The 57,320-nt window shown below is 73.7% G+C and carries 56 protein-coding genes and 1 tRNA gene (2 of these 57 running past the window's edge); 40 read left to right on the forward strand and 17 right to left on the reverse strand.

The features are described from left to right. Together KPF22_RS07260 and aspA are read left to right on the forward strand one after the other, a co-directional pair. Positions 1-344 carry the 3' end of an asparaginase gene (locus KPF22_RS07260; RefSeq protein WP_224401535.1) on the forward strand. It extends 616 nt beyond the left edge of the window, so 344 of the gene's 960 nt are visible here — the last part of the coding sequence; its start codon lies beyond the left edge, outside the window; it ends in the stop codon at positions 342-344. Then, positions 341-1,741: an aspartate ammonia-lyase gene (gene aspA, locus KPF22_RS07265; protein ID WP_224401536.1), complete on the forward strand. Its 1,401-nt coding sequence runs from the start codon at positions 341-343 to the stop codon at positions 1,739-1,741. Before KPF22_RS07260 ends, aspA begins: the two co-directional genes overlap by 4 nt. Before the next feature lie 43 nt (positions 1,742-1,784). Here aspA and KPF22_RS07270 read toward each other — a convergent pair whose 3' ends face one another. Genes KPF22_RS07270 through KPF22_RS07290 form a run of 5 tightly spaced genes read right to left on the reverse strand, consistent with a single transcriptional unit; the run spans position 1,785 to position 6,065 of the window. Next, complete coding sequence (locus KPF22_RS07270; protein WP_224401537.1) at positions 1,785-2,420, reverse strand: TetR/AcrR family transcriptional regulator; 636 nt, start codon at positions 2,418-2,420, stop codon at positions 1,785-1,787. 18 nt (positions 2,421-2,438) lie between these two features. Further along, positions 2,439-3,239 (reverse strand): SDR family NAD(P)-dependent oxidoreductase, encoded by an 801-nt coding sequence (locus KPF22_RS07275; protein WP_178376118.1) that lies wholly within the window; start codon positions 3,237-3,239, stop codon positions 2,439-2,441. A 17-nt stretch (positions 3,240-3,256) separates the two neighbouring features. Continuing rightward, on the reverse strand, positions 3,257-4,531 hold the full coding sequence (locus KPF22_RS07280) for a cytochrome P450 (protein ID WP_224401538.1): 1,275 nt from the start codon (positions 4,529-4,531) through the stop codon (positions 3,257-3,259). Beyond that, positions 4,528-5,658, reverse strand: a complete 1,131-nt coding sequence (locus KPF22_RS32990; RefSeq protein ID WP_224401539.1) for a thiolase family protein — start codon at positions 5,656-5,658, stop codon at positions 4,528-4,530. The genes KPF22_RS07280 and KPF22_RS32990 overlap by 4 nt, the downstream gene beginning before the upstream one ends. Then, on the reverse strand, positions 5,655-6,065 hold the full coding sequence (locus KPF22_RS07290) for a Zn-ribbon domain-containing OB-fold protein (protein ID WP_224401540.1): 411 nt from the start codon (positions 6,063-6,065) through the stop codon (positions 5,655-5,657). Before KPF22_RS07290 ends, KPF22_RS32990 begins: the two co-directional genes overlap by 4 nt. A 200-nt stretch (positions 6,066-6,265) precedes the next feature. Here KPF22_RS07290 and KPF22_RS07295 point away from each other — a divergent pair, with 200 nt between their 5' ends. From KPF22_RS07295 to KPF22_RS07305, 3 genes are read left to right on the forward strand one after another with little or no spacing between them, the layout of a single operon-like run. Further along, positions 6,266-7,375: an LLM class flavin-dependent oxidoreductase gene (locus KPF22_RS07295; protein WP_224401541.1), complete on the forward strand. Its 1,110-nt coding sequence runs from the start codon at positions 6,266-6,268 to the stop codon at positions 7,373-7,375. Positions 7,376-7,403: 28 nt separating this feature from the next. Beyond that, the gene (locus KPF22_RS07300; protein ID WP_224401542.1) at positions 7,404-8,165 is read left to right on the forward strand and encodes an SDR family NAD(P)-dependent oxidoreductase; all 762 of its coding nucleotides are present in this window, start codon (positions 7,404-7,406) and stop codon (positions 8,163-8,165) included. Between the two features lie 36 nt (positions 8,166-8,201). Next, complete coding sequence (locus tag KPF22_RS07305; protein ID WP_224401543.1) at positions 8,202-9,638, forward strand: phenylacetate--CoA ligase family protein; 1,437 nt, start codon at positions 8,202-8,204, stop codon at positions 9,636-9,638. A gap of 59 nt (positions 9,639-9,697) precedes the next feature. Here KPF22_RS07305 and KPF22_RS07310 read toward each other — a convergent pair whose 3' ends face one another. Both KPF22_RS07310 and KPF22_RS07315 read right to left on the reverse strand, forming a co-directional pair. After that, positions 9,698-10,576: a DNA-3-methyladenine glycosylase gene (locus tag KPF22_RS07310; RefSeq protein WP_224401544.1), complete on the reverse strand. Its 879-nt coding sequence runs from the start codon at positions 10,574-10,576 to the stop codon at positions 9,698-9,700. Positions 10,577-10,616: 40 nt separating this feature from the next. Beyond that, the gene (locus KPF22_RS07315; protein WP_224401545.1) at positions 10,617-11,216 is read right to left on the reverse strand and encodes a helix-turn-helix domain-containing protein; all 600 of its coding nucleotides are present in this window, start codon (positions 11,214-11,216) and stop codon (positions 10,617-10,619) included. 191 nt (positions 11,217-11,407) lie between these two features. Here KPF22_RS07315 and KPF22_RS07320 point away from each other — a divergent pair, with 191 nt between their 5' ends. After that, positions 11,408-12,064: a class I SAM-dependent methyltransferase gene (locus tag KPF22_RS07320; RefSeq protein WP_374107466.1), complete on the forward strand. Its 657-nt coding sequence runs from the start codon at positions 11,408-11,410 to the stop codon at positions 12,062-12,064. A 2-nt stretch (positions 12,065-12,066) separates the two neighbouring features. After that, positions 12,067-12,546, forward strand: a complete 480-nt coding sequence (locus KPF22_RS07325; protein ID WP_224401546.1) for a DinB family protein — start codon at positions 12,067-12,069, stop codon at positions 12,544-12,546. Positions 12,547-12,622: 76 nt separating this feature from the next. Here KPF22_RS07325 and KPF22_RS07330 read toward each other — a convergent pair. The 5 genes from KPF22_RS07330 to KPF22_RS07350 all read right to left on the reverse strand — a co-directional run bounded on the left by KPF22_RS07330 (position 12,623) and on the right by KPF22_RS07350 (position 17,477). Beyond that, a tRNA-Arg gene (locus tag KPF22_RS07330) sits at positions 12,623-12,694 on the reverse strand. Positions 12,695-12,774: 80 nt separating this feature from the next. Then, a complete protein-coding gene (locus KPF22_RS07335; RefSeq protein ID WP_224401547.1) occupies positions 12,775-13,662 on the reverse strand; it encodes an alpha/beta fold hydrolase in 888 nt (295 codons plus the stop codon). 107 nt (positions 13,663-13,769) lie between these two features. Then, positions 13,770-14,444 (reverse strand): DUF305 domain-containing protein, encoded by a 675-nt coding sequence (locus tag KPF22_RS07340; protein ID WP_224401548.1) that lies wholly within the window; start codon positions 14,442-14,444, stop codon positions 13,770-13,772. A gap of 7 nt (positions 14,445-14,451) precedes the next feature. Next, entirely contained in the window at positions 14,452-15,282 is an 831-nt protein-coding gene (locus tag KPF22_RS07345; protein ID WP_208820538.1) for a DUF3105 domain-containing protein, read from the reverse strand. Positions 15,283-15,338: 56 nt separating this feature from the next. Next, positions 15,339-17,477 carry a hypothetical protein gene (locus KPF22_RS07350; protein ID WP_224401549.1) on the reverse strand — a complete coding sequence of 713 codons (2,139 nt, stop codon included), beginning with the start codon at positions 17,475-17,477 and terminating at the stop codon, positions 15,339-15,341. A 74-nt stretch (positions 17,478-17,551) separates the two neighbouring features. Between KPF22_RS07350 and argS the strand changes: the two genes are divergently transcribed. From argS to KPF22_RS07465, 23 genes are all read left to right on the forward strand, one after another. Beyond that, a complete protein-coding gene (gene argS / locus KPF22_RS07355; protein WP_224401550.1) occupies positions 17,552-19,201 on the forward strand; it encodes an arginine--tRNA ligase in 1,650 nt (549 codons plus the stop codon). Between the two features lies 1 nt (position 19,202). After that, positions 19,203-20,651 (forward strand): diaminopimelate decarboxylase, encoded by a 1,449-nt coding sequence (gene lysA, locus KPF22_RS07360; RefSeq protein WP_224401551.1) that lies wholly within the window; start codon positions 19,203-19,205, stop codon positions 20,649-20,651. Between the two features lie 99 nt (positions 20,652-20,750). Beyond that, positions 20,751-22,130 (forward strand): homoserine dehydrogenase, encoded by a 1,380-nt coding sequence (locus KPF22_RS07365; protein ID WP_224401552.1) that lies wholly within the window; start codon positions 20,751-20,753, stop codon positions 22,128-22,130. A 164-nt stretch (positions 22,131-22,294) separates the two neighbouring features. Further along, positions 22,295-23,311 carry a threonine synthase gene (gene thrC, locus KPF22_RS07370; RefSeq protein ID WP_244326353.1) on the forward strand — a complete coding sequence of 339 codons (1,017 nt, stop codon included), beginning with the start codon at positions 22,295-22,297 and terminating at the stop codon, positions 23,309-23,311. Further along, positions 23,311-24,213: a homoserine kinase gene (gene thrB, locus KPF22_RS07375; RefSeq protein WP_020626022.1), complete on the forward strand. Its 903-nt coding sequence runs from the start codon at positions 23,311-23,313 to the stop codon at positions 24,211-24,213. Before thrC ends, thrB begins: the two co-directional genes overlap by 1 nt. A gap of 325 nt (positions 24,214-24,538) precedes the next feature. Then, positions 24,539-26,932 (forward strand): transcription termination factor Rho, encoded by a 2,394-nt coding sequence (rho, locus tag KPF22_RS07380; protein ID WP_224401554.1) that lies wholly within the window; start codon positions 24,539-24,541, stop codon positions 26,930-26,932. A gap of 132 nt (positions 26,933-27,064) precedes the next feature. After that, on the forward strand, positions 27,065-27,286 hold the full coding sequence (rpmE, locus tag KPF22_RS07385) for a 50S ribosomal protein L31 (protein WP_062397374.1): 222 nt from the start codon (positions 27,065-27,067) through the stop codon (positions 27,284-27,286). 88 nt (positions 27,287-27,374) lie between these two features. Beyond that, entirely contained in the window at positions 27,375-28,451 is a 1,077-nt protein-coding gene (prfA, locus tag KPF22_RS07390) for a peptide chain release factor 1 (protein WP_208820551.1), read from the forward strand. A gap of 68 nt (positions 28,452-28,519) precedes the next feature. Next, positions 28,520-29,422, forward strand: coding sequence for a peptide chain release factor N(5)-glutamine methyltransferase (gene prmC, locus KPF22_RS07395; RefSeq protein WP_224401555.1), 903 nt, complete (start codon positions 28,520-28,522; stop codon positions 29,420-29,422). A 104-nt stretch (positions 29,423-29,526) separates the two neighbouring features. Next, complete coding sequence (locus KPF22_RS07400) at positions 29,527-30,189, forward strand: L-threonylcarbamoyladenylate synthase (protein ID WP_224401556.1); 663 nt, start codon at positions 29,527-29,529, stop codon at positions 30,187-30,189. Positions 30,190-30,264: 75 nt separating this feature from the next. Then, positions 30,265-31,548, forward strand: coding sequence for a serine hydroxymethyltransferase (gene glyA / locus KPF22_RS07405; RefSeq protein WP_208820555.1), 1,284 nt, complete (start codon positions 30,265-30,267; stop codon positions 31,546-31,548). 38 nt (positions 31,549-31,586) lie between these two features. After that, complete coding sequence (locus tag KPF22_RS32995) at positions 31,587-33,443, forward strand: hypothetical protein (RefSeq protein WP_308010371.1); 1,857 nt, start codon at positions 31,587-31,589, stop codon at positions 33,441-33,443. A 282-nt stretch (positions 33,444-33,725) separates the two neighbouring features. After that, positions 33,726-34,202 (forward strand): hypothetical protein, encoded by a 477-nt coding sequence (locus KPF22_RS07415; protein WP_224401557.1) that lies wholly within the window; start codon positions 33,726-33,728, stop codon positions 34,200-34,202. A 357-nt stretch (positions 34,203-34,559) separates the two neighbouring features. Beyond that, on the forward strand, positions 34,560-35,333 hold the full coding sequence (gene atpB / locus KPF22_RS07420) for a F0F1 ATP synthase subunit A (RefSeq protein ID WP_062397367.1): 774 nt from the start codon (positions 34,560-34,562) through the stop codon (positions 35,331-35,333). A 124-nt stretch (positions 35,334-35,457) separates the two neighbouring features. Beyond that, a complete protein-coding gene (locus KPF22_RS07425) occupies positions 35,458-35,703 on the forward strand; it encodes a F0F1 ATP synthase subunit C (RefSeq protein ID WP_020621511.1) in 246 nt (81 codons plus the stop codon). 63 nt (positions 35,704-35,766) lie between these two features. Continuing rightward, positions 35,767-36,315 carry a F0F1 ATP synthase subunit B gene (locus KPF22_RS07430; protein ID WP_062397364.1) on the forward strand — a complete coding sequence of 183 codons (549 nt, stop codon included), beginning with the start codon at positions 35,767-35,769 and terminating at the stop codon, positions 36,313-36,315. Then, positions 36,315-37,145, forward strand: a complete 831-nt coding sequence (locus KPF22_RS07435) for a F0F1 ATP synthase subunit delta (protein ID WP_178376185.1) — start codon at positions 36,315-36,317, stop codon at positions 37,143-37,145. Before KPF22_RS07430 ends, KPF22_RS07435 begins: the two co-directional genes overlap by 1 nt. A 75-nt stretch (positions 37,146-37,220) precedes the next feature. Beyond that, on the forward strand, positions 37,221-38,858 hold the full coding sequence (atpA, locus tag KPF22_RS07440; protein WP_208824806.1) for a F0F1 ATP synthase subunit alpha: 1,638 nt from the start codon (positions 37,221-37,223) through the stop codon (positions 38,856-38,858). 12 nt (positions 38,859-38,870) lie between these two features. After that, entirely contained in the window at positions 38,871-39,869 is a 999-nt protein-coding gene (locus KPF22_RS07445) for a F0F1 ATP synthase subunit gamma (RefSeq protein ID WP_208824808.1), read from the forward strand. After that, a complete protein-coding gene (gene atpD, locus KPF22_RS07450; RefSeq protein WP_062397356.1) occupies positions 39,869-41,302 on the forward strand; it encodes a F0F1 ATP synthase subunit beta in 1,434 nt (477 codons plus the stop codon). The genes KPF22_RS07445 and atpD overlap by 1 nt, the downstream gene beginning before the upstream one ends. 18 nt (positions 41,303-41,320) lie before the next feature. Next, positions 41,321-41,692, forward strand: a complete 372-nt coding sequence (locus KPF22_RS07455) for a F0F1 ATP synthase subunit epsilon (protein WP_060713074.1) — start codon at positions 41,321-41,323, stop codon at positions 41,690-41,692. Positions 41,693-41,712: 20 nt separating this feature from the next. Further along, complete coding sequence (locus tag KPF22_RS07460) at positions 41,713-42,162, forward strand: DUF2550 domain-containing protein (RefSeq protein ID WP_062397354.1); 450 nt, start codon at positions 41,713-41,715, stop codon at positions 42,160-42,162. 61 nt (positions 42,163-42,223) lie between these two features. After that, positions 42,224-42,964 carry an E3 ubiquitin ligase family protein gene (locus KPF22_RS07465; RefSeq protein WP_224401558.1) on the forward strand — a complete coding sequence of 247 codons (741 nt, stop codon included), beginning with the start codon at positions 42,224-42,226 and terminating at the stop codon, positions 42,962-42,964. 24 nt (positions 42,965-42,988) lie between these two features. Here the strand turns inward: KPF22_RS07465 and KPF22_RS07470 are convergent, their stop codons facing one another. Further along, positions 42,989-43,582 (reverse strand): cob(I)yrinic acid a,c-diamide adenosyltransferase, encoded by a 594-nt coding sequence (locus tag KPF22_RS07470; RefSeq protein ID WP_208824812.1) that lies wholly within the window; start codon positions 43,580-43,582, stop codon positions 42,989-42,991. 124 nt (positions 43,583-43,706) lie between these two features. Between KPF22_RS07470 and murA the strand changes: the two genes are divergently transcribed. Continuing rightward, positions 43,707-44,975, forward strand: coding sequence for a UDP-N-acetylglucosamine 1-carboxyvinyltransferase (gene murA, locus KPF22_RS07475; RefSeq protein ID WP_224401559.1), 1,269 nt, complete (start codon positions 43,707-43,709; stop codon positions 44,973-44,975). Between the two features lie 266 nt (positions 44,976-45,241). Next, positions 45,242-46,006 (forward strand): DUF1206 domain-containing protein, encoded by a 765-nt coding sequence (locus KPF22_RS07480; protein ID WP_224401560.1) that lies wholly within the window; start codon positions 45,242-45,244, stop codon positions 46,004-46,006. Between the two features lie 4 nt (positions 46,007-46,010). Here KPF22_RS07480 and KPF22_RS07485 read toward each other — a convergent pair whose 3' ends face one another. Further along, positions 46,011-46,343, reverse strand: a complete 333-nt coding sequence (locus KPF22_RS07485) for a hypothetical protein (protein WP_208824818.1) — start codon at positions 46,341-46,343, stop codon at positions 46,011-46,013. A gap of 218 nt (positions 46,344-46,561) precedes the next feature. Between KPF22_RS07485 and KPF22_RS07490 the strand changes: the two genes are divergently transcribed. The 6 genes from KPF22_RS07490 to KPF22_RS07515 all read left to right on the forward strand — a co-directional run bounded on the left by KPF22_RS07490 (position 46,562) and on the right by KPF22_RS07515 (position 52,983). Further along, positions 46,562-48,580: a protein meaA gene (locus KPF22_RS07490; RefSeq protein WP_224401561.1), complete on the forward strand. Its 2,019-nt coding sequence runs from the start codon at positions 46,562-46,564 to the stop codon at positions 48,578-48,580. Between the two features lie 50 nt (positions 48,581-48,630). Beyond that, positions 48,631-49,797: a histidine kinase gene (locus KPF22_RS33000; protein WP_224401562.1), complete on the forward strand. Its 1,167-nt coding sequence runs from the start codon at positions 48,631-48,633 to the stop codon at positions 49,795-49,797. Next, complete coding sequence (locus KPF22_RS07500) at positions 49,794-50,480, forward strand: response regulator transcription factor (protein WP_224401563.1); 687 nt, start codon at positions 49,794-49,796, stop codon at positions 50,478-50,480. Before KPF22_RS33000 ends, KPF22_RS07500 begins: the two co-directional genes overlap by 4 nt. A gap of 84 nt (positions 50,481-50,564) precedes the next feature. Further along, complete coding sequence (locus KPF22_RS07505; RefSeq protein ID WP_224401564.1) at positions 50,565-51,470, forward strand: ATP-binding cassette domain-containing protein; 906 nt, start codon at positions 50,565-50,567, stop codon at positions 51,468-51,470. Then, a complete protein-coding gene (locus KPF22_RS07510) occupies positions 51,467-52,240 on the forward strand; it encodes an ABC transporter permease (protein WP_224401565.1) in 774 nt (257 codons plus the stop codon). The genes KPF22_RS07505 and KPF22_RS07510 overlap by 4 nt, the downstream gene beginning before the upstream one ends. A 2-nt stretch (positions 52,241-52,242) precedes the next feature. Next, positions 52,243-52,983 (forward strand): ABC transporter permease, encoded by a 741-nt coding sequence (locus KPF22_RS07515; RefSeq protein WP_224401566.1) that lies wholly within the window; start codon positions 52,243-52,245, stop codon positions 52,981-52,983. Between the two features lie 7 nt (positions 52,984-52,990). Here the strand turns inward: KPF22_RS07515 and KPF22_RS07520 are convergent, their stop codons facing one another. From KPF22_RS07520 to KPF22_RS07530, 3 genes are read right to left on the reverse strand one after another with little or no spacing between them, the layout of a single operon-like run. After that, positions 52,991-54,187, reverse strand: coding sequence for a methyl-accepting chemotaxis protein (locus tag KPF22_RS07520; protein WP_224401567.1), 1,197 nt, complete (start codon positions 54,185-54,187; stop codon positions 52,991-52,993). A gap of 34 nt (positions 54,188-54,221) precedes the next feature. Next, positions 54,222-55,127, reverse strand: coding sequence for a transporter substrate-binding domain-containing protein (locus KPF22_RS07525; RefSeq protein WP_224401568.1), 906 nt, complete (start codon positions 55,125-55,127; stop codon positions 54,222-54,224). Positions 55,128-55,150: 23 nt separating this feature from the next. Further along, positions 55,151-55,924 (reverse strand): enoyl-CoA hydratase-related protein, encoded by a 774-nt coding sequence (locus KPF22_RS07530; RefSeq protein WP_224401569.1) that lies wholly within the window; start codon positions 55,922-55,924, stop codon positions 55,151-55,153. Positions 55,925-56,026: 102 nt separating this feature from the next. On the opposite strand from KPF22_RS07530, the gene KPF22_RS07535 reads away from it, so the two are divergent. Continuing rightward, positions 56,027-56,746 (forward strand): TetR/AcrR family transcriptional regulator, encoded by a 720-nt coding sequence (locus tag KPF22_RS07535; protein WP_224401570.1) that lies wholly within the window; start codon positions 56,027-56,029, stop codon positions 56,744-56,746. A gap of 29 nt (positions 56,747-56,775) precedes the next feature. After that, positions 56,776-57,320, forward strand: partial view of a cytochrome P450 gene (locus KPF22_RS07540; protein WP_224401571.1) — the start only. 700 nt of this gene lie beyond the right edge of the window; the window shows 545 of its 1,245 coding nt (coding positions 1-545); the start codon lies at positions 56,776-56,778; the stop codon falls past the right edge of the window.

The raw sequence follows: 57,320 nt of genomic DNA on the forward strand, positions 1-57,320 counted from the left end.
GCGCGCTGGCCCGGCTCGTCACGGCCGACCCGGAGTCCCCGGACGGCCTGGTCGCGGCCGGGATGCGCCGGCACCCCGAGCTCGTCGGCGGATCGCGGCGCCCGGTCACCGCGCTGATGCGGGCGGTGCCCGGCCTGCTCGCCAAGGACGGCTTCGAGGCCGTCACCGTCGCCGCGCTGCCGGACGGCACCGCCGTCGCCGTGAAGATCGCCGACGGCGGGCTGCGCGCCCTGCGCCCCGTCGTCACCGCCGCACTCGCCCGGTGCGGCGTCCACCTCCCGCCGGGCCGGGCCGACCTGCGGGTCACCGGCCCCCTGGCCACCGCCGAAGGAGAGACCGCATGAGCGCCGTCCGTCACGAGCACGACCTGCTCGGCGACCGCGACGTCCCCGCCGAGGCCTACTGGGGCGTGCACACCGCCCGGGCCCGGGAGAACTTCCCGATCACCGGCACCACCATCGCCGCCTACCCGCACCTCATCGAGGCGCTCGCGGCGGTGAAGGAGGCCGCGGCCCTGGCCAACCGGGAGCTGGGGCTGCTGGAGCCGGAGGTGGCCGACGCGATCGTGGCCGCCTGCGCCGAGATCCGGGGCGGGGCCCTGCACGACCAGTTCGTCGTCGACGTCATCCAGGGGGGTGCGGGCACCTCGACGAACATGAACGCCAACGAGGTCGTCGCCAACCGGGCGCTGGAGCTGCTGGGCCACGAGCGCGGCCGCTACGACGTCGTGCACCCCAACGAGCACGTCAACATGTCCCAGTCGACCAACGACGCCTACCCGACCGCGGTCAACGTCGCGACGATCCTGGCGGTGCGCGAGCTGTCGGAGTCGATGCACGTGCTGGAGCGCGCCTTCGCGGCGAAGGCCGTCGAGTTCCACGACGTGCTCAAGATGGGTCGCACCCAGCTGCAGGACGCCGTGCCGATGACCCTCGGCCAGGAGTTCGGCACGTACGCGGTGATGCTGGGCGAGGACCGCGAGCGGCTCACCGAGGCCGCGGCGCTGCTGCACGAGATCAACCTCGGTGCGACGGCGATCGGGACCGGTCTCAACGCGCCGCCCGGCTACGCCGAGGCGGCGTGTGCGCACCTGGGCGAGATCACCGGGGTGCCGGTCCGGACCGCGGCCGACCTGGTGGAGGCCACCCAGGACTGCGGCGCGTTCGTGCACCTCTCGGGTGTGCTCAAGCGGATCGCGGTGAAGCTGTCGAAGTCCTGCAACGACCTGCGGCTGCTGTCCTCGGGCCCGCGCGCCGGTCTGAACGAGATCGACCTGCCGCCGGTCCAGGCCGGCTCCTCGATCATGCCCGGGAAGATCAACCCGGTGATCCCGGAGGTGGTCAACCAGGTCGCGTTCGAGGTGATCGGCAACGACGTCGCCGTCACCATGGCGGCCGAGGCCGGACAGCTGCAGCTCAACGCGTTCGAGCCGATCATCCTGCACTCGCTGTCGGAGTCGATCACGCACCTGGGCGCCGCGTGCCGGACGCTCGCGACCCGCTGCGTCGCGGGCATCACGGCCAACACCGACGTGCTGCGCGGCTACGTGGAGAACTCGATCGGGCTGGTCACCGCCCTGAACCCGACGATCGGCTACGCCGCCGCCACCGAGATCGCGAAGGAGGCGCTCGCGTCGGGCCGCGGGGTCGTGGAGCTCGTCGTCGAACGGGGCCTGATCCCGGCCGACGAGCTGGCCCGGCTGCTGCGCTCGGAGGTGCTGGCCCGCCCCGGCACGCGCTGAGACCCTCCGGCCCCGTCGCCCCCGGCCGGGCGGCGGGACCGGCTCAGGGCTGCGGCGGGACCTCGTAGGGGAGTCCGCGGGTCAGGCTGTGTACCCCACCCGCGGTGAGCAGGCCGCCGAGCGCGATCGCGAAGAGCTCGTCGGCGAGGCGCGCGTCGGCCTCACCGCTCTGCGGGGTGAACCAGTGCTGCATCCAGTCGAGCATGCCGACGACGGCGCGGGCGGCCACGGCGGGCGAGCCCGCCAGCGAGAACTCGCCCTTCGCGACCCCCTCGGCCAGCAGCGACTCGACCGCGGCGATGTAGCGGCGGTCCATGTCGTCGAACCGGGCGAAGACCGGCGACCGGAACCGGCCGACGTGCTGCAGGTACACGAACGCGGCCGGGTAGTAGTCGGAGAAGATCCGGATCTGGGTCCGGATCAACTCGCGCAGCCGCATCGCCACGCTGCTGCCGGTGTCGGCCCGCAGCCGGTCGAGCTCGGCGAGCAGCGCCTGCGCAGGCTGGTCGACGACGGCGAGCAGCAGCTCCTCCTTGCTGCCGACGTAGTTGTAGACACTGCCCTTCAGGATCCCGACCCGGGCCCCGATGCTCTCCAGCGTCGCGTTGTCGTACCCGTGCTCCCGGAACTCCTCCCCGGCCGCACGCACGAGGTCCGGCCAGCGACTCGGTCGCGGCATCAGCTCACCCCTTCCCGCTCAGTGCATCGTCCAGCCGCCGTCGACGCACAGCGTCGTGCCGGTCAGGTACGAGCCGGCCGGCGACGCGAGCAGCAGCAGCGGCCCGGCCAGCTCGTCGTGCTCGCCGACGCGGCCCAGCGGGATCCGGTCGACGACGGCGTCGCGCCCGCGCGGGTGCTCCAGCAGCGGGCCGGTCATCTCCGAGGCGAACCAGCCGGGGGCCAGCGTGTTGACCCGGACGCCGTGCCGGGCCCACTGTGCCGCCAGGTCCCGGGTGAGCCCGGCCAGCCCCGCCTTCGACGCCGAGTAGGCCGCCTGCGGCACGGTCCCGGCGGTCAGCCCGAGCACCGAGGAGACGTTGACGATCGCGCCGCCGCGGCCCGCGTCGATCATCCGCCGGCCCGCGGCCGCGGCCATCGCGTAGGCCCCCAGCAGGTTGACCTCCAGCAGCGCGGCCGCCCGCCCGTGGTCGTCGGTCTCCGCGCGGGCGGCGTAGCCGGTACCGGCGTTGTTGACCAGGACGTCGACCCGGCCCAGCCCGGTGACGGCGGCGTCGACGAGCGCCTCGCAGTGGTCCGGGTCGGCGACGTCGGTGACGACGGCGACGGCGCGACGCCCGGTGGCGGCGACCGAGCGCCGCACCTGTTCCAGCCGGTCGGCCCGGCGCGCGCCCAGCACGACGTCGGCGCCCGCACCGGCCAGCACGTGCGCGAAGCAGGCACCCAACCCGGACGACGCCCCGGTCACGACCGCGACCCGGCCGTCCAGCCGGAACGCACCGGGCAGCTGTGCCGGTGCCGGTGCCGGCACGTCGTCCATCCGCTCATCCTCCCCGGTCACCGGGCTCCAGGCGGATCCGGGTGCAGCCGCACCGGCAGGCGTTCCATCCCGCGCGACAGCAGCACCGGCGCCCACCGCAGCCGGTCCTCGTCGACGGTCTGCGCGGGCACCCGCGCCAGCACCCGGGGGACGGCGACGGCCGCCTCCATCCGCGCCAGCGGTGCGCCCAGGCAGTAGTGCAGCCCGACCCCGAACCCGAGCTGGCGTCCCGCGCGGCGGCCGATGTCGAAGCTGTCCGGGTCCTCGAACACCGCCGGGTCGCGGTTCGCGGCCGACGGGCTGAGGAACACCCGGTCCCCGCGGCGCAGGGTCCGTCCGCGCAGCTCCACGTCCGCGGCCATCACCCGCGCGACGGTCTTGGCGGGGCCGTCGTACCGGAGCACCTCCTCGATCGCGGCGGACCACCGCTGCGGCTCGGCGTCGAGCAGGGCGCGCTGTCCGGGATGGCGCAGCAGCGCGAGCACCGCGCTGCCGATCAGGTTGGTGGTCGTCTCGTGCCCGGCGAACAGCAGCAGCACTCCGGTGGCGACGACCTCGTCGTGGCTCAGCGAGTCGTGCTCGTCGCGCGCGCTGATCAGCGCCGAGAGCAGGTCGTCGGCGGGCTCGCGCTCGTGCGCCGCGACCAGGTCGGCGAGGTAGCCGGTCAGCTCGGCCATCCCGCTCGCGCCGTCGGCGTGCCGCCCGTCGTCGCCCAGCCCGCCGAACACCAGACCGGTGATGCGGTCCGACCAGACCTTGAAGTCGTCCTGGTCGCGCCGGGGGACCCCGAGCATCTCGGCGATGACCGAGGCGGTCAGCGGGTAGGCGACGTCCCGGACGACGTCGAGGGTGCCCGCCCCCGATGAGATCGCCGCGTCGAGGAGCTCGTCGGCGAGCTCCTCGACCCGCGGCCGGATCCGGGCCACCGCGCGCGGGGTGAACCCGCGGCCGAGCAGCTTGCGGAGCCGGGTGTGGTCCGGCGGGTCCTTGAAGACCATCCACTCCTCGAGGACCCCGAAGGCGTAGCGGAGCCCGGGGTCGGCCCCGGGCCGGTCGAGCTTGGCCCGCCGGTACGGGGCGATCCGGTCGGAGGAGAAGCGCATGTCGCGCAGTGCGGCGTCGACGTCGTCGTACCGGGTGAGGAACCAGGACCGGTACCGCGGGCTCCAGTGCACCGGGTCGTGCTCGCGCAGCGCGGCGAGCAGCGGGTAGGGGTCGGCCACGGCCTCCGGGGAGAGCAGGTCGGCGCGGTCGGCGTCGAACGGCGCGGCGTGGAACGGAGCGGTGCTCACGGTGCCTCCAGGACGGCGACGACGCAGGCGTTGCCGTCGAGGACCGAGACGCCGCCGCCCATCGTCTCGACCAGCCCGATCCGGGCCCCCTCGACCTGCCGGTCCGCCGCCTCGCCGCGCAGCTGCCACACGATCTCCGCGACCTGGGCGAGCCCGGTCGCGCCGAGCGGGTGGCCGCGGGAGAGCAGACCGCCGGACGGGTTCACCGGGTGCCGGCCGCCGAGCGCGGTCAGGCCGGTCTCGGCGGCCCGTCCGCCCGCACCGGCGGGCACCAGCCCGAGCGCCTCGACGGTGACGATCTCGCCGATCGTGAAGGCGTCGTGCACCTCCACGACGTCGACGTCGGACACCGAGTCCAGGCCGGCGGCGGCGAGCGCGTCGGCGGCCGTGTCGCGGGTCAGGTCGTAGCCCCACACGTGCGGCGAGCGCTCGTTCCACGGGGCGCCGCTGCGCAGCGCGACCCCGCGTACGGCCACCTCCCGGCCGGTGCCGCGGGCCGGGCCGAGCACCGCCGCGGCGGCGCCGTCGGAGGTCGGGCAGCACTGCAGCAGGGTCAGCGGGTCGCTGATCATGCGGGACCCGAGTACCTGCTCGACGGTGTAGGACCCGGCGTACTGGGCGCGGGGGTTGTGCAGGGCGTGCGCGTGGTTCTTCACCGACACCGCCGCCAGCTGGGCGTGCGTGACGGTGCCGAGCGCCAGGTAGCGGGCGGCGCTCATCGCGTAGAGGGCGGGCAGCGCGAGGCCCGAGGCCTGCTCCGGGTCGGACGGCTCGGGGGTGATCGCGCCGTCGAACGCCGCGCTCATCCGCTCGACGCCGAGCGCGAGCACCCGCCCGTACCGGCCGGAGCGGACGGCCTCGCAGGCCTCGGCGAACGCCGTCGTCCCGCTCGCGCAGGCGTTCTCGACCGTCACCACCGGGATCCCGGTGATCCCGAGCGCGCGCAGCGACCGCTGGGCCACCCCGGGCGCGCCGAACACCGTGCCGACCCAGACCGCGTCGAGCGCCGGGTCCCCGGCGTCGGCGAGCGCCTCGGACACCGCGTCGTGTACGAGGGCGACGGCGTCCCGGTCGGGCCTGCGCCCGAAGTGGGAGGTGCCGACGCCGTGCACCGCGACCCCGGTCACGACGCCACCCCCGCGCCGGTGCCGGGCACCGTGCCGACCACCGTGCCGACCGCCGGGTCGCCCGCCGCGGTCGGCGCGACGAGCACGACCCGGGAGCCGACCGGCGGCGCGTCCGGTCCGAGCGGAGCGTGGGCGAGGACGCGTGGCCCGTCGTCGAGGTCGACGTAGGCCAGCGCGACGGGCGGCTCCCGCCCGGCGACCGGGATCCGGACGACGGTGCTGCTCCAGACGGTGCCGCCGGGGCCGAACACCGCCCGCTCCACCGGTCCGCCGCAGGCCGGGCACCGCGGCCACACGTGGGCGGAGACGGCCGGGCACCGGAGACAGCGCAGCCCGGCGAGCCGCCACGTCCCGTCGGCGTCGAGCTCGGAGCGGGGGCGTGGGTCGACGGCGTCGGTGTGCGGCACGGGCGGCTCTCCTGGGTCGGTGTCCCGCCATGAAAACAAACCAAGGGTCAGTTATCAACGATGGGTAGCGGAGCTGTGCACCGATCCGAGTGGACTTCTTGACAGCTCGGGTGAACCAGGTCACTGTTTGCCGGACTGAAAACAACCCGGCGTTTGGCAACGAGGCCACGCCGGCCGAGTGCGGCCAGGAGGTCCGACCGATGCGGTTCGGCTTGTTCACGATGCCCGAGCACCCCCCGCACGAGAACTGGACGCTGTCCTACGACCGGGACATCGACGACATCGTGCTGGCGGAGAAGCTGGGCTTCCACGAGTACTGGATCGGTGAGCACCACACCGGTGGCTTCGAGAACGTGCCGGTCCCCGAGTACATGATCGCCAAGGCGTCCGCGGTCACCAGCCGCATCCGGCTCGGCACCGGCGTGGTCAACCTGCCCTACCAGGACCCGTTCCAGGTGGCGGAGCGCCTCGCGTTCCTCGACCACCTCACCCACGGCCGTCTCGAGTACGGCTTCGGTGGCGGCGGGCTGCCGACCGACCAGGCCCTGTTCGGTCTGGAGCGCTCCGAGGCCAAGCCCCGGACGAACGAGGCACTGGAGATCATCTGGGAGCTGCTGACCTCGGAGGAGCCGGTCAGCTACGAGGGCCAGTACTGGAAGTACGAGAACCGTCAGCTGCAGGTCGGGCCCTACCAGGAGGTCCCGCCGTTCGCGATCGCCGGCCTCACCGGCACCCACAACTACGCGCGCTGCGGGGAGAAGGGGTGGAAGGCGCTCTCGGTGTACTTCGCCCCCACCGACAACCGCGGCTACGCCGACGCCCCCGACCTCGCCGCGCACGCCGCCGCACTCGTCGGCGCCGCCGAGCAGGCGGGACTCGACCCCGCCGAGGCGCGTCGGAACTGGCGGGTCAGCCGCGAGGTCTACGTCTCCGACTCCCGCAACCAGGCGATGAACGAGATCCGGGAGGGCGTGCGGCGCTCCTACGAGTACCTGCTCGGCCTCGGTCTCGGCGCCCTCATGAAGAAGGGCCACGGGATGGACGACGCCGACCTCACCTTCGAGTGGATGGTCGAGGAGATCCCCTGGATCGTCGGCAGCCCGGAGGACTGCATCCGGTCGATCCGGGAGCTGGAGGAGCAGACCGGCGGTTTCGGCACCTTCCTCATCAACACCCGGGACTGGGTGACCACCGACCGCTGGAACCGCTCGCTGGAGCTGTTCGCCCGCTACGTCACCCCGCAGTTCACCCCGCGGGAGAACATGGCCCGCCGCGAGCGGCTGGCGAACGTGGCCCTCGGCCGGTCCTGACCCCGACCCCTTCGAGATCGGAGCGAGCATGGACAGGTTCGACGGGAAGGTCGCCGTCGTCACCGGCGGTGTGCAGGGGATCGGCCGCGGCATCGCGCTGCGGCTGGCCGCCGAGGGCGCCGCGGTGGTGGTCGGTGACCTGCAGGACGACGACACGACGGTCCGCGAGATCGTCGACGGCGGCGGGCGGGCGGCGCACGTCGTGATGGACGTGCGCCGGCCGGGCGACTGGAAGCGTCTGGTCGACGAGGCCGTCGGCGGGTTCGGCGGGGTGCACGCGCTGGGCAACGTCGCGGGCGTCACCAACACCCTGGGTCCGGACAACGTCGTCGACCTCGACGAGGCCGGGTGGGACCACGTCGTCGACACCGATCTCAAGGGCGTCTGGCTGGGGATGCAGGCCGTCATCCCGCGGATGCTCGACGGCGGGGGCGGGGCGATCCTCAACATCGGGTCGATGGCGGCGCTCAAGGGCCTGGAGAACCTGGCCGCCTACAGTGCGGCGAAGGGCGGCGTCGTCAGCCTCACCCAGCAGGTCGCGATGGAGTACAGCCCGCGCGGGATCCGGGTGAACTGCATCTGCCCGGGCACGATCGACACCCCGATCCTCGCAGGCATCACCGAGAGCATGCGGGAGAACTTCGTCGCGGCCCACCTGATCCCGCGCCTGGGCACACCCGCCGACATCGCCGCCGCGGCCGCGTTCCTGCTGTCCGAGGACGCGTCCTTCCTCATCGGCGAGGTCCTGCCCGTCGACGGCGGGTGGAACGCCAAGGGCAGCGCCGGCTGACCGCCGCCCGGACCATCCGCCGCAGAGAGGACACGCATGAACAGCGCCGCCGTGCCGCACGCCGTCGTCGACGGCACCGACCGTGACGACCGGGGGTTCGCCCGCTTCTGGGACGCCGAACGGGAGACCCGCGACCCCCGAGACCGCGACGCGGTGGTGCTGGACCGGATCCGCCACCAGCTGCACTACGTCTACGACCGGCTGCCGTTCTACCGCAGGCACTACGACGCGCACGGCTTCCACCCCGACGACGTGCGCTCGCTCGCGGACTTCACCGCGAAGGTCCCGGTGGTCACCAAGCGGATGCTGGTGGCGGACCAGGCCGAACACCCGCCGTTCGGCAGCTACACCCGGGACTTCTCCGGGCCCGACGGGTCGACCGGCATCGCCCGGATCCACGGTTCGTCGGGCACCTCGGGGACGCCGACGCTCTACGCGGTGTCCCAGGGGGACTGGGACCGGGCCGCCGACGTGCACGCGATGGCTCAGTGGTGCGCGGGCGTCCGGCCCGACGACATCGCCCAGGTCGGGTTCCCGTTCGGGCTGTTCTTCGGCGGCTGGGGTGTGCTGCAGGGGCTCGAACGGATCGGCGCGACCGTGTTCCCGCTCGGCGTCACCGACTCCGAACGGCACGTCGAGCTGATCGAGCGGCTCGGGTCGACGGTGTTCACGGCGACGCCGTCGTACTGCGTGCACCTGCTGTCGGTGGCCGAACGGATGGGCGTCGACCTCGCCGCGGGCACCGTGCACACCCTGCTGGTCGGCGGCGAGCCCGGGGGCTCCCTGCCCGGGACCCGGCGCCTCATCGAGCAGGGCTGGGGTGCGACCGTCGTCGACGCGGGGTCCACCTCCGAGATGTACCCGTTCCAGACCAGCGTGGGTTGCACCGCCGGGACCGGCACCCACCTGATCACCGACGAGGTGCACGTGGAGGTCGTCGCCCCCGACGATCTGCACACCGCGGTGCCGGTCGGCGGGCGCGGCGCGGTCGTCTACACCCACCTCTGGCGCGAGTCCCAGCCGATGATCCGGTTCGCGCCGGGCGACGAGACCTACCTCGCCGACGACCCGTGCCCGTGCGGGCGGACCTACCCGCGGATGCCCGAGGGCGTGCTGGGCCGGCTCGACGACATGCTCGTCGTCCGCGGGGCGAACGTGTTCCCGTCGGCGGTCGAGACGGCGCTGCGCTCGATCGACGGGCTGGGACCGGAGTTCCGGATCCGGGTCTCCCGCCCCGCCGCGCTGGACGAGATCACGGTCCAGGCCGAGGTCTCGGCGCCCACCGCCGCCGTCCTCGCCGGGCTGTCCGCCGCGGACGCCGACGCGGCCCGCCGGGAGATCGCCGGGCGAACCGAGCAGGCGCTGCGCCGGGCCGTCGCCATAACGGTGCCGGTGGAGCTGCTCGACCCCGGGACGCTGCCCGAGACGACGTTCAAGGCCCGGCGGGTCGTCGACGAGCGCCCGCGGGTCTGACGCCGGCCGCCGCCGTCACGGCCGGCTCCGCCGGGACCGGGAACGGCCCGGACCCCGGCTCACACCGTGCGACGACCGGGCCGCCCGGCGATCTCGTGGGTGCGCTGCTCCCGCAGCGCGCGCAGGTGGACGACGGCCCAGGTGCGGTACGGACGCCAGGCCTCGGCGACGGTGGCCGGGTCGTGCCCGGGGCCGTAGCGCTCGGTGACCTCGTCCTCGAAGCGGCGTTCGTGGCGGGGGAGCGCATCGGGGACGTTGGCGCCGCGCAGCACGACGAGCTCGGCGGCGAACGGTCCCACCCCCTTGATCTCCTGCACCGTGCGCAGCGCGTCGTCGGGGTCGGCGGCGCGCAGGCCCGCGCCGTCGAGCCGGCCCTCGAGGGCGGCCTCGGCGACCGCGCGCAGGTACTCGGGCTTGCGGCCGGGGAGGTCGAGCTCGGCGTCGCGCAGCACCGCCGGGGCCGGGAACGCCCCGGTGTCGCCGAGCCGGGCGACGAGGTCGGCGCGCAGCCCCGCGGCCTGCACGATGCGTACCCGCTGGGCGAGCACCGACCAGGCCGCAGCCTCGTAGGGGGAGTGGAAGCCGCACGGCCGCAGGCCCGGCAGCTGCCGCTGGGCGTCGGCGATGACGGGGTCACGCCGGGCGACGTCCGGCCAGCCGCGGGCGTCGACGTCGAGGGAGAGGAACCGGCACACCTGGGCCGCGGCGGCCTCGAGGTCCCCGTCGCCCCGTAGCACCAGCCGGGCCCGGTCGTCGTGCCGGGTCACCACCACCTCGGCGCGGCGCCAGTCGCCGTCGGTGCAGAAGACCGACCGCAGCTGGTCGGGCGCGTCGGGCCGGGCCGTGAGTGCCGACGGCGCGAAGCCCTCCCAGAACGCACGGCTCGTCGACAGCGACCACGGTCCGAGGGCCTCGACCCGGGTCTCGTACTGCTTCATGCCGACGTTCCTCCGCCCCGGAGCCGACCGTGCCCCCGGGTCATCGTGCCCCGAGCTGCCCGCCGAGCCGACCCCGGCCGAGGTGGGCGTGCTCGCCCTGGAGGCTGAACAGCGCGAGCGTCTCGGCGGGCCGGTCGTCGGCACTGCCGATCCAGTGCGGTGTGCCGGTGTCGAACTCGACCACCTCGCCGGGGTCGAGGAGATGCTCGGTGTCGTCGAGGACCAGCCGCACCCGGCCGTCGAGGACGTAGAACCACTCGTAGCCCTCGTGGGTCTGCAGGGCGGTCGTCGGCGACGCGGCGGCCGGCGGGTAGACCACCTTGAAGGCCTGGACCCCGCCGCCGCGACGGGTCAGCGGGACGAACACCAGCCCGCGGTGGCGCACCGGGCGCAGGTGGATGCGGGGGTCACCGGTCGGCGGTGCCTGCACGAGGTCGTCGAGCGGGACCCCGTGCGCCCGGGCCAGCGGCAGCAGCTGCTCCAGTGTCGGCCGGAGCTTCCCGGTCTCCAGCCGGGACAGGGTGCTCGCGGTCAGGGCGGTCTCCGCCGCGAGCTGGTCGAGGGTGGCGCCGCGGCGACGGCGCAGGTCCCGCAGCCGCGGGCCCACTCCGGCGAGCACGTCGTGTCCGGTGTCGTCCATCCCGCCAGATTGCCGATCGGCAAGATTTCTTGCAAGCAGGGACGGTGGGTGCCGATGCTGCGGAGGTGAACCTTCTCCGACCGACCCGAGGAGAACCCGGGGTTCGTGGTCGCCGAGCTGCTCACCTTCCTGCCGTGACGACCCACCCCTCTTCCCCACCCGCAGACCGACACCTCCCGGAGGAACCACCGATGGACCCCATGCCGACCGCGTCCGACCCCGAGACCTTCTGGGACGAGCTGTACCGCCGCCGCGGTGGGGGAGAGGCCCGCGCCAACCCCCTGCTCGCGGAGGTCGCCGGCCCGCTGGCACCGGGCACGGCCCTGGACCTCGGATGCGGTGCCGGGGGCGACACGATCTGGCTGGCCCGGCGCGGCTGGCACGTCACGGCGGTGGACATCTCCGCCGCCGCCGTGGACGGGCTCGCGCGTCGCGGCCGCGCCGAGCGGCTCGCGCCGCGGATCCGCGCCGAGCGCCACGACCTCGCGACGACGTTCCCGGACGGGACGTTCGACCTGGTCTCCGCCCAGTACCTGCAGACCCCGTTCACGCTGGACCGCGACGCGGTGCTGCGGACCGCCGCGCGCGCACTGCGCCCGGGCGGGCTGCTCCTCGTCGTCGACCACGGGTCCGTCGCCCCGTGGTCGTGGAACCAGGACCCGGACGCCCGCCACCCCACCGCCGCCGAGATCGCCGCCGGGCTCGGCCTCGACCCCGACGGGTGGGCCGTCGAGCGCGCCGACGAGCCCCGGCGCCTCGCGACCGGCCCCGACGGCCGTACCGCCACGGTCGTCGACACCGTCCTGGTCCTGCGCCGCGCCGGCGCCGGCGCCACCCACCGGAACTGACCGTGCCCCGCCGCGACACCGCCCTCCCGCCCGACGCCGCGGACGAGAAGAGCGTGCTGACCGGGTTCCTGGGCCACCTCCGCGGCGCGGTCGCGGCCAAGGCCACGGGCGTCCCGGACCCCGCCGCCCGCGAGCCCGGCGTCCCCTCGGGGACCAGCCTGCTCGGCCTGGTCTCGCACCTGACACACGTCGAACGCCACTGCTTCCTCGGCGAGGCCGTCCGCGACTGGCCCGCGACCTTCCGGCCGCGGGAGGAGGACACCGCCGAGGACGTCGTGGCCGCCTACCGGGAGGCCACCACCCGGGCCGACGCCGTCATCGCCACCTGGGCCGACCTGGACCGGGCGGCGCCGGTGCCCGCGGGACGGAGGTCGGCCCCGTCGAGACGGTGGCTGCTGGTGCACATGATCGAGGAGACCGGGCGCCACGCCGGGCACGCCGACATCCTCCGCGAACGCATTGACGGCCGTACCGGGCGCTGACGCCCGGACACGACGAACGCGGCCCCTCACCCTGTTTCAGCAGGTGAGAGGCCGCGTTCCCTGTCAAGCGTTGACGTGCCCCCGGCAGGATTCGAACCTGCGCTCCCGCCTCCGGAGGGCGGTGCTCTATCCCCTGAGCTACGGGGGCCGTGCGATGGGAGAAAGATAGCGCATCGCACCCGGCCCGCCCGCGCGGGGGTGCCGATCATGCCCGTCGCCGGGCCCCGTTCACGCCCACCGCGTCACGAAGGCCAGGGCCGCGGCGTCGACCTCCTCCGGGTTCGAGGCGCTCAGGAAGTGCTGCCCGCCCTGCACGATCTCGAGCTCGGCATGCCGGGCACCGGTGAAGCGCCGGATGCCGTCCTCGGCGTTGGCGACGGAGTAGACCGTGTCGTCGGTCCCGTGCAGCCACAGCACCGGGCAGCGGACCTCGTCGAGCCTGCCGTGCAGGCCGTCGCGGTCCCGCAGGTTGACCGTGCAGACGCGGAGGCGGTGGCGGCCGTCGTCGCCGGTGTAGGTCTCGCGGTAGGTCCGCCGCCAGAACGCGCGGAAGTCGTCGCCGATCCCCTCGCCGAGCCCCGCGCCCAGGACGGCGTCGACTAACTCGTCCGGCACCACCCAGTCGTCGTCGACCGGGGCGGCCAGCGCGTCGACAGACGGCGTGCAGAACTCGATGCCGTCCCAGCAGCCCCGCTCGCGGCTGGCCGGGCTCTCGAAGTCCATCGAGGTGCCGAGCGGGAGGATGCCCTGGATCCGGTCCGGGGCGAGCAGCGCCATCCGGGCGGCGACCCAGCCGCCCTGCGAGGTGCCGAGCACGAAGGCCCGGTCGACGCCGAGCGCGTCCATGGCCTGCAGGTTCGCCAGGGCGCTGTCCCAGTAGGTGAAGTGCGGGTAAGCCGACCTCGTCGCGCCGTGCCCGTAGGGCTCCAGGGCGAGCAGGTTCGCCGCGCCCGACAGAGCGGTGTCCTCGAACTGGGGGCGGTAGAGGTCGACGGTCGTGGTGAAGGAGTTGACCATGACGACCGTCGGCAGCGACGGGTCGTGCGGCCTGCCGGACCGGTACCCGATCCGGGATCCGCCCAGGTGGGGGACGTCGACGGTCGCGGTGCTGCTCACGGGGCCTCCTCGGCCGCGGATGGCCACGGGGTGGCGCCGGCGTCCGCGGCAGCTCCCATCAGAGCGCGCCGCGGTGCCGGTCGTCCAGCCCCGGCACCCGGGGGTGGTCAGCCCAGGGGCAGGGGGGCCGCGCCGCGCTCGGCGAGCAGCCCGCGCATCAGGTCCGCCTCGGAGTTCTGCGAGAAGAGCATCTGCCCGGCGAGGTTGCGGACCTCGCCGGTGTCGGCGTGGTCGCGGGCGTACTCCAGCATCGACACGCCGCCCTCGTGGTGGCGCAGCATGAGCTGGAGGAACTCGACGTCCAGGGCGGCGCCGGGCGGGGTGGCCCGCAGCCGGGCGAGGTCGGCGGTGCTCGCCATGCCCGGCATCGTCGCGACGCCGCCGGACATCCCCGCCATGCCGGACATGCCGGCGTGCGCGGAGTCGTCCATCCAGGCCATGTGGCCGCCGCTGGGCAGGCTCGGCGCGTCCCACAGACCGAGCCAGCCCTGCATCCGGCCGACCTGCTGGTTCTGGGTGGTCTCGATGTCGAACGCCAGTTGCCGCACCCGCGGGTCGGTGGCGCGGTCGCGCTCCCAGGACGCCATCTCGACGGCCTGACGGTGGTGCACGGTCATGTCCTGGGCGAACCCGACGTCGACCGAGCCCGGCTCGGGCACGAACGGGCCGAACGCGCCGCGTACCGCGAACCCGGCGACGAGCACCGCGACCAGCGCGATCACGCCGAGCGTGATCGTGATCGGGTTCCGCCAGAGCGGGGTCTCGTCGGCCGGGGTCGTCATCGGGGCCTCACTGCCCGGGGGCCGGTGCGGGCGCCGGGGCCTGCTGCCCGGGTGCGGGCTGCCCGGGGACGGTGGGGTCGGGCGCCGGGGCGCCGCCGGGGGTCGCGCCCTGGTTCTCGGGCAGGATCGTCTGCCCGTCGACGGCGGACTGCTCCGGGATCGGCTGGAAGGCCGGCGGGTTGTCCTGGTCGAAGCCCTGCGCGCCGAGGGCGTCGCAGGAGGCGCCGACCTCCGGGTGGGTGAAGCGGTTGAGCCGCAGCGCGCGGATGAACTGGTCGATCCGCTCGTCGTCGGCGCTCTGGACCTTCAGCTGGTTGCCCCAGGACTGCAGCGAGATCGGGGCGTCGAGGCCCGGGTAGGGCGACATCACCGTGTACGGCTGTCCCTCGACCCGCTGGGACAGTGCGGCCTTGCCCGCCTCGTCGAGGGTGTCGGGGTTGTAGGCGATCCACACGGCGCCGTGCTCCAGGGAGTGCACGAGGTTCTCCGAGCGGACCGGGTTCGGGTAGACCACGCCGTTGCACGCGGCCCAGAAGCCGTCGTGCGCGCCGCCGAAGGGCGGGCTGTGGGTGTAGGCGACCCGCTGGAAGCCGAGCACGTGCTGCAGGCCCGGGTAGTCCTGGCTGACGATGCCGGGGATCGCGAGCGCCGGGTTGCGGTTGTCGTCGGTGGGCTCCCAGGCCCGGTTCTGGTTGCGCTGCACCAGCGGGTAGACGATGAACGCCCCCGCGAGCAGCACCAGCACGGTGATCGCGGCGACCATGCCCCAGGGGAACTGGCGCCGGCCGACCGAGCTCGGCATCGACGGTCGCTTCTTGCCGGACTTGCCGCTGGCCATGGGGGAGTCCTGTTCGTGGTCGGCGGGCGGGTTCGCCCGAGTCTAGGAAGACGCCGTCAGCGGCTCGCCCACCACCCGTAGGAGCGGTAGTCGGGGTAGGGCGCGAGCAGCGGTGCGACCGGACGGGTGGTCACCGTGACGCGGTCACCGGTCACGAGCTCCCCGGGCACCGTGAACGACGCCTGCGCCCACGGCTGCGCGTCCGGCAGCGTCCACTCCCCGGCGGGGCGGCCGTCGACGTCGACGGCGACCACCCGGGTCCGCTCGCCGGGCAGCGCGGGCCCGGCGCCGATCCGCCCGGTCAGGGTGAGCGGCCGTCCGGGGACGGTGCCGCCGAGGGTGAAGGTCTCGCCCCCGACGACGTGCCGGCCGCTGTCGGCGACGAGCCGCCCCGGCGCGACGACGGCCCGGTCCAGCACCGAGTCCGGCTGCACGCCGAGCACCGGCGGGTCGGTCGTCCAGCCGTGCGCGGCCTCGTCGGCGGTGTCCCCGACGTTCAGGTGGTCCACGATCCGGCCGGGCACGGGTGCGTCCGGTGCCTGCGCGGAGTCCGCGGCGGACCAGTCCGCGCGCCAGATGCTCACCCGGTCGCAGCTGCGGTCGATCTGGCAGGTCTGCGGTGCGGACGCCGAGATCGGCCGGGCCGGCCCGGCGAGCCCGAAGGTGATGACCGGCTCGGTGCCGAGCAGCCCGGCGCGGCCGAGGTCGGCGACGGGCACCCCGCCCCACCGGTCGAACACCGCGAACCACTGCGGCCGCTCGTCCGGCGGCAGCGCGCGCAGCGCCTCGTAGAGCGTCCCCGGCCCGTTCAGCGACGGCGCGGCCATCCCGTTCGTGGTCAGGCCGACCAGGTCGACGGTGCGGTGACCGCCGAACCAGGCCGCGGCGCCGACGTCGTTGACGGCCACGGCGTCGCCCGGCGGGACGTTCCCGGCGATCCACTGCGCGACGCTCACCGGCCCCTCGCGCATCGCCGAGGCCTGCTGGCCCAGCCGCAGCGCCCAGGCGGGCGTCGCGGCGACGGTGAACAGCAGCACCACCGCGAGCAGCCCGCCGCGCGCCGTCCGGTGCGGCACGAGACCGGCGCCGAGCACCACGAGCAGGAGCAGCAGCGGCAGGAACGGCTGCAGGTAGCGCAGGTCCTGCCACATCGCCGTCGTCAGGGTGGCGACGGCCGCCACCACCAGCACCAGCCCGCCGCCGAGCGCGACCGCGAGGGTCCGCTCCCGGCGCGCGGCGAGCGCGGCGACCCCCAGCACCGCGACGACGAGCGCGAGCGGCGCCAGCACGTCCTGCCCCGACAGCCCGGCCAGCGAGGCGAGCAGCGCCGCGACGTTGCGCTGCACGTGGTCGGCGATCTCCAGCGGCTGGTGCAGGAACCCGGTGTGCAGCCACGACTTCGCGAGCACCCCGTTGGCCTGGGAGGTCCCGGTGAGCACCCGGAACAGCAGCAGCTGTGCCGCGAACACCACCACCGGCGCCGCGACGAGCAGCCCCCGCGCCGCCGCACGCCCCCAGGGGAACCCTCGTTGCCACCTAGGCCACGAGAGTTCCCCTGGGGGCGTCCCGGGGCGGGACCGCAGCAGCGTCCACGCCATCGCGGCGGTGAACGCGGCGGCCAGCAGGAAGCCCTCGGGGCGGGTGAGGGCCAGCAGCGCCGCGACCACCGGCGTCCACCGGAAACGGGGACGTTCGCGCAGGTAGGACAGCAGGGTGCCGGTGACCAGGGCCGCGAGCAGGCCCACCTCCATCCCGCTGGCCCCGCCCCACAGCAGCGGCCCGCACAGCGCGGTGAGCAGTCCCGCCCACCATCCCGCGGCACGCCCGCCCAGCCGGGTCGCGGCGGCCGAGGTGAACGCCGCGGCGAGGGCGACGCCGACGACCCCGCCCGCGACGGCGACGGCGAGCAGCCACCGGCCGTCGAACCCGACCGCGTGCGCGGCGCCGAGCAGGACCATCCAGAGCAGGCTCGACGCGCCCGTCGTGATCTCCGCACCCGGCTGGTAGCGCAGCGGCTCGCCGTCGCCGAACTGCCGGGCGTACTGCAGGTGGATGTAGACGTCGTCGAGCGGCGGGACCAGGCTCCCGCGGTTGTAGGCCAGCGACACCGCGACGAACCCCGCCCCGAGCAGCAGGGCCACCGCCCCGGAGACGACGGGCGCGCGGGTACTCCGGTCGGTGGAGGGGGGCGTCACGCCCCGCATCGTCGCCGGTCGGGGTGCGGATACCTGCATGAGGGTGCCGGGGGTCCCTCCGTAGAATCCGGGTGGTGAATCCCGACGTGCTCGCCGACCTGGTCCGTGACGTCGCGCGGGACGTGCTGCTCCGACGCGACCTGGACGTCTCCGCACTGCCGGCCGATGCGGGTGTCGAGCGTCCCCGCAACCCCGACCACGGCGACTACGCGACCAACATCGCGCTGCGCACCGCCAAGAAGGCCGGCGTGAACCCGCGCGAGCTCGCGACCTGGCTGGCCGAGGAGCTCGCGACCCGTGACGGCGTCGCCAGCGCCGAGATCGCCGGGCCCGGCTTCATCAACCTGCGCCTGGCCGCCGACGCCCAGGGCGCGATCGTCGGGGAGGTCCTCGCCGCGGGCGCGGGCTACGGCACCGGCGACGAGCTGGCCGGGCGCAACGTGAACCTCGAGTTCGTCTCCGCCAACCCGACCGGCCCGCTGCACCTGGGCGGCACCCGGTGGGCCGCGGTCGGCGACGCGCTGGGCCGGGTGCTGTCCGCGCGTGGCGCGAAGGTCACCCGCGAGTACTACTTCAACGACGCCGGCGCCCAGATCGACCGGTTCGTCGGCTCCCTGGTCGCGGCCGCGCAGGGCGAGCCCGCCCCGGAGAACGGCTACGGCGGGGACTACATCGCCGAGATCGCCCAGCGGGTCGTCGCGGCCGAGCCCGGCGTGCTGGACCTGTCCGACGCCGAGCGGGACGAGGTGTTCCGCCGGGTCGGTGTGGGCTTCATGTTCACCGAGATCAAGCAGAAGCTGGGGGAGTTCCGCGTCGAGTTCGACGTGTGGTTCCACGAGCAGTCGCTGCACGACTCGGGTGCGGTGGAGACCGCCGTCGCCGCGCTCAAGGAGAAGGGCTCGCTCTACGAGTCCGACGGCGCCTGGTGGCTGCGCTCGACCGACCACGGCGACGACAAGGACCGCGTCGTCATCAAGTCCGACGGCCGCCCCGCCTACATCGCCGGCGACATCGCCTACCTGCGCGACAAGCGGGCCCGCGGCTTCGACCTGTGCATCTACATGCTCGGTGCCGACCACCACGGCTACGTCGCCCGGCTCAAGGCCGCGGCGGCCGCGTTCGGCGACGACCCGGCCGTGGTCGAGGTGCTGATCGGCCAGCTGGTCAACCTGGTCAAGGACGGCACCCCGGTCCGGATGAGCAAGCGCGCCGGCACCGTCGTGACGATGGACGACCTGGTCGGGGCCGTCGGCGTCGACGCCGCCCGGTACTCCCTCGTGCGCTCCTCGGTGGACTCGGGCCTGGACATCGACCTGGACCTGCTGGCCAGCCGGACCAGCGAGAACCCGGTGTTCTACGTCCAGTACGCGCACGCCCGGCTGTCCTCGCTGGCCCGCAACGCCGCCGACCTCGGCATCACCCCCGGCGAGGACTACGGCCTGCTGTCCCACCCGCGCGAGGGCGACCTGATCCGCACCCTCGGCGAGTTCGGCGACGTCGTGCGCACCGCCGCCGAGCTGCGCGAGCCGCACCGGGTCGCCCGCTACCTGGAGTCGCTCGCCGGCGCCTACCACAAGTTCTACGACTCCTGCCGCGTCCTGCCCCAGGGCGACGAGGAGGTCTCCGACCTGCACCGCGCGCGCCTCGCGCTCTGCGTCGCCGCCCGCACGGTGCTCGCCAACGGCCTGGCGCTGCTCGGCGTCGACGCCCCGGAACGGATGTGACATGAGGGCACACCCCGCAGGCCCGATGCACGCGGGCCTCACCCCCGCGCCCGAGTCGGCCGGGCCCCGCCCGGAGAGCGCCGCGGCGCTCGACGAGCTGGCGCCCGCGGTCTGGCCGCGGCACGCCGCCCGCGGCGCCGACGGCGCGCTGCGCCTGGCCGGGGCCGACGTCCGCGACCTCGCCGCGGCCCACGGCACCCCGCTGTTCGTGCTCGACGAGGACGACTTCCGCGGCCGCTGCAGCGAGTTCGCCGCCGCGTTCGGGGCCGAGGCCGTGCACTACGCGGCGAAGGCGTTCCTGTGCACCGAGATCGCCCGCTGGGTCGCGCAGGAGGGCCTGTCGCTGGACGTGTGCTCCGGCGGCGAGCTGGCCGTGGCGCTGCGCGCGGACTTCCCGCCCGAGCGGATCGCGCTGCACGGCAACAACAAGTCCCTCGCCGAGCTGGAGGCCGCGGTCGAGGCGGGGGTCGGCGGGATCGTCGTCGACTCCTTCGACGAGATCGCCCGGCTCGCCGACGTCGCCGCCGCGCGGGACACCGTCGCGCCGGTGCTGATCCGGCTCACCGTCGGCGTCGAGGCGCACACCCACGAGTACATCGCCACCGCGCACGAGGACCAGAAGTTCGGGTTCTCCATCGCCGGGTCCGACACGAAGGACTCCGCGGCGCTGGAGGCCGCCCGCCGTGTGCTCGCCGCGAGCCACCTGAGCCTGGTCGGGCTGCACAGCCACATCGGCTCGCAGATCTTCGAGACCGAGGGCTTCGAGGCGGCCGCCCGCCGCGTGGTGAAGGTGCTCGCCGACCTGCACGCCGAGCACGGCGGCGAGAACCTGACCGCGCTGCGCACCCTGGACCTCGGCGGCGGCATCGGCATCGCCTACCGGCCGGGGGACACCCCGCTGTCGATGCCGGCGCTGGCCGAGGAGCTGCGCGCGATCGTCAAGCGCGAGTGCGCCGCCTCCGGGCTGGACGTGCCGGCGATCGCCGTCGAGCCGGGCCGGGCCATCGCCGGGCCGGGCACCGTCACCGTCTACGAGGTCGGCACCGTCAAGGACGTCCCGCTCGGCGGGTACTCCCGGCGCTACGTCAGCGTCGACGGCGGGATGAGCGACAACATCCGCACCTCCCTCTACGACGCCGAGTACGACGTACGGCTGGTGTCCCGCGCCAGCGGGCACGACTCGGTCCCCGGCGGGGACGTCCCCGTGCTGTCCCGGGTGGTCGGCAAGCACTGCGAGTCGGGTGACATCGTGGTGCGCGACTGCTGGCTGCCGGCCGATCTCGCGCCGGGCGACCTGCTGGCCGTCGCGGCGACGGGGGCCTACTGCTATGCCATGGCGTCGGGGTACAACCGGCTGCCGCGCCCTGCTGTCGTCGCGGTCCGTGACGGGGTCGACCGGACCCTGTTGCGTCGCGAGACACTGGAGGACCAGTTCCGTTTCGAGGTGTGAGCGCACCCGGGTGAGAACCGCCACCCGGACCTGTCTGCACCCGCCCGACCAGGAATGATCGGCGCGCGCCCGAGGGGTGCGCGCACGCGAGGAGGACACGTGGCGAGCGAGACCGGCGCCGTCCGGGTGGCACTGCTGGGCTGCGGCACCGTCGGCACCGAGGTGGTCCGACTCATCACCGAGCAGGCCGACGAGCTGGCCGCGCGGGTGGGAGCCCGCATCGAGCTGGCCGGGGTCGCCGTGCGGCGACCGCACCGGCACCCCTGGCTGACCGAGAACTTCCCGGACCTGGTGACCACCGATGCCGGCGAGCTCGTGACCCGCGACGACGTCGACGTCGTCGTCGAGGTCATCGGCGGGATCGAGCCGGTCCGCGGCTGGCTGCTGGAGGCGCTCAAGTCCGGCCGCTCGGTCGTGACGGCGAACAAGGCGCTGCTCGCCGAGGACGGCCCGACGCTGGCCGAGGCCGCCGACGCCTCCGGCGCCGACCTCTACTACGAGGCCGCCGTCGCCGGGGCGATCCCGCTGCTGCGCCCGCTGCGCGAGTCCCTGGCCGGGGACCGCATCACCCGGGTCGCCGGCATCGTCAACGGCACCTCGAACTTCATCCTCTCCGCCATGTCCTCGGGCGGGACGTCCTACGCCGACGCGCTGGAGGAGGCGACCCGGCTGGGCTACGCCGAGGCCGACCCGAGCGCCGACGTCGACGGCTACGACGCCGCCTCGAAGGCCGCGATCCTGGCCTCGCTGGCGTTCCACACCCGCTTCACCGCCTCCGACGTGCACCGCGAGGGCATGCGCGAGGTCAGCTCGGCCGACGTCGCCGCCGCCCGCAGGCTCGGCTGCACGATCAAGCTGCTCGCCATCTGCGAGCGCGTGGTGGCCACGAACGGGACCGAGTCGGTCTCGGCGCGCGTCTACCCGGCGATGGTCCCCGACTCGCACCCGCTGGCGGGCGTCGACGGCGCGTTCAACGCGGTGTTCGTCGAGGCCGAGGCCGCCGGCCAGCTGATGTTCTACGGCCAGGGTGCAGGCGGCGCGCCGACCGCCTCCGCGGTGCTCGGCGACCTCGTCGCGGTGGCCCGCAACCGTGTCGGCGGCGGCCGCGGGCCGCGCGAGTCGGCCTACGCCAGCCTGCCGGTGCGCCCGATCGGCGAGGTGCCGACGCGCTACCACGTCGACCTCGAGGTGGCCGACCGTGAGGGCGTGCTCGCCGCCATCGCGAGCGAGTTCGCCCGGCACGGCGTCTCGATCGCCGCGGTCCGCCAGACCGGCGGTGTGAACGGCTCGGTGGACCGGGCCGACGGCTCGGACCGCAGCCAGGCCCGGCTGACGGTCGTCACGCACTCGGCGCCGGAGGCCGCGCTGTCGGCCACGGTGTCGGCGCTGCTGGACCTCGACCACGTGCTCGGCGTCGCGGGCGTGTTGCGGGTCGAGGGACTGGGCCGCGCGGTGAGCGCACTGGGTATGGGCGAATGACCACAGGTGGGGGATCAGGGAGTGGACCGGTCGTGACGGACAGCGTGCGAGGAGTCCGGGGGCCGGCCTCCGGTCCCTTCGGCCCCGTGACCCAGGTCGCCGGTGCGGTCGCGCCGCCGCCACCCGGCCAGTGGCCGGGTGTCATCGAGGCCTACCGCGACCGGATGCCCGTGCAGCCGGACTGGACCGTGGTGACGCTCGGGGAGGGCGGCACGCCGCTGCTGCCGGCCCCCCGGCTGTCGGAGCTGACCGGCTGCCAGGTCTACCTGAAGGTCGACGGCGCCAACCCGACCGGCTCGTTCAAGGACCGCGGCATGACGATGGCGGTCACCGCCGCGCTCGCCGACGGCAAGTCCAGCGTGCTGTGCGCCTCCACCGGCAACACCTCGGCGTCGGCGGCCGCCTACGCCACCCGTGCCGGGATGACCTGCGCGGTGCTCGTGCCGACCGGGAAGATCGCGCTGGGCAAGCTCGCCCAGGCCGTCGCGCACGGCGCCCGGATCCTGCAGATCGACGGCAACTTCGACGACTGCCTGGAGCTGGCCCGCAAGACGACCGCCGACTACCCGGCGATCGCGCTGGTCAACTCGGTGAACCCGACCCGGATCGCCGGCCAGGCCTCGGCCGCCTACGAGATCTGCGACCAGCTGGGCCGAGCCCCGGACGTGCACTGCCTGCCGGTCGGCAACGCCGGCAACATCACCGCGTACTGGCACGGCTACCGCGGCTACCACGCCGACGGCGTCATCGCCGCGCTGCCGCGGATGTTCGGGTTCCAGGCCGCCGGCGCCGCGCCGCTGGTGCACGGCGCCCCGGTGAGCGACCCCGAGACGATCGCGACCGCCATCCGGATCGGTGCCCCCGCCTCGTGGAAGGGCGCGACCACCGCGCGCGACGAGTCGAACGGGAAGTTCGCCGCCGTCACCGACGACGAGATCCTCGCCGCCTACCGGATGCTGTCCGCGCAGGAGGGCGTGTTCGTCGAGCCCGCATCGGCGTCCAGCGTCGCCGGGCTGCTGCAGAGCCACGCCGACGGGTCGCTGCCCACCGGCTCCCTCGTCGTGTGCACGGTGACCGGGCACGGCCTGAAGGACCCCGACACCGCTCTGCTCACCGCGCCGGACCCGGAGATCGTCCCGATCGACCCCGGGGCGGTCGCGGCGGCGCTCGAGCTGGCCTGATGGGTCGCCCGACGCGCGTACTGGTGCGGGTCCCGGGGTCGACGGCCAACCTCGGCCCCGGCTTCGACTCCCTCGGCATGGCCCTGGCGCTGTACGACGAGATCGAGGTCGAGACCTTCGAGACGCCGGGGTTGTTCGTCGACGTCGCGGGGCAGGGCTGCCGGCACGTCCCGCGCGACGAGCGGCACCTGGTCCTGCGGGCGATGCGTCTGGCCTTCGAGACGTTCGGCGGGGCGCCCGCGGGGCTGCGGCTGCGCTGCCTCAACGCGGTGCCGCACTCACGCGGCCTCGGCAGCTCCGCAGCGGCCGCCGTCGCCGGGGTGACGGCCGCCGCCGTGCTGGCCGGGCGGGACCCGGAGCTGGAGCGCGACGCGCTGCTGCAGCTCTCCGCCGGCATGGAGGGCCACGCCGACAACGCCGCGGCCAGTCTGCTCGGCGGGTTCGTGGTGGCCTGGGAGGCGGCGGGCTCGGCCCGGCGCTTCCACGCCGAGAAGCTGGAGGTGCACCCCGACGTGCACCCGGTCGCCTGCGTGCCCGACGTCGAGTCCTCGACCAAGACCACCCGGGGGCTGCTGCCCGAGCAGGTCCCGCTGGCCGACGCCGCGTTCACCGGCAGCCGCTGCGCGCTGGCGGTGCTGGCGATGACCCGGCGGCCGGACCTGCTCATGGCGGCCACCGAGGACCGGCTGCACCAGCCCTACCGGCGGCCGGCGTACCCGTCGTCGCTGCGGCTGGTCGAGGCGCTGCGGGAGCACGGCGTACCCGCCGCGATCTCCGGCGCCGGGCCGACGGTGCTGGCCCTGACCGGCGACGGCGCGCTGCCCGACGGCGTCGACACCGACGGTTTCGCGGTGCAGCGGCTGCCGGTCGACACCACCGGTGTGCAGGTCGAGGTCCGCTGAGCACCGGTGCCCGCCGGGAACGTGAGGTACGCGACCCCGTGCGTCGGCGCGTCGTCCGAGGGGGGTTGTTGCCGCCCCGGGGTGTACGGACTAGTCTCGCCCGTGCATGGCGATCCACGCGACATCGGCGTAGTCTTGCGGCCGGGCCCGCTCGCCCGATCTCCTTTCTGAACTGGACTCGGAATCCCGAACGGGCGGCCTGACTCCCGCGACGTCGTCGTGGGACTCCATCTGTGAATGCTGCCGATACGGGGTCTCCGTATCGGCCGAGCGTGTGACATCCCCTGACCTGGACAGGTAACCGGGTCGGTCAGGAAGGAACTCTGTGAGCGAGACCGATCTCGCCGGTACCGGGACCGCGTCGGCCGAGGCGGCGCCCCGCCGACGCGGCGGCCTGTCCGGCATGGTGCTGGCCGAGCTGCGCCAGCTGGCCACCGAGCTGAACGTCCCGGACATCTCCGGCATGCGGAAGGGCGACCTGATCGCGGCCATCAAGGAGCGTCAGGGCGGAGCGGCGGCGGCCCCCGCGAGGAAGCCGAAGGCGAAGGCGGACCCCGCCGCCACCACCGGCTCCGACGGTGCGGACGCGCCGCAGCTCGCCCTCGGCGACACCGCCGCGGCCCCCGCCGGCAACGGCTCCGCCGCGCCGGCCGCCCCCCAGGCACGCGCCGAGCAGGCCGGTGACCAGGGCGGACAGGCCGGGCAGGCCGAGGCCCCCGCGCCGCGCACCCGTCGTCGCCGTGCTGCGACCCGTCCGGCCGGCGCCCCCGACGCCGCCGTGACCGACGCCGCCACCGGCGACCCCGGCACCTCCGCCGGCAACGGCACGGCCCCGGCCGCCGCCGAGAGCGCCCCGGCCGCCGCGCCCGAGCAGGCCGCCCCCGCCGCGAGCGCGCCGGAGAAGGCCGACAGCACCCCGGCCCCGGCCGAGGAGCGCCGTGAGGACGCCGACGGCGCCGGTCGTCGTGGCCGGACCCGCCGCCGCGGGCAGGCCGACGACAACGGCCAGAAGGACGCCGGCTCCCAGGGCGCCCCGAAGGACACCGCCACGGACGCGGGCCAGCGGGACGCGGGCCAGAAGGACGCCCGTCGCGACGCCGACGGCGACGACCCCGGCGCCGACGGCGACCGCCGTCGCGGCCGTGGGGCCGACCGCAACGCCGAGCGCGGTGCCGACCGCAACGGTGGCGACCGCAACGGTGGCGACCGCACCGGTGAGGGCCGCGACGACAACGGCCGCGGCAACGGCGACAACGGCCGTGGCGGGCGCAACCGCGACGGCGACGACTCCGGCCGCGGCAACCGCGGGAACCGCAACAACGACCGGACCGGCGACCGCGGCGACAACCGCGGCGAGCGGAACGGTGACCGGAACAACGACCGCAACGGCGACCGGAACAACGACCGGAACAACGACCGCGGTGCCGACCGGAACGACTTCCGCGACGACGACGGCGACGACGGTGACGGCCGCGGCCGCCGCGGCCGCCGCTTCCGCGACCGCCGTCGCGGCCGGGACCGCGAGCGCACCGGTGGCGGCGCCACCGGCGGTGGCGTGGACACCGAGATCCGCGACGACGACGTCCTGCTGCCGGTCGCCGGCATCGTGGACATCCTCGACAACTACGCGTTCGTCCGGACCACCGGCTACCTGTCCGGCCCGACCGACGTCTACGTGTCGATGTCGATGGTCCGCAAGAACGGACTGCGGCGTGGTGACGCCATCACCGGCGCCGTCCGTCAGCCCCGCGAGGGCGAGCAGCAGCGGCAGAAGTTCAACCCGCTGGTGCGCGTCGACTCGATCAACGGGCGGGACCCGGAGGCCGCGCGCAACCGGCCCGAGTTCACCAAGCTGACCCCGCTCTACCCCAACGAGCGGCTCCGCCTGGAGACCGACCCGTCGCAGCTGACCACCCGCGTGATCGACCTGATCATGCCGGTCGGCAAGGGGCAGCGTGCGCTGATCGTCTCCCCGCCCAAGGCGGGCAAGACGACGATCATGCAGAACATCGCGAACGCGATCACCACGAACAACCCCGAGTGCCACCTCATGGTCGTCCTCGTCGACGAGCGGCCCGAGGAGGTCACCGACATGCAGCGGTCGGTGAAGGGCGAGGTCATCGCCTCGACCTTCGACCGCCCGCCGGCAGACCACACCGCCGTCGCCGAGCTGTCCATCGAGCGGGCCAAGCGCCTGGTCGAGATGGGGCACGACGTCGTCGTCCTGCTGGACAACATCACCCGCCTCGGACGCGCCTACAACCTGGCCGCGCCCGCATCGGGCCGGATCCTGTCCGGTGGTGTCGACTCCACGGCGCTGTACCCGCCGAAGCGCTTCCTCGGCGCCGCGCGCAACATCGAGGACGGCGGCTCGCTCACCATCTTCGCGACCGCGCTGGTCGAGACCGGGTCCACGATGGACACGGTGATCTTCGAGGAGTTCAAGGGCACCGGCAACGCCGAGCTCAAGCTGGACCGGAAGATCGCCGACAAGCGGATCTTCCCGGCCATCGACGTCGGCGACTCGAGCACCCGCAAGGAGGAGCTCCTGATGTCGCCCGACGAGCACGCGGTGATGGTGAAGCTCCGCCGCGTCCTCGCCGCGCTCGACGACCAGCAGGCGCTCGACCTGGTGCTCAGCCGGCTCAAGAAGACCAAGACCAACATCGAGTTCCTGATGCAGGTCGCCAAGAACACCCCCGGCAAGGACGAGGACTAGTCCGAGCCGTGCCGTCCGGGCCCCGGTGGGAATTCCGCCGGGGCCCGGGTGGTTGAATGGACCGTCAGCTTCCCGGCACCGGTTCACCCTGGTCGTACCAGGGACCCGGCGGCCAACGATGAGGAGAGAGCCATGCGCGAGGGAATCCACCCTCAGTACGTCGACACCCAGGTCACCTGCGGTTGCGGCAACCAGTTCACCACCCGCAGCACCAAGAACAGCGGCGCCATCAGCGTCGAGGTCTGCTCCGCCTGCCACCCGTTCTACACCGGCAAGCAGAAGATCCTGGACTCCGGTGGCCGCGTGGCCCGCTTCGAGGCCCGCTACGGGAAGCGCGAGCGCGCCGCCAAGTAGCTCCCGACACGGCGCCCGTCGCCTCGCCGCACGCGAGGAGGCGGGCGCCGTTTCGCGTTCCCGCCCCAGCGCCTCGAAGGAATCTCCGATGAGCACGCAGTCGGTCGACGCCCTGCTCGACGAACACGCCGAGCTGGAGCAGCGCCTCGCCGACCCCGACGTCCTCTCCGACCAGGCGCAGGCCCGCAAACTGGGCCGTCGCTACGCCGAGCTCGGCCCGGTCGTGCGCTGCGCCCGCGAGCTCGCCCAGGTCCGGGAGGACCGCGACGCCGCCCGTGAGCTCGCCGCCGAGGACCGCGCCTTCGCCGCCGAGGCCGACGCCCTGGACACCCGCATCGTCGAGCTCGAGACCGAGCTGACCGAGCTGCTGCGCCCGCGTGACCCGCACGACGGCGACGACGTCCTGATGGAGGTCAAGTCCGGCGAGGGCGGCGAGGAGTCGGCGCTGTTCGCCGGCGACCTCGTGCGCATGTACAGCCGCTACGCCGAGAGCCGCGGCTGGAAGGTCGAGGTCCTCGGTGCCACCCCGTCCGACCTGGGCGGGTACAAGGACATCACGCTGTCCCTGCGCAGCAAGGACCCGGTCGACGGGGTGTGGGCCGCGTTGAAGTTCGAGGGCGGCGTGCACCGCGTCCAGCGTGTCCCGGTGACCGAGTCGCAGGGCCGCATCCACACCTCCGCGGCCGGCGTGATGGTCTTCCCCGACACCGACGAGGCCGGAGACGTCGAGATCCACGACGCCGACATCCGGGTCGACGTCTACCGGGCCTCGGGCCACGGCGGGCAGAGCGTCAACACCACCGACTCCGCCGTGCGGATCACGCACCTGCCGACCGGCATCGTCGTGACCTGCCAGAACGAGCGCTCCCAGCTGCAGAACAAGGCCCGCGCGATGGACGTGCTGCGGGTCCGGCTGCAGGCGAAGGCCGAGGCCGAGGCGGCCGAGGCGGCGTCGGAACAGCGCCGCTCGCAGGTCCGCACGGTGGACCGTTCGGAGCGGATCCGCACCTACAACTACCCGGAGAACCGGATCTCCGACCACCGCGTCGGGTTCAAGGCCTACAACCTTTCCGCGGTGCTCGACGGCCATCTCGTCGACGTCCTCGCCGCTCTGACCGCGGCCGAGCGCGCCGAGGCCATGGCGGGGGAGCAGGGGCAGGAATGATCCCCCGCTCAGGTGATGCTCCGGTCACCTGCGGTGTCCCCGCGCCCCGCAGCCGGGACACTGGAGCCGTGACCGAGACGACGGCGAGCCCCACGACCGGCAGCCGGCTGCCGCTCCGGGTGGCGATCGCGGAGGCCGAGCGCACCCTGGCCGCCGCCGGTGTCGCGTCGCCGCGTGTCGACGCCGAGCTGCTCGCCGCGCACGTGCTCGGCTCGTCGCGGTCCACACTGCTGATGACCCCGCTGGTGGACCCGCCGGTCGTCGAACGGCTGCAGGCCCTCGTGGCCCGCCGCGCCACCCGCGAACCGTTGCAGCACATCCTCGGCACCGCGGTACTCGGCCCGGTCGAGGTCGCCGTCGGACCAGGGGTGTTCACCCCGCGCCCGGAGACCGAGCTGCTGCTGGAGTGGGGCCTCGCCGCGATCCGCGACGTGAGCCGCCCCCGGGTGCTCGACCTCTGCACCGGCTCCGGCGCGCTCGCGCTGGCCTTCGCGGTGTCCCGGCCCGACGCCGAGGTGCACGCTCTCGAAGCCGACCCGTCGGCACTGTCCTGGACCCGGCGCAACCTCGACGCGCACGTCGCCGCGGGCGGACGCCCGGTGACCCTGCACGTCGCCGACGTCCGGTGGACCGACCTGCTCGTCGAGCTGGAGGGTGCGGTCGACCTGGTCGTCTGCAACCCGCCCTACGTCCCGGACGGGACGCCGGTGCCGCCCGAGGTGGCGCGGTGGGACCCGCCCGGCGCCGTGTTCGGCGGCCCCGACGGCACCCAGATCATCCAGGCCGTCGTACGCGGGGCCAGCGGATGGCTGCGGCACGGCGGGCACCTCGCGATCGAGCACGACGACACCCACGGCGAGACGGTCCCGGCACTGCTGCGCCGCAGGCGCACGCTGGGTGAGGTCACCGAGCACGACGACCTCACCGGCCGCCCGCGCTTCGTCACCGCCCGCCGCGTCCCCTGCCCCTGACGCCCGTCCCACCCGCCGGGGAGCGGTCGTCCGGACGCCCCGCCGGCGCCGCGGATGTGAGCCGCCCCGCACCCCCGCGCGGCACGGTCGTATCCTCGCGGATCGTGAGTGCATCGCAGACCCAGCCGCTGTTCGACTGCAGCGTCCCCGCCGAGCGCACACGCGGTCTGACCGCCGCCGCACGCGCCGTCCGGGCGGGTGAGCTGGTCGTCCTGCCCACCGACACCGTCTACGGCATCGGCTGCGACGCGTTCAACGGCACCGCCGTGCGCGCGCTGCTCGCCGCCAAGCGCCGTGGTCCGGACATGCCGGTCGGCGTGCTCGTCGGTTCCTGGACCACCATCGACGGCCTCGTCTCAGGAGTCCCGCAGTCCGCCAGGGCGCTGATCGAGGCGTTCTGGCCGGGCGAGGTGTCGCTGGTGCTGGAGCACGCGCCCTCGCTGGCCTGGGACCTGGGCAGCACCCGCGGGACGGTGATGCTGCGCATGCCGCTGCACCCGGTCGCGCTGGAGCTGCTGCGCGAGGTCGGGCCGATGGCGGTGTCGAGCGCGAACACCTCGGGCAACCCGCCGGCGTCGAACGTGACCGAGGCGATCACCCAGCTGGCCTCGAGCGTGCAGGTCTACCTCGACGGCGGCCCGTCCGGTGACCCGGTCGCCTCCACGATCGTCGACCTCACCGGCGCCCGGCCGCGCATGCTGCGCGAGGGCGGGGTGACCGCCGAACAGGTCGAGGAGGTCGTCGGCCAGGAGATCGACCGGGTCTGAGGGGGCCACCCGCGGGTGTGATCACGCCTGCACGGCCGCGGCCTGCGGGGATGGCAGCGGGTAGCGTGTCCCGGCGTGAGCGAGCAGACCTTCTGGGGACCGGACTTCCACGCACTGCAGCAGCAGGACCCCGAGATCGCGGGCGTCGTGCTGGACGAGCTCGAGCGCCTGCGCGGCGGACTGCAGCTCATCGCGAGCGAGAACCTGACCAGCCCCGCGGTGCTGGCGGCGCTCGGGTCGACGCTGTCGAACAAGTACGCCGAGGGCTACCCCGGCCGCCGCTACTACGGCGGCTGCGGCGTCGTCGACGTCGCCGAGAACATCGGCAACGCGCGGACCAAGGAGCTCTTCGGCGCCGAGCACGTCAACCTCCAGCCGCACTCCGGTGCGAGCGCGAACCTCGCCGCCTACGCCGCGTTCGCCAAGCCCGGCGACACCGTGCTGGCCATGGACCTCAAGCAGGGCGGCCACCTCACGCACGGCAGCAAGGTCAACTTCTCCGGCCTGTGGTTCAACGCGGTGTCCTACACCGTCCGTTCCGACACCGAGGTCATCGACTACGACCAGGTCCGCGACCTGGCCAAGCAGCACCAGCCGAAGATCATCATCGCCGGTGCGACCGCGTACCCGCGCCTGATCGACTTCGCGGTGTTCCGCGAGATCGCCGACGAGGTCGGCGCCAAGCTCATGGTCGACGCCGCGCACTTCATCGGGCTGGTCGCCGGCAAGGCGATCCCGTCGCCGGTGCCCTACGCCGACGTCGTCACCGCCACCACGCACAAGGTCCTGCGTGGCCCGCGCGGCGGCATGGTGCTGTGCCGCGAGGAGCACGCCAAGGCCATCGACAAGGCGGTCTTCCCGTTCTCCCAGGGGGGCCCGCTGATGCACGCGGTCGCCGCGAAGGCCGTCGCGATGAAGGAGGCGGCGCAGCCGGAGTACCAGGCCTACGCCCGCCAGGTCATCGCGAACGCCCAGGCGCTGACGAAGAGCCTGGAGTCCGAGGGCATGCGCGCCGTCTCCGGCGGCACCGACAACCACCTCGCGCTGCTGGACCTGCGTCCGATCGGCGTCACCGGCTCGGAGGCGGAGACCCGCTGCGACCGCGCCGGCATCACGCTGAACAAGAACGCGATCCCCTACGACCCGGCGCCGCCGATGAAGCCGTCCGGCATCCGGGTCGGCTCGCCCAGCGTCACCACGCAGGGGATGACCGAGGCCGACATGGCCGAGGTCGGCGCGCTGCTGGCCCGCGCGGTCAAGGCCGAGCACGACACCACGGCCGGCGACGCCGAGCTCGCCGACGTCGCGAAGGCGGTCACCGCGCTCGTCTCGAAGGCACCGGCCTACCCTCGGGGGTGACCTGAGACCCACGGCGGAGGCGGAGAGGCGCTCGCGACGTGCCCACTGACCAGTTCACGTACGGACTCCCCATCAGGGAGCTCCTGCTCGTCGGGCTGGTCGCCGCCGTCGCCACGCTGCTGCTGACCGGGCCGGTCCGGATGCTGGCGCTGAAGGTCGGCGCGGTCGCCTGGCCGCGGGGACGGGACGTGCACGTCACCCCGACCCCGCGGTGGGGCGGCCTCGCGATGTTCGGCGGGGTGCTGGCCGGGCTGCTGCTGTCGCTGCAGCTCCCGGCCCTGCGGCTGGCCTACTTCGAGCAGAGCACCGAGGTCGTCGGGGTCGTCGTCGCGACCGGGCTGCTGGTCGGTGTCGGGATGCTCGACGACCGCTACGACCTCGACGCCCTCACCAAGTTCGCCGCGCAGGTCACCGCGGCCGGGCTGCTGGTCCTGTACGGGGTCCAGTGGCTCCAGATCTGGATCCCGATCGGTGGCGACTCGTTCCTCAGCGGGTCGGTGCTGGCGCTGGGGCAGAGCCAGTCGGTGCTGCTGACGGTGCTGGTCACCGTCGTCCTGGTGAACGCGATGAACTTCGTCGACGGGCTCGACGGCCTCGCCGCGGGCATCGGGCTGATCACGACGCTCGCGACCGCGGTGTTCTGCATCGGGCTGATCAGCGAGAACGGCAACGATCCGGCCACGTTCGTCCCCGCGCTGCTCGCGGTGGTGCTCGCCGGGTCCTGCCTGGGGTTCCTGCCGCACAACTTCCACCCCGCGCGGATCTTCATGGGGGACACCGGCTCGATGATGGTCGGGGTCATGCTGGCCGCCGCGATCACGAGCGCCTCCGGCCGCGTCCCGCAGTCGGACACCCCTTCGCCCGGGGATCTGCTGGCGCTGGTCTCCCCGGTGGTCGTGCTGGTCGGGATCGTCTTCATCCCGTCGCTGGACCTGCTCATGGCGGTCGTGCGCCGGACCCGCGCCGGGACCAGCCCCTTCAGTCCGGACAAGATGCACCTGCACCACCGCCTGCTCCAGGTCGGGCACAGCCACCGGCGCGCGGTGCTGCTGGTCTACCTGTGGGTCGCGGTGATCGCCTTCGGCGCGGTCGCGCTCGCCCTGGTCCCGCGCACCGGGCTGGTGCTCGCCGCGACCGGGATCGCACTGGTCGTGGCGTTCGTGGCCTCGGCCGTGCCGCACCGGTCGCGGATGCGCACCGCCGTCTCCGCGGCACCGGCCGCCGCGGGGGAGACGGCGATCGCCTCGACCGACGACCTCCCGGACGCCGGGCCCGGGCGCGCGGCGCCGTCCGCCCGGCCGTCCGCCGGCGGTCCGGCCGTGGACGGCCCGGGACCGCCGGGCCACGCCGCGGCGGCACCGGTGCCGGGCCGGGTCGTGCCGGGCGGGGACACGTCCGGTCGGGACCCGTCCCGGCGGGACACATCGGGCCGGGACGCACCCGGGGGGCCTGCGCCGTGGACGCGGGGCGCGCACCGGCCGAGCGGCGGGCGAGGCCCGTCGCGGACCGGGACGCGCCCCGCGCCCGCCGGCGCCGGGGGACCGGTGGTCGCCGGTGCCGCCGGACCTGCGCCCGCCGGACCGGCCCGGCTCGCGGGCACCCCGGCCGGGGAGCCGGAACACGTCGGCCGGACGAGGTCCGCCGATGCCGGGCCGCCCACGCCACCGCCCCCGTCCCGGCCCGTCGCCGCCCGTCCGCGGATGCCACGCGGCACCGCCGCCGGACCGCCGACGCCGGACCCGACCGACCCCGGGCCGACTCCGCCCCGCCCGCAGCACCCGCGCGGCACCGGTCACCGCCCCCACCCCGCCGCGACGCCGGGGTCGGGGTCGGGGTCGGACCAGCCGACCGTCCCCACCCGCGCGCACCATCCCGCCCGGGACCACGACGCCTGACCCGCACCGGTCCTGGCCCTGGGGAGAGGTGTCCGCGCTCACGGATCAGGCCCCGCCCGGCCCTCGTACGCCGCCCGGTCCCGGGCCCGCCGAGCGCGTCGAGAAGCACCCGGGCGCTGCCCGACGGCGGTCCGACGACGCTCGGGCGCCTCCCGACGCGGGCCGGCGGCACGGGACACCGCGGGGGACGGCGCCGGTCGGGGCGCCGGACCCGGCGGTTACCGTGTGCGCGGAGCCGTACCCGCTGGTGGGGCGGCCGGTGAGCCGGGAGGCGGACGCACCGTGTGGCGATGGGACCGCTGGGGGACCGTGGAGTACGACGGTCCCGCGCTCGGTCAGGCGCAGGTCGTACGGCGGCTGTCGGGGTCGATGGCCCGCGGCGCCGCCCTGGTCGGCGCGGCCACCACGGTGGTCTGCGCCGTCGGCGGGGTCGTCGCGGCCGGGATCCCGGGCCTGTCCGCCGCGGCCCTCGGTGGCCTGCTGGCCACCGGCTCGGCCCTGCTCACGCCCGTGCTGATGCTGCGTACGACCCATCTCGAGCCGGGCGCTGTGATGCTGGCCGCATTCGGCGGTCTCGCGATGAAGGCCATCATCCTCCTGCTCGCCCTGTTCACCCTCGGGGGTGCGCCGGGGCTGCACCGCATGTCACTTGCCGTCACCATGCTCGTCGTCTTCATCGCGACGACGGCGGCGGAGGCCTGGGCCGGGCAGAAGCTCCAGATCCTGATCGGCACCGATCCGGGGTCCACAGATGTCTGACCTGGGGTTCGACGACCGTTTCGTCCGGTCCCGCGGCGCCCGCGAGGCTGTTCGCGGGGGCCGTCGGGGTCGTGCGGATGGCCGGGCGGCGACCGCCGGGGGAGTTAACGATGAATCACACGACGCGACCCACCGCACCCGATCAAGATCGTTTCGTCGGACGAACGCGCAGGTGAGGTGCGTACGAGCCCCCGACATCGTGTAGAAGTACGGCTGATAGCATCCGCCACGTAGGCGATGTGGGTGACTTCCGGTGTTTCGACCCGGCCGCCCGGAAACACATCGCGCCACGAGGCACCTTGCAGGCGATCCCCCGTTCCGCGTGGATGCGGAACGGGAGCACCGGAAGGACCCCCATTGGGCACGTTGGTACTGGCGGCCGAGGAGTTCACTCCGCCCGGCGCAGGTCTGTTCGAGTACCCGCCGATCTTCGGCGCCGTCACCAAGCCGATGGTGCTGGCGGTCCTGTCGCTGATCATCGTCGCGGCCGTCTTCACGCTGGGCACGCGCAAGCTGTCCATCGTGCCGAGTCGATTCCAGTTCGGACTGGAGTCCTTCTACAACATCCCGCGCAACACGATGGCGCGTGACCAGATCGGCTCCGAGGACTTCAAGCGGTACATCCCGCTGATCCTCGGCCTGTTCAGCTTCATCCTGGTCAACAACATCTTCGCGATCATCCCGGTGATCCAGTTCCCGACGCTGTCGCGGATCGGGTTCCCCATCGCGCTGGCGTTGTTCGTCTACGTCTTCTACCACTACGCCGGGTTCAAGAAGCACGGGTTCTTCGGCTACATCAAGCACGCCGCGCTGCCGCCGGGCGTCCCGGTCTTCATCGCGCCGCTGATCATCGTGATCGAGCTGCTGCAGAAGTTCCTGGTGCAGCCGCTCTCGCTGGCACTGCGTGTGTTCGCCGCGATGTTCGCAGGCCACCTCATCCTCGCCCTGACCGCCGTGGGTGCGGCGTTCCTGGTGTCGGCGGGCTCCGCGCTCGTCATCGCGTCCCCGGTGGTGTTCGCCGCCGGGATCGCGTTCACGTTCCTGGAGGCGCTGGTCCAGGTCATCCAGGCCTACGTCTTCGCCCTGCTGGCCGCCGTGTTCATCGGCGCGGCGATCTCCGAGGACCACTGACAGCACCACCGAGACCCCGGTGCCGCCGGCACCGCGCTCGCACCACCTGCTTCATCCGCCGGCCCGTCCGGGCCGATACACCGAACGACCCGCATCCCGCGGACCCGACGGAAGGAAACCCGAAGTGAACGTCACCCAGGTTCTGGCCCAGGAAGCCGCCAACATCAACCCGGGCCTCGCGGCCATCGGGTTCGGCGCCTCGGCCATCGGCGCCGGTATCGGCGTCGGCCTGATCTGGTCGGCCGTCATCAGCGGCACCGCCCGCCAGCCGGAGGCCCGCGGCCAGCTGATGGGTATCGGCTGGACCACCTTCGTCCTCGCCGAGCTGGTCATGCTGATCGGCCTGGTGCTCTTCTTCATCGCGCAGTAAGAGCCGGCAGATCACTCTCATGCCGGTCCCGGTACCGGCGGCCATGTCAGGGAAGGACACACGGTGGAACTGATTCTCGCCGCCGAACAGCCGCTTCCGATTCTCCCGCACCTCGATGAGCTCGTGCTCGGTGTGGTCGCGTTCGCGATCCTGCTGTTCCTGCTCTGGAAGTTCGCGGTCCCGCGCTTCGAGACGCTCTACGAGGAGCGGACCGACGCGATCGAGGGCGGCCTCAAGCGTGCTCAGGAGACCCAGGAGCAGGCGGACCGGCTGAAGAAGGAGTACGAGGAGCAGCTCGCCGGCCTGCGGGCCGAGGCGGCGCGCATCCGCGACGACGCCCGGGCCGAGGGCCAGCAGATCAAGGCCGAGCTCCGCGAGGAGGCCGAGGCCGAGGCCGCGCGCATCAAGGCCCGTGGCGAGGAGCAGGTGGCCGCGTCGCGCGACGCCGCCCAGCGTGCTCTGCGCAACGAGGTCGGGGGCCTGTCGGTCCAGCTGGCCGAGCGCCTGCTGCGCGAGCAGCTGGCCGACGACTCGCGTCGCTCCGCGACGATCGACTCGTTCCTCGGTGAGCTCGACCAGCAGGGCGTGGCCCAGCGGAGCGGGGCGAACTGATGGCGGCTGTCCTGCAGCCCGCCAGCCGTGAGTCCCTCGCGGCGCTGACCGAGCGGCTGGACTCCTGGACCGACTCCGCGTCGGCCCGGGACCTGACCACGACCGCGGACGAGCTGTTCGCGGTGGCCCGGTTCCTGGACTCCGAGCGCTCCGTCCGGCGTCTGCTGGCCGACGCGTCCTCCCCCGAGGACGCCCGCGCGGACCTGGTCCGCCGGCTGTTCGGGTCCCAGCTCTCGCAGCCGACCGTGGACCTCGTCTCCGAGCTGGCGCGCAAGCGCTGGTCCACCGCCCGCGACATCGTCACCGGTGCGGAGGGCCTGGCCCGCCGCACGGCCATCGCGATCGCGGACCGCAACGGCTCCCTCGACGAGGTCGAGGACCAGCTGTTCCGGTTCGGCCGGATCGTGGCCCGCGAGCCGCAGCTGGCGAGCCTGCTCGGCGACGCCGCCCGGCCCGTCGAGGGTCGCGTCCAGCTCCTGGACTCGGTGCTCGGCGAGAAGGTCTACCCGGTGACGGCGACGCTGCTCCGCGAAGCGGTCCGGCTGCCCCGCAGCCGGCACCTCGACGTCGTCGCCGAGGAGCTCGCCGAGCTCGCGGCGGCCCGCCGGGACCGCTCGGTCGCCAAGGTGCGCACACCCGTCGAGCTCTCCTCCGAGCAGGAGACCAAGCTCGCCGAGACCCTGGGCCGTATGTACGGCCGCACGATCTCCCTGCAGGTCGAGCTCGACCGGAGCCTCCTCGGAGGCCTGGTCGTGCAGGTCGGCGGCGAGGTCATCGACGGCAGCGTGGCGGGTCGACTCGCCGCAGCTCGCCGATCCCTGCCCAGCTGACCTGCTTCGGACGCGATCGCCGGACCCCGGCGGAACGACCCGAAGACCCCGTTCGAGAGAAGGAACGACGCAGCCATGACAGAGCTGACGATCTCCTCCGAGGAGATCCGGAGTGCGATCTCCAGCTACGTCTCGTCGCTGGAGAGCGGCACGTCCCGCCGTGAGGTCGGGATCGTCGCCGACACCGGTGACGGCATCGCCCACGTCGAGGGTCTGCCCTCGGCCATGACCAACGAGCTGCTCGAGTTCGAGGGCGGCGTCCGCGGCGTCGCGCTGAACCTCGAGCAGAACGAGATCGGTGCGGTCGTCCTGGGCGACTACACCGGCCTCGAGGAGGGCCAGCAGGTCACCCGCACCGGCGAGGTCCTGTCCGTGCCGGTCGGCGAGGGCTACCTGGGCCGGGTCGTCGACCCGCTGGGCAACCCGATCGACGGTCTCGGCGACGTCGAGAGCGACGCCCGCCGCGTGCTCGAGCTCCAGGCGGCCGGCGTGATGGACCGCCAGTCCGTCGGCGAGCCGCTGCAGACCGGGATCAAGGCCATCGACGCCATGACCCCGATCGGCCGCGGCCAGCGCCAGCTGGTGATCGGCGACCGCAAGACCGGCAAGACCGCGGTCTGCGTCGACACGATCATCAACCAGAAGGAGAACTGGGAGTCGGGCGACCCGTCGAAGCAGGTCCGCTGCATCTACGTCGCCATCGGCCAGAAGGGCTCCACGATCGCCGGTGTCCGGCAGTCCCTCGAGGACGCCGGTGCGCTGGAGTACACGACGATCGTCGCGGCCCCCGCGTCCGACCCGGCCGGCTTCAAGTGGCTCGCGCCCTACACCGGCTCGGCCATCGGCCAGCACTGGATGTACCAGGGCAAGCACGTCCTCATCGTGTTCGACGACCTGTCGAAGCAGGCCGAGGCCTACCGCGCGATCTCGCTGCTGCTGCGCCGTCCGCCCGGCCGTGAGGCCTACCCGGGCGACGTCTTCTACCTGCACTCGCGCCTGCTGGAGCGCTGCGCGAAGCTCTCCGACTCCCTCGGCGCGGGGTCGATGACCGGTCTGCCGATCATCGAGACCAAGGCGAACGACGTGTCGGCCTACATCCCGACCAACGTCATCTCGATCACCGACGGCCAGGTCTTCCTCGAGTCCGACCTGTTCAACCAGGGTGTCCGGCCGGCGATCAACGTCGGTATCTCGGTCTCCCGGGTCGGTGGCTCGGCGCAGATCAAGGCCATGAAGACGGTCTCGGGCTCGCTGCGTCTGGACCTGTCGCAGTACCGCGAGCTGGAGGCGTTCGCCGCCTTCGGTTCCGACCTCGACGCCGCCTCGGCCGCCGCCCTGGGCCGTGGCGAGCGCCTGGTCGAGCTGCTGAAGCAGGCGCAGTACGCGCCGGTCTCGGTGCAGGACCAGGTCGTCTCGATCTGGCTGGGCACCTCCGGCAAGCTCGACTCGGTGCCCGTCGCCGACGTGCAGCGCTTCGAGTCGGAGTTCCGCGAGTACTCGCGTCGCCACGCCTCCGGTGCCCTGAACGAGATCACCGACACCGGGAAGCTCTCCGACGACGCCGTCGAGACGCTGACCAAGGCGGTCGACGAGTTCAAGCGCAACGAGTTCACCGCGTCCGACGGTTCCTCGGTCGTCCCCAAGGAGAAGGCCGAGAAGGCCCTCGACGAGGACGATGTCGAGCAGGAGACCGTCACGGTCAAGAAGAACTGAGGCTGATACCCGATGGCGGCACAGATCCGGGTGCTGCGCCGGCGTATCCGGTCGACGCAGTCCATCAAGAAGATCACCCGTTCCCAGGAGCTGATCGCGACTTCACGGATCGCGAAGGCCCGGGCGCGGGTGGACGAGGCACGTCCGTACGCCGAGCTGATGACGAGCACCCTGTCGGAGCTCGCGTCGAACTCGGCGCTGGACCACCCGCTGCTCGTCGAGCGGGAGCAGCCGAAGCGGGCCGCGGTCCTGGTCGTCACCAGTGACCGCGGTCAGTGCGGCGGCTACAACGCCAACGTCCTCAAGGAGGCCGAGCAGCTCCAGGCCCTGCTCCGCGAGCAGGGCAAGGAGCCGGTCCTCTACGTGATCGGCCGCAAGGGCGTCTCGTACTACCGGTTCCGCAACCGGGAGATCGAGGAGTCGTGGACCGGATTCTCCGAGCAGCCCGGCTACGAGCACGCGGCCGAGGCGGCGAAGACCCTGGTCGACGCGTTCATGGCCGGTGAGGACGACCACGACGGCAACACCGACGGTGTGACCGGCGTGGACGAGCTGCACCTCGTCTACACCAGCTTCAAGAACATGATCACCCAGGTGCCGCAGGCCCGGCGGATGGCTCCGCTCGAGGTCGAGTACGCGGCCGACAGTGCCTCGGCGAAGCCGGTCGACGAGCTCGACGGCGACGCCGACACGGCCGAGAGCCAGCGGGACCACCCGGAGAGCAAGGGGCTCCAGCCGCTCTACGAGTTCGAGCCGGACCCGGACACGCTCTTCGACGCGCTGCTGCCGAAGTACATCGGGGCCCGCCTCTACGCGGCCCTGCTGGAGTCGGCGGCGTCGGAGTCGGCGAACCGGCAGCGGGCCATGAAGGCCGCGACGGACAACGCCAACGAACTGATCCGTAGCCTGACCCTGGAGGCCAACCAGGCTCGCCAGGCACAGATCACCCAGGAGATCAGCGAGATCGTCGGTGGGGTCGACGCTCTCGCCAGCGCAGGAAGTGAGAGCTGATGACCACGACCGCCGAAACTTCGGCCGGCCCGATCACCGGGCGCGTCGTCCAGGTGACCGGCCCGGTCGTCGACGTCGAGTTCCCGCGTGACCAGGTCCCGAACCTGCTCAACGCCCTCACGCTGGAGGTGGACCTCTCCGGCGACAAGCGCAAGCTGACGCTCGAGATCGCCACGCACCTGGGTGACAACCTGGTCCGGGCCATCTCGATGCAGCCGACCGACGGCGTCGTGCGCGGCCAGGAGGTCACCGACCTCGGCCGCCCGATCTCCGTGCCGGTGGGCGACCAGGTCAAGGGCCACGTGTTCAACGCCCTCGGCGACTGCCTGGACGACCCGTCCATCCAGTTCACCGGTGACCTCCGGTCGATCCACCAGAAGGCCCCGCGCTTCGACGAGCTCGAGGGCAAGACCGAGATGCTGGAGACCGGCATCAAGGTCCTGGACCTGATGACGCCCTACGTCGTCGGCGGCAAGATCGGTCTGTTCGGTGGTGCCGGCGTCGGCAAGACCGTGCTGATCCAGGAGATGATCCAGCGTGTCGCGCTGAACTTCGGTGGCACCTCGGTGTTCGCCGGCGTCGGTGAGCGCACCCGTGAGGGCAACGACCTCATCACGGAGATGACCGAGTCGGGCGTCATGAAGAACACCGCCCTGGTGTTCGGTCAGATGGACGAGCCGCCGGGCACCCGTATGCGCGTCGCGCTCTCCGCGCTGACCATGGCGGAGTACTTCCGTGACGTGCAGGAGCAGGACGTGCTCCTGTTCATCGACAACATCTTCCGGTTCACCCAGGCCGGTCAGGAGGTCTCGACCCTCCTCGGCCGCATGCCGTCCGCGGTGGGCTACCAGCCCACCCTGGCCGACGAGATGGGCGAGCTGCAGGAGCGGATCACCTCGACCCGCGGTCGTTCGATCACCTCGATGCAGGCGATCTACGTCCCCGCGGACGACTACACCGACCCGGCTCCGGCGACGACGTTCGCGCACCTCGACGCCACCACCGAGCTCTCCCGGCCGATCTCCCAGAAGGGGATCTACCCGGCGGTGGACCCGCTGACCTCGACCTCGCGGATCCTGGACCCGCAGTACGTCGGTGACGAGCACTTCCGCGTCGCCAACGAGGTCAAGCGGATCCTGCAGAAGTACAACGACCTGCAGGACATCATCGCCATCCTCGGTATCGACGAGCTGTCCGAGGAGGACAAGCAGCTCGTCGGCCGGGCGCGTCGCATCGAGCGCTTCCTGTCGCAGAACCTCCTGGTCGCCGAGCAGTTCACCGGCCAGCCGGGCTCGACGGTCCCGCTCAAGGAGACCATCGAGGCGTTCGACAAGATCGCCAAGGGCGAGTTCGACGACGTCCCCGAGCAGGCGTTCTTCCTCTGCGGCGGTCTCGACGACCTGGAGAAGAACCGCAAGAAGCTCGAGGGCTGATCACCGATGCCTGCTGAGATGACCGTGGAGCTGGTCTCCGTGGAGCGCCGGCTGTGGTCGGGCGACGCACGCTTCGTGCTCGCCCGGACCACGGTCGGCGAGGTCGGCATCCTGCCCGGCCACCAGCCGATGCTGGCCCAGCTGGAAGAGGCCGGGGTCGTCCGCATCGACTCCACCGACGGCTCGAAGCGCACCATCGCGGTGCACGGCGGGTTCCTGTCGGTGTCGGCGGAGCGGGTGTCCATCCTGGCCGAGTTCGCCGAGCAGGCGGACGAGATCGACGTCGAGCGGGCCCGGCGGGCGCGCGACGGCGCCGACTCGTCCACCGACGAGGGCAGATCGGCGATCGCCCGGGCCGAGGCCCGCCTTCGGGCGGCCGAGGCGAACTAGCACGGGGACCGGGCACGGCAGTGGAGCTCATCGCGGCGTTCGTCGGAGTTCTGCTGCTGTGCCTGGTCGTCCCCCTGGTCTGGCTCGCCGTACGGCGGGTACGACTCATGCGCAACGGCGGTGTGGACCTGTGTCTGCGCCGCCGTTTCGCTGTCACGGACTGGCACTTCGGCGTCGGGCGCTACGAGGGCGAGCGGTTCGCCTGGTACCGCCTGACCAGCTTCCGGATCGGTGCGACCGTCGTGATGGACCGGGCCGACCTGGAGATCGTGGACCGGCGGCCGCCGCACCGGTCGGAGGAGTTCGCGATCCCGATGGCGGTCGAGGTGCTGCGCTGCCGCGGCCGCGACGCCGCAGGCCGGGGCATCGACGTCGAGCTGGCGATGTCGGCGGGCGTCCGCACCGGCTTCATGGCCTGGCTGGAGTCCACCCCGCCGGGGCAGGGGCACGGCTACCGCGAGGCGTCCTGACCTCGACGGATCGGTAGCTCTACGGACCTGTCGCCCGTTCTGTCCGTTCTATGCTGCCGTCGTGGATCTGGTCTTCCTGGCGTTCGCGGGCATTCTCGGCTGGCTGGCGTGGACCTCGTTCCGCGAGGCCCGCGACGGGCACGCCCGCTGGACGCGCGGCCTGGCCGCGACCCCGGTGACGGTCGCGGAGCTCGTCGCCATGGCCGGGTCCGTCCGCGACGAGCTCGACGCCCCGGCGTTCCGCCAGGTGGTGTCGCTGTCCGGCACCGTCGAGCCGCTCGACGACGAGGCCCGCCCGGCCCCGCTGACCGGGGTCGAGTCGGTCTGGTTCCGGTTCGTCGAGGAGGCGCTCTCCCGCGGCCGGGACGACCGGGAGGAACGGCAGGTCGTCGCCGAGCAGCGGCAGGAGCGGCCGTTCCGGTTGACCGACGGCGGTGCGGAGGTCGTGGTCGACCCCCGCGACGCGCACACCGAGATCCCGGTCGCCGAGCGCCGCCGGGTCACCGACGACGGCGGGGGCCGCGAGTTCGGCCTGTTCCGCCTCGTCGACCCGACGGTGGCCCGTGAGCGCACCGAGTGGCGGATCGAGCCGGGCTCCCGGCTCACCGTGGTGGGGGAGGCCCGGCTGTCCGGGGACCGGGTACGGCTGTCCGCCGCGGCCGGCCACCCGCTCACGCTCACCGTCGCCGAGCGCGGCGACCACCTGGAGCGCAGCCGGAGCCGCAGCGGCACCGCGATGCGGCGGGCCGTGGCGTTCGGCTGCGGCGCCGTCGTCGCGCTGCTGGTGGCCGTGCTGTCCTGAGCGGGCCGGCCTGTGCGGGTCCGGTCAGGCGTCCGCGGTCGGGGCGCCGTGCGGGCCGCCCGGCTGCCACAGGACGTCGCCGTCGGGGTTCGCGACCCGGCCGAGAATGAACAGCAGGTCCGAGAGCCGGTTGAGGTACTGCGCGGTCAGCGGGTTGGTGTGCTCCCGGTCGACCTCCAGCAGGCCCCACACCGACCGCTCGGCACGCCGGGCGACGGTCCGGGCGACGTGCAGGTACGCCGCGCCCGGGGTGCCGCCGGGGAGGATGAAGGAGTTGAGCTTGGGCAGCTCGGGGTTGAACTCGTCGCACCAGCCCTCGAGCCGGGTCACATAGCCCTCGGTGACCCGCAGCGGCGGATACTCGGGGTTCTCGACGATCGGGGTGCACAGGTCGGCACCGACGTCGAACAGGTCGTTCTGGATCTGCCGCAGCGGGTCGACGACCCGTTCCGGGAGTCCCCCGACGGTCACGGCGACCCCGATCGCGGCGTTCGCCTCGTCGGTGTCCGCGTAGGCCGCCAGCCGGGCGTCGGTCTTCCGGACCCGGCTGAAGTCGCCCAGGGCCGTCGTACCGTCGTCGCCGGTCTTCGTGTAGATCCGCGTGAGATGCACCGCCACCCCGACAGGCTAGGGGCGCCGGTGCCTCGGCGACCAGATGCGGGGGTGCGCCGGACGGTCCGAAGGGTCAGGACCGTCCGGGGCGGGCATCCGGCGCGGTGACGGTCCCGTTACCGTTCCGGGCGTGGTGGAGCATTTCGCGGTCAACGGCGGGGCCCGGCTGAGCGGGTCCGTCGACGTCGTCGGGGCGAAGAACAGCGTGCTCAAGCTCATGGCGGCGGCGCTGCTGGCCGAGGGACGGACGACACTCGAGAACTGCCCGGAGATCCTGGACGTGCCGCTGATGGCCGACGTCCTGCGAAGCCTGGGCTGCACGGTCGCGATCGAGGGGTCGACCGTGCACATCGACGTGCCCGCCGACCCCGGGGCGGAGGCCGACTACCGGTCGGTGTCCAAGCTGCGCGCGTCGGTGTGCGTGCTCGGTCCGCTGGTCGCGCGCTGCCGGCGGGCGGTCGTCCCGCTCCCCGGGGGCGACGCGATCGGTTCCCGGCCGCTGGACATGCACCAGAACGGGCTGCGCAAGCTCGGCGCGACCACCGACATCGTGCACGGCAGCGTCACCGCGACGGCGGGCGACCTGCACGGCGCGCAGATCTGGCTCGACTTCCCGAGCGTCGGCGCGACCGAGAACATCCTGATGGCCGCGGTGCTCGCCGAGGGCACGACGGTGATCGACAACGCGGCCCGCGAGCCGGAGATCGTCGACCTCTGCGTGATGCTGCAGCAGATGGGCGCGAAGCTCGAGGGCGTCGGGAGCTCCACGCTGACCGTGCACGGCGTCGCGGGGCTGCAGCCGACCACGCACCGCGTCATCGGGGATCGGATCGTCGGCGCGACCTGGGCGTTCGCGGCCGCCATGACCCGGGGCGAGGTCACCGTGCGCGGCGTCGACCCGCACCACATCGACCTGGTCCTCGACAAGCTCCGCAGCGCGGGCGCCGAGATCTCCACCGCCGAGCAGGAGTTCTCGGTCGCGATGCCCGGCCGCCCGGAGGCGGTCGACTTCGTGACGCTGCCCTACCCGGGCTTCGCGACGGACCTGCAGCCGATGGCGATCGCGCTGTCCGCCGTCGCCGAGGGCACGTCGATGATCACCGAGAACGTGTTCGAGGCGCGCTTCCGCTTCGTCGACGAGATGGTGCGCCTGGGTGCGGACGCCCGCACCGACGGGCACCACGCCGTCGTACGGGGGCGGCCGGAGCTGTCCAGCGCGCCGGTGTGGGCCAGCGACATCCGGGCCGGCGCCGGGCTGGTACTGGCCGGGCTGTGCGCACGGGGCACGACCGAGGTCTGGGACGTCGCGCACATCGACCGCGGCTACCCGCGGTTCGTGGAGAACCTGTCCGCGCTCGGCGCCGACATCCGGCGGGTCGCGGGCGAGCCGGAGCGGTAGACGGGCGCCGACGGCGACTCGCCGTGGCGGCGCCGGTACCCGGCGGCGAACCGGCCGGGGTGGGCGACATCCCCCGGCGCGACGCGGCCCGGGTGCGGCCTCGTCGCTGCACCGAACGGCCCATCAGCCCGGCGGGCCGGTCCGCACCGTGCCACCCTTCGCGTCGACTCGACGAGGAGGCCCGTCATGGTGAGCACCCCCGACGCCGCGGACGTCTCGCAGGCCGGCCGCAAGGCGGGCCGCGGGGCGCCGCGCACTCGACACCGGTGCGCGTCGCCGCCCGGGTCGGCATCGCCGCGAACGGGGTGCTGCACCTGCTGATCGGGTGGCTCGCCGTCCAGATCGCGCTCGGCTCGGGCGGGCAGGCCGACCAGAACGGCGCCCTCGGGGCGATCGCCGCCGAGCCGGCCGGCCGGGTGTTGCTGTGGGTGCTGGTGGTCGGGTTCGCCGCGGTCGTCCTCTGGCGGACGGTCTCGGCGGTGTGGGGCTTCCACTACGTCGGCGACAGCACGAAGCGGACGGTGAAGCGGGTCGTCGCCGGTGGGCAGGCGGTCGTCTACGCCGTGCTGGCCGTCACCGCGGCGACCACCGCGGTCAGCGGGCGTGCCTCGAGCGGCGGCGGTGGACAGGCGACCGCCGGACTGCTCGGCCTGCCGGGCGGCCAGATCCTCACCGCGCTGATCGGGCTGGGTGTGCTGGTCGGCGGCGGCGTGATGGCCTGGAACGGCTACCGGAAGAAGTTCACCGAGGACCAGGACCTCGGCGGCGCCGACAGCCGGCTGCGGCGGATCGACGCCCGTACCGGGCAGGCCGGGTACATCGCCAAGGGGATCGCGATCGGTGTGCTGGGCATCCTGCTGGGCGTCGCCGCGCTGACCTTCGACCCGCAGCGCGCGAACGGGCTGGACTCGGCGCTCAAGACGCTGCGCGAACAGCCCTACGGGGTGTTCCTGCTGGTCGCGGTGGGCGTCGGGATCGCCTGTTACGGGGTGTTCTGCTTCCTCGACGCCCGCTACCACCGGGTGGACTGAGCGCTCAGTCCAGGGAGCGGCGGCTCAGCACCACGCGGGCGTCCTGCACGTCGCGGGGGAAGACGAGCAGCGCCCAGCCGCCGCCGTCGGCGCGCGAGGTCGTCGCGCGGATGCCCTCGGAGCGGAGCCGGTCGCGCAGCACGCGGGCGGCCTCCTGGCCCGGTACCCGGGAGACCTCGGTGAGCAGCCCGGTGGCCACCGGGTCGTCCGGGTCGTCGGTGGGCAGCGCGTGGTGCTTCTGGTGGCCGTAGGTCCAGCGCAGCAGCAGCCCGAGCACCAGCAGCACCACCGCCAGGCCGATGACGGCGCCGAGCCGCGGGACCAGGTCGAGCTCCATCCGCCGATGGTCGCACCCGGACGGGCGACGCGCCCTGTCCGAGGGGTCGGGTGGTGAACCGATCCAGCGCTCGGTTTCCCGCACGCGTCGCGTACTTTGCCGAACACGCCGACTGTGACGAGGGACGACTCCGTGCCCGTCGCCGGCTACTGACGAGTAGTCTCTGTCCGCATCACAGGCAGTGCCGACTGTGCTCCCGCGACGACACGGAGGTTCCGGTGCCGTACCCCACCGATCGTGAGCGCGACCGTCCGTGGGTGATCCGCACCTACGCCGGTCACTCCTCGGCGGAGAAGACCAACGAGCTCTACCGCCGCAACCTGGCCAAGGGGCAGACGGGTCTGTCCGTGGCCTTCGACCTCCCGACCCAGACCGGCTACGACCCGGACGACGAGCTCGCCAAGGGCGAGGTCGGCAAGGTCGGCGTGCCGGTCAGCCACATCGGTGACATGCGCACGCTCTTCGAGGGGATCCCGGTCGCCGAGGCCAACACCTCGATGACGATCAACGCCCCGGCGATGTGGCTGCTCGCGCTGTACGTGGCCGTCGCCGAGGAGCAGGCGGAGCAGTCCGGTCTGGACTACGCCGAGGTCCGCGCGAAGCTGGCCGGGACGACCCAGAACGACATCGTCAAGGAGTACCTGTCGCGGGGCACCTACGTGTTCCCGCCCGGGCCCAGCCTGCGGCTGATCACCGACATGGTCGCCTGGTCGGTCGGCGAGATCCCCAAGTGGAACCCGATCAACATCTGCAGCTACCACCTGCAGGAGGCCGGGGCCACGCCGACGCAGGAGCTGGCCTACGCGCTGTCCACGGCGATCGCCGTCCTCGACTCGGTGCGCGACTCCGGGCAGGTGCCGCCGGAGAAGTTCGGCGACGTCGTCGGGCGCATCTCGTTCTTCGTCAACGCGGGTATCCGGTTCGTCGAGGAGATGTGCAAGCTCCGGGCGCTGGGCCGGCTCTGGGACGAGATCACGCTCGAGCGCTACGGCGTGCAGAACCCCAAGCAGCGACGCCTGCGCTACGGCGTGCAGGTCAACTCGCTGGGGCTGACCGAGGCGCAGCCGGAGAACAACGTCCAGCGCATCGTGCTGGAGATGCTCGCCGTCACCCTGTCCAAGGACGCCCGGGCCCGTGCGGTCCAGCTGCCCGCCTGGAACGAGGCGCTCGGTCTGCCGCGGCCCTGGGACCAGCAGTGGGCGCTGCGGATGCAGCAGGTGCTGGCCTACGAGACCGACCTGCTGGAGTACGAGGACATCTTCGACGGCTCCCGCGTCGTCGAGGCGAAGGTGTCCGAGCTCGTCGAGGGCGCCCGCGCCGAGATCGACCGGGTGCAGGAGATGGGCGGCGCGGTCGCGGCCGTCGAGTCCGGCTACATGAAGGGCGAGCTGGTCAACTCCCTCGCCGCCCGCCGTCGACGGCTGGAGTCCGGCGACGAGGTCGTGGTCGGGGTCAACAAGTTCGACACGACCGAGCCGAGCCCGCTGCAGGCCGAGGGCGCCGACGCGATCTTCACCGTCGACCCGGCGACCGAGCGGTCCGCGGTCGAGGCGATCCGCGAGTGGCGCGCCGCGCGGGACCAGGACGCCGTCGACGAGGCGCTGCGGGCGCTGCGCGACGCGGCCAAGACCGAGCAGAACCTCATGCAGGTCTCGATCGACTGCGCGAAGGCGGGCGTGACCACCGGCGAGTGGTCCGGTGCGCTGCGCGAGGTGTTCGGGGAGTTCCGGGCCCCGACCGGAGTGGCGGGGGCGAGCATGTCCGGCGAGGGCGCCACCGAGATCTCCGAGGTCCGCGAGCGGGTCCGCGCCACCGGCGACGAGCTGGGGCAGCGGCTGCGGATGCTGGTCGGCAAGCCCGGCCTCGACGGCCACTCCAACGGCGCCGAGCAGGTCGCCGTGCGCGCCCGCGACGTCGGGTTCGAGGTGGTCTACCAGGGGATCCGGCTGACGCCGTCGCAGATCGTGGCGGCGGCGGTCCAGGAGGGCGTGCACGCGGTCGGGCTGTCGGTGCTGTCCGGGTCGCACCTGGAGGTCGTGCCCGCGGTCGTGCGGGGGCTGCGCGAGGCCGGGGCCGGGGAGGTGCCGGTCGTCGTCGGCGGGATCATCCCGCCCGAGGACGAGAAGCGGCTGCGCGAGGGCGGGGTCGCGGCGGTCTTCACGCCGAAGAACTTCCGGCTGACCGGGATGATGGACGAGATCGTCACCCTGATCCGGAAGTCCCAGGGCCTGGACTGACCCGGCCGTCGGTGGGCGCCGGGCCGGTGTGCCTCGGGCATACTGGCCGGGTGCCCGCCGCGACCGGTGGCACCCCGGGTGCCCGGCCCCGTGTCCTCGACGGGGTCGTCGCAGCCGGGGTGTTCCTCTACTCGGTGCCGCTGCTGCCCGCCGCGGTGCCCGGCCGGGTGCCGTTCGCCGTGGCGGTGCTCCTGACCGCGGCCCTGTGCGCGACGCCGCTGCTGTCGCGACGGAGCCCGGTCCTCGCGCACGGGGCCGGTCTCGCCCTGCTCGGGGCGCAGACGGCGCTGGGGGTCGGGCCGGTCCCCGCGGTGATCGTCCCGCTGGTCACCCTGTACCGGGTCGCCCTGCAGTGCGACCGGCGTCGTTCCCCGGCCGCAGCCGTCCTCGTCGGTGCGGGTGCCGTCGTCGCCGCGCTGCGCTGGGACGATCCGTACCTCGGCGTCCCCGAGGTGCTGTCGGCACTGGTCCTGGTCGGCGCGGTGTGGGTGTGGGGGAGCACGGTCGGTGTCCGCCGGGCCTACGTCGCGGCCGTCGAGGACCGGGCGGCGCGGCTCGAACGCGAGCAGGAGACCCTGCGCCGCATGGTGCTGGCGACCGAGCGGAACCGGATCGCACGCGAGCTGCACGACGTCGTCTCGCACGGCCTCGGCGTGGTCGTGGTGCTGGCCGCCGGCGCCGCCGCCCGCGCTCGCACCGACCCGGCGTCGGCGGAGGAGGCGATGCTGGCGGTGGAGCGGACCGGCCGGCGGTCGCTGGTCGAGATGCGGCGGATGCTCGGCGTGCTGCGCGACGACGACCCCGGCCCGGGCGGCCCGCAGCCCGGGCTCGCCGACCTCGACCGGCTCCTCGACGAGGTGCGGACGGCCGGTCTGCCGGTAGTCCCCGAGGTCTCCGGCGCCCCCGTGGACCTCGACGACGGGGTCGACCTGACCGCCTACCGCATCGTCCAGGAGGCGCTGACCAACGTGCGCCGCCACGCCGGACCCTCGGTGACCCGCGTGGAGGTCGAGCTGCGGTACGGGCCCGACGAGCTCGTCGTCCGGGTGGCCGACGACGGCGCCGGTCCCGCCCCGGCGGCCGGCGGGACACCCGGTCAGGGGCTGGTCGGCATGGCCGAGCGCGTCGCGAGCTGTGGCGGCACACTCCGGACCGGAGCCGGCCGCACGGGCGGGTTCGAGGTGCTCGCACACCTCCCGTCGGGGAGCGCCGGGTGAGCACGCCCCGGGTGCGGGTCGTCCTGGTCGACGACCAGGAGCTCATCCGGGTCGGGTTCCGGATGGCGCTCGACGCACAGGACGGGATCGACGTGGTGGGGGAGGCCGACGACGGCGACACCGCGGTCGAGTTGCTGCACTCCGTCGGCGCCGACGTCGTCCTGATGGACGTGCGGATGCGGCGGATGGACGGCGTCGAGGCGACACGGCGGATCGTCGCCTCCGGGGGACCGCGGGTCCTGGTGCTGACGACGTTCGATCTCGACGAGCACGCCTACGACGCCCTGCGGGCCGGGGCGAGCGGTTTCCTGGTGAAGGACACCCCGCTCGCCGAGCTGGTCGCGGCCATCCGCCATGTGCACGCCGGTGACGCCGTCGTCGCGCCCAGCACGACCCGCCGGCTGCTGGAACGGGTGCTCGACGGCGTCGGCGCGCCCGCGCCGCGGCGTGCGCCCGGGCTCGAGGACCTGACCGCCCGCGAGCACGAGGTGCTCGTCCTGGTCGCGCGCGGCCTGTCCAACGCCGAGATCGCCGTCGCGCTGGTGCTGTCCGAGGGGACCGTGAAGGTGCACGTCAGCCGGATCCTCACCAAGCTCGGCCTGCGGGACCGGGTACAGGCCGTGGTGCTCGCCTACGAGTGCGGGGTCGTGACCGTGGGCGGGGACGGCCCGGCCCCGCACTGACCCCGCGACTACCTCCGACGGCATAGCCGGGGATATGTCCCCGGCCGGATGTGCGCGACCCCTGCGACGCGCGAGCGTGGACGGGTGACCACGGCGATCAGCACCCAGGGCCTCGGCAAGGACTACGGCGGACGTCCGGTCGTCACCGACCTGGACCTCCACGTCCCCGCCGGGTGCGTCTACGGCTTCCTCGGGCCCAACGGGTCCGGCAAGACCACGACCATGAAGATGATCCTCTCGCTGGTCCACCCGACCCGGGGCGCGATCGAGCTGAGGGGGCGCCCGCTGACACGGGCGACGCGGACGACCCTGCTCGCCGGGGTCGGGTCGCTCATCGAGGAGCCCCCCGGCTACGGCCACCTCACCGGCGGGGAGAACATGCGCCTGGTCCAACGGCTGCTGGGCCTCGACGACGCCCAGGTCGCCCGGGCGGTGCGCACCGTGCGGCTGACCGCCCAGATGGACAAGAAGGTCCGCGACTACTCGCTCGGGATGCGCCAGCGGCTCGGGATCGCCATGGCCCTGGCCCGCGAGCCGGCGCTGCTCGTGCTCGACGAGCCCACCAACGGCCTCGACCCGGCGGGCATCGAGGAGATCCGCGCCCTGCTGTCGGCGTTGGCGGCGTCCGGGACGACGGTGATGGTCTCCAGCCACCTGCTGGGCGAGATCGACCGGACGGCCACGGTGCTCGGCATCCTCGGGGGCGGGCGGTTGTTGTTCCAGGGCGCCCGCGACGACCTGCTCGCCTGCTCCACCCCGGACGTCCTGTTCGACACCTCGGACCCGCCGCGCGCGGCTGCGCTCCTCGGCCGGCGCCACCGGGCGCGGCTCGACGGCGCCGCCGTGCGGGTCGCCGGGCTGGGCCACGGGGTCACCGCACAGGCGGTGGCGATGCTCGTCGCGCACGGGATCGGTGTGCACGGTGTGCGCCGCGACGAACAGACGCTCGAGGACGTGTTCCTCGACCTCACCGGGGGGCGGGGGCTGTGAGCGCGGCAGGCACCGAAGCACCGGCCGTGCTGCGCGCGGAGTTCGCCAAGATGCGCCGGCTGCGGCTGGTACCGGTGCTCGTCGCCACGGTCGGCTGTGTCGTCGTGCTCGCGTGCCGCGAGCTCCTCGCCCCCGGTTTCGCCGCCGACGCGGCCGACCCGTCCGGGCCGGCGTGGGACCGGCTGCTGGCCGCGTCCGCGCTGGCCGTCCGGCTGGTGGGCCCACTCGTCGTCGCGGTGGTGGCGAGCCGGCTGGTCGACCCGGAGCACCAGGGCCGCGGCTGGCTGCTGTGCCGCACCGCCGGACTCCCCGCCGGTCGGCTCTGCCGGGCGAAGTGGGTCGCGGGCGGCGCGCTGCTCGTCGCCGCGACGGCGGCACAGAGCCTGGCCGTGCTCGGTGCCGGGCGGCTGGCGGGGATCGCCGCCGCGGTCCCCGCCGCACGGTTCCTGGGCTGGACCGCTGCGGTCGCGGTGGTGTCGCTCGTGCTGCTCGCCGGGCACCTGCTGCTCGCCGCCCTCGTCCCGAACCAGCTCGTCGGTCTCGGGGTCGGCGTCGCCGGGGTGTTCGTCGGCGCGGTGGCGCCGGCGCTGCCGGGATGGGCGGCGGCGATGACCCCGTGGGGGCACTACGCGCTCGTCGCGCCGGCCGGGTACCGGGGTGGGGAACTGGTGGTCACGGACCCGTCGCCGGTCCCCACCGTTGCCGCGGTGCTCGTCGCGACGGTGCTGTTCGCCGTGCTCACCCGTCGTCTCGACCGCAGGGAGGTCTGACCGTGGGACCGGTCGTCGCAGAACTGATCAAGATCCGGCGCTCGCTCGCGTGGGTCGTCGTCGTGGCGCTGCCGCTGCTGGCGGTGCTGACCGGCACCGTGACCACGGTGGCCTCGGGCCGGCCGCTGGAGGACGGCTGGTCGACGCTGTGGCTGCGCACCGTCGTGTTCCACGGCCTGCTGCCGCAGACCGTCGCGCTCGGCGTGCTCGCGTCGCTGGTGTGGCGGGTGGAACACCGACCCGGCAACCGCAACGCGCTGCGGTGCAGTGGCGTCGGCAGCCGCGCGACCGTCGTCGGGAAGCTGACCGTCCTCGCACTGCTCGCCGCGGCGATGCAGCTCGTCCTGCTCGGGGCCACGGTGGCGTGCGGAACCCTGGTATTCGGCCTGCCCGGGCCACCACCGGCCCGGTTCGCGCTGGTGAGCGCGGTGGTCGTGGTCGCGTGTCTGCCGGTGCTGGCGGTCCAGTCGGCGCTGTCGATGCTGTGGCCGTCGTTCGCGGCGCCGGTCGCGGCCGCGACGGCCGGGGCCGTCGTGGGCGTGGGCCTGCTGCTGACCGGGGTCGCCCCGCTCGTCGCGGCGGTGCCCCACGCCCTGCTCGGGCGGGCGACCCAGCTGGGCACCGGCGTCTTCGCCGACGACGGCACGATCGGGACGGGGACGGTCCTGGGGATCGCGGGGGCCGCGCTGGTGGCGACCGCGTTGCTCGTGGAGGTGTCGGCGTGGCTGCTCGACCGGCGCTGACGGTCGCTCAGCCGTCCTCCTTCTCACTCCCGCGACGGCTCAGCAGCCGGAACCCGGGGATGCCCACGATCGCCTGCCGGACCTCCTTCAGCACGTCGAGCAGCTCGTGCACGTCCGGACCGACACGGTCGAGCGTGGCGAGGATCGGCATGATGTCGTCCTCCATGTGCTCGGTGAACACCGGCAGCTGGTCGACCAGCCGGATCGCGGCGCGCACCTCCTCCTCGGAGAGCTCGTCGACGAAGCGCTGGGCCAGCGGGGCCGCCCGGCGGGCCAGCGGGCCGTAGAGGTCCAGCAGCTCACCGGCCTGCTCGCTGGCGCCCGCGGCCTGCCCGACGACCTCGCCCGCCCGGTCGGACACCGCCTTCGCCGCGGTGACGACACCGGTCGCGTCGGTGGTGACGGTCTCGACCTGCCCGATGAGGCCGCCGGCGCGCTCGCTGATCTCGCCGACGGTCCGGATGAGCCCGCCCGCCTCGCCGGTGACGGTGTCGACCCGCGCGAGCAGCCCGCTCGCGTTCCCGGTGACCACCGACACCTGCTCGACGATGCCCTCGGCGTTCTGCGAGACCGTGGTGACCCGCCGGACCAGGTCGCCCGCCTCCTCGGACACCGTGGTGACGCGCCGGACCAGCTCACCCGCCTCGTCGGAGACGGTGGTGACCCGGCGGACCAGGCCGTCGGCCTGTTCGGACACGGTGGTGACCTTGCGGACCAGGGTGTCGGCCTCGTCGGCGACGCCGGTGACCCGCGCGACCAGCTCCTCGGCGTTCCCGGCGACGCCGGTGACCCGCGCGACCAGCTCCTCGGCGTTCCCGGCGACGCCGGTGACCCGCGCGACCAGCTCCTCGGCGTTCCCCGCGACGCCGGTGACCCGGGCGACGAGCGCCTCGGCCTGCTCCGCGACCGGGCGGACCCGGGCCACGAGCCCGGTCGCCTCCCCGGCGACGGTGTCGACGGTCCCGATCAGCCCCTCGGCACGGTCGACGACGCCGTCCACCCGGTCGAGCAGCTGCTCGGCGCGGGTCGCGATCGTGCCGATCCGACCGACCAGCGAGCCGACCTCCTCCAGCAGCTCCCCGGCCCGGGCGGGCAGCCCGGCGACGGTCCCGGCGAGGTCGCCGGTCGCCTCGACCACGGAGGCCGCGCCGGAGAGCAGGTCGGACGGGCCGGGAACGTCGATACCCGCGATGCGCAGCGCCATGGCCCGGATCATTCCAGTCCGGCGGCCGCGCGGCTCAGGAGTCGGGGGTGCGGGCGCAGAGCTCGGCGATGGTCAGGTCGCGTGGCGGCAGGTTCGCCGCGGTGAACCCGAACGGCGCGGCGAGCTCCAGCCAGCGCCCGGAGTCCTGCAGCGCGGTGAGCCCGCGGTCGAACTCGTCGCGGAAGGCACCGTCGGCGGGGCGGAACGCGAACGCCCCCGCCCCGACGACCGGTCGTCCCGCGACCTCGGGTGCGAACGCGGCGGTCACCTCCAGACCGATGCCCGCGTTGCGGCGGACCTCGTCGAGCAGCGAGATGCGGGTGAGCGCTCCCACCTGCGCACCGCCGTTCGCGACCTCGCGCACCAGCGCGCCCTGCGAGTCGACGGTGACGATGTGCTCCGCCCGGATGCCGGCCGCGAGCGCGTACTCCTGCTCGGCGCTGCCGTCGAGCACCGCCAGCGTCGCCCCGGACCGGCGGACCCCGGCCAGTGTCGCGACGCCCAGCGGGTTCCCGGCCGGGACCACCAGGCCGGTACCCGCCACGTAGTCGGGGCGGGAGAACGCGACCTGCTGGCAGCGCAGCGCGGTGATCGTCAGCCCGACCGCGATGACGTCGAAGCGGCCGTCGAGCAGGCCGGGGACGAGCTGGTCGAACCTCGTCTGGACCGCGGCCAGGCCGCTGCCGCCGAGGTCGGTGACCACCGCGCGGGCCACCTCCGGGCTCTCCCCGGTGGCCCGGCCGGAGCCGTCGGTGTAGCCGAACGGGCGCTCCCCGGACAGCCCGACGACGACGTCGCCGCCGGCTCGGAGCCGGGACAGCGGGTCCGACGGCCCCCCGCAGCCGCCCAGCAGCGGCCCGGCCAGCGCCGTCCCGCCGAGGGCGGCGGCCGCCCCCAGCAGGCGCCGCCGGCTCAGCCGGGTGGTGGTGCGGATCTGCATGGTCCCGCGAGCCTAGGTGTCGATCAGTCGGTCCACTCCGGGGCCCGCTTCTCCAGGAACGACGCCATGCCCTCGCGGGCGCCCCCGGACTGCGACATCGACGCCATGACCTCGGCCGCGACACTGTAGGCGTCGGCCTCGGGGCGATCGAGCTGGGCGTAGAGGGTCTGCTTGCCGACGGCCTTGGACAGCCTGCTGCCCCGGGTCGCACGGGCGAGCAGATCGTCCACGCGGGCGTCGAGGTCGCCGTCGGGGACGGCGTAGTTGATCAGGCCCCAGTCGGCGGCGGTGGCCGCGTCGACCGCGTCCCCGGTCAGGGCCAGCTCCATCAGCCGCTTGCGGCCGATGTTCCGCGCGACCGGGACGGCCGGGGTGTGGCAGAACCAGCCGCCCTTGCCGCCGGGCAGCGCGAACGTCGCGGACTCCGCGGCGACGGCGAGGTCGCAGGACGCGACGAGCTGGCAGCCCGCGGCCCAGGCCGTCGCGTGGACCCGGGCGATCACGACCTGCGGCACCTCCTGCACGGTGCGCATGACCGTCGTGCACAGCCGCAGCAGGGAGCGGACCCCCGCCAGGTCGCGGGCGGCGACGTCACCGAAGTCGTGGCCCGAGGAGAAGGCCTTGCCCTCCCCGGCGAGCACGATCCCGGTCGCGTCGCTGCGTCCGGCGCTCTCGAAGGCGTCCAGCAGCTCGCGCAGGTGGTCCTCGGTGAGGGAGTTGCGTCGCTGCGGGCGGTTCATCGTGATCCGGACCGTGTCGCCGTCCTGCTTGACCAGCAGGTGCTCGTAGTCGGGCATGGGTCGACGGTAGCCCGGAAAACCCTCGACGCCGAGACCCGTCGGGGCTAGCCTGACCGCATGACCGGATTCGTGGATCCGGTCACGAGGTCGGGAGGTGGCGTGACGGCAGTGGTGCCGGCCGGGGACGGGGCGGACCTGGCGCGGATGGAACGGGTGCTCGACGCGGCGGCCGAGCTGCTGGTCCGCCAGGGCTACCGGCGGGTCACGGTGGAGGACGTCGCGCGCCGCGCCGGCGTCGGGAAGGGCACCGTCTACCTGCACGTCCGCAGCAAGGACGCGCTGTTCCTCACCGTGCTGCTGCGGTCGCAGCGGCGGCTGTTCGCCGAGCTGGCCGACCGGATGCTCGCCGAGCACGTCGTCGCCCTGCCCTGGGGGATGTCGCGCGTGCTCTACGAGCGGCTGCGCGCCGACGAGGTCGCCCGGGTGCTCTACCTCGGCGACACCGAGGTGCTCGGCCGGCTCGCTCACGAGGCCGCGGGGACCCTCGGGGAGCTCGGGCGCCGCCGCGACGCCGTGGTGCGCGAGCACTTCCGGCTGCTGCGCGCGGCCCGCCTGGTCGACGACGACATCGCCGCCGACGAGCAGATCCACGCCTGGGGCGCGGTGACCTGGGGGTACTTCCTCGCCGAGGGCACCGGGAGCGCGTTCGCCCCGGCCGGCCCGGCGCGCACCGCCGCACTGATCGAGCACGGCCTGGCCCGGCAGCTCGCCGGGCCCGCCCCCGCGTCCCGCGCCGCGGACCTCGCGCGGGAGGTCGCCGCGCTGTATCGGCCACTGGTCGCCCACATCGACGACGAGTGGAGACGTCGCGTCCGCTGACCCGGGCGCGCGAGGAGAGGAGTGGTGAGATGGCCGCACCGGACACCGGAGCCGTGGACCTGCTGGACCCCGCCCTGGCCGCCGACCCGTACGCCGTCTACGCGCGCCTGCGCGAGCAGGCCCCGACCACGACCGTGACGATGATGGGCAGCCCGCCCGCCGTCCTCGTCACCCGCTACGACGACGTGCGCGCCGTCCTGACCGACCCGCGGTTCGTCACCGACCCGGCGCTCGCGGGCGGGCCGGACATCCGCGAGAAGATCATGGCGAGGATGGGGGTGCCCGACGACGTCGCGGGCTACCTGGTGCGCACCATCCTCACCGTCGACGGCGACGAGCACACCCGGCTGCGCAAGCTCGTGTCGCGTGCGTTCACGGTGAAGCGGGTGGCGGCGCTGCGCCCGCGGGTGGAGGAGATCACCGCCGCCCTGCTCGACGGCGTGGCCGCCGCCGGGGCCGGTGGGGCGCCGGTGGACCTGGTGGAGGCGCTGGCCTACCCGCTGCCGATCACCGTGATCTGCGAGCTCGTCGGGGTGCCCGAGCCCGAGCGCCCGCAGTGGCACGAATGGGGCGC

Origin of the sequence: Pseudonocardia sp. ICBG1034 (genome assembly GCF_020131375.1) — a bacterium.
Taxonomy (GTDB): domain Bacteria; phylum Actinomycetota; class Actinomycetes; order Mycobacteriales; family Pseudonocardiaceae; genus Pseudonocardia; species Pseudonocardia alni.

What these genes read in the sequence shown, in the direction of transcription:
- KPF22_RS07445 (WP_208824808.1), top strand. Translation starts at nt 38,871, where the DNA reads ATGGCGGCACAGATCCGGGTGCTGCGCCGGCGTATCCGGTCGACGCAG.
- KPF22_RS07315 (WP_224401545.1), bottom strand. Translation starts at nt 11,216, where the DNA reads ATGGACGACACCGGACACGACGTGCTCGCCGGAGTGGGCCCGCGGCTG.
- prfA (WP_208820551.1), top strand. Translation starts at nt 27,375, where the DNA reads ATGAGCACGCAGTCGGTCGACGCCCTGCTCGACGAACACGCCGAGCTG.
- KPF22_RS07455 (WP_060713074.1), top strand. Translation starts at nt 41,321, where the DNA reads ATGACCGTGGAGCTGGTCTCCGTGGAGCGCCGGCTGTGGTCGGGCGAC.
- atpA (WP_208824806.1), top strand. Translation starts at nt 37,221, where the DNA reads ATGACAGAGCTGACGATCTCCTCCGAGGAGATCCGGAGTGCGATCTCC.
- atpD (WP_062397356.1), top strand. Translation starts at nt 39,869, where the DNA reads ATGACCACGACCGCCGAAACTTCGGCCGGCCCGATCACCGGGCGCGTC.
- aspA (WP_224401536.1), top strand. Translation starts at nt 341, where the DNA reads ATGAGCGCCGTCCGTCACGAGCACGACCTGCTCGGCGACCGCGACGTC.
- KPF22_RS07300 (WP_224401542.1), top strand. Translation starts at nt 7,404, where the DNA reads ATGGACAGGTTCGACGGGAAGGTCGCCGTCGTCACCGGCGGTGTGCAG.
- lysA (WP_224401551.1), top strand. Translation starts at nt 19,203, where the DNA reads ATGAGGGCACACCCCGCAGGCCCGATGCACGCGGGCCTCACCCCCGCG.
- KPF22_RS07530 (WP_224401569.1), bottom strand. Translation starts at nt 55,924, where the DNA reads ATGCCCGACTACGAGCACCTGCTGGTCAAGCAGGACGGCGACACGGTC.
- KPF22_RS07270 (WP_224401537.1), bottom strand. Translation starts at nt 2,420, where the DNA reads ATGCCGCGACCGAGTCGCTGGCCGGACCTCGTGCGTGCGGCCGGGGAG.
- KPF22_RS07520 (WP_224401567.1), bottom strand. Translation starts at nt 54,187, where the DNA reads ATGGCGCTGCGCATCGCGGGTATCGACGTTCCCGGCCCGTCCGACCTG.
- KPF22_RS07275 (WP_178376118.1), bottom strand. Translation starts at nt 3,239, where the DNA reads ATGGACGACGTGCCGGCACCGGCACCGGCACAGCTGCCCGGTGCGTTC.
- KPF22_RS07295 (WP_224401541.1), top strand. Translation starts at nt 6,266, where the DNA reads ATGCGGTTCGGCTTGTTCACGATGCCCGAGCACCCCCCGCACGAGAAC.
- KPF22_RS07485 (WP_208824818.1), bottom strand. Translation starts at nt 46,343, where the DNA reads ATGGAGCTCGACCTGGTCCCGCGGCTCGGCGCCGTCATCGGCCTGGCG.
- KPF22_RS07345 (WP_208820538.1), bottom strand. Translation starts at nt 15,282, where the DNA reads ATGGCCAGCGGCAAGTCCGGCAAGAAGCGACCGTCGATGCCGAGCTCG.
- KPF22_RS07305 (WP_224401543.1), top strand. Translation starts at nt 8,202, where the DNA reads ATGAACAGCGCCGCCGTGCCGCACGCCGTCGTCGACGGCACCGACCGT.
- KPF22_RS07340 (WP_224401548.1), bottom strand. Translation starts at nt 14,444, where the DNA reads ATGACGACCCCGGCCGACGAGACCCCGCTCTGGCGGAACCCGATCACG.
- thrB (WP_020626022.1), top strand. Translation starts at nt 23,311, where the DNA reads ATGGGTCGCCCGACGCGCGTACTGGTGCGGGTCCCGGGGTCGACGGCC.
- KPF22_RS07435 (WP_178376185.1), top strand. Translation starts at nt 36,315, where the DNA reads ATGGCGGCTGTCCTGCAGCCCGCCAGCCGTGAGTCCCTCGCGGCGCTG.
- KPF22_RS07310 (WP_224401544.1), bottom strand. Translation starts at nt 10,576, where the DNA reads ATGAAGCAGTACGAGACCCGGGTCGAGGCCCTCGGACCGTGGTCGCTG.
- thrC (WP_244326353.1), top strand. Translation starts at nt 22,295, where the DNA reads ATGCCCGTGCAGCCGGACTGGACCGTGGTGACGCTCGGGGAGGGCGGC.
- rpmE (WP_062397374.1), top strand. Translation starts at nt 27,065, where the DNA reads ATGCGCGAGGGAATCCACCCTCAGTACGTCGACACCCAGGTCACCTGC.
- KPF22_RS07525 (WP_224401568.1), bottom strand. Translation starts at nt 55,127, where the DNA reads ATGCAGATCCGCACCACCACCCGGCTGAGCCGGCGGCGCCTGCTGGGG.
- KPF22_RS07320 (WP_374107466.1), top strand. Translation starts at nt 11,408, where the DNA reads ATGGACCCCATGCCGACCGCGTCCGACCCCGAGACCTTCTGGGACGAG.